The organism is Methylobacterium endophyticum (assembly GCF_050591105.1).
Lineage (GTDB): Bacteria > Pseudomonadota > Alphaproteobacteria > Rhizobiales > Beijerinckiaceae > Methylobacterium.
Genome location: NZ_JBNHES010000003.1, coordinates 221,101 through 276,434, shown reverse-complemented (window position 1 = coordinate 276,434; position 55,334 = coordinate 221,101). Strand labels below are relative to the sequence as shown.

Here is a 55,334-nt window from a genome sequence, read left to right as displayed (position 1 = left end):
AGCATCAGCGCGATGAAGCTCGACACCATGAAGACGTCCCCATGGGCGAAGTTCACCATGCCGATGATGCCGAAGACCATCGTGTAGCCGATGGCGATGAGGCCGTAGATCGAGCCCAGCGTCAGGCCGTTGACGAGCTGCTGTACGAAGACGTCCATCCGCAGCCTTTTCGACCCTGTTCCGAAATGTCCCGAGCGGCGCAGGGGGCGGCCCCCACCCGCAAGTCGCGGGCCGCGCCGGCCTTCCGCCTCAGCGTTCCGTCCGCAGGGTTGAAGCATACGCGCCCGTCGAGGGAAAGGCTTCGCGCGGCCGCCGGCGGCCGTCCACCGATTGTCACGCAATTGTCCGAAACGGCCTTGCGCGTGGCCTCGAACCTGCTTCACTCTCACGATTGAAAGAGAAAATTCATCCTTTGTCTCGGCAGGGAGCGGCGCGATGCGGTCGAATCGACTGACGACGATGATCTTCATCGGCATGGTACTGGGCATCGTCGTCGGATACCTGTGCAGCATCACATGGCCCGACCCTCAGACGGCCAAGGAGATTTCCGGCTACATCTCCCTCATCAGCGATATCTTCCTGCGCCTGATCAAGATGATCATCGCCCCGCTGGTGTTCTCGACCCTCGTCGTCGGCATCGCGCATATGGGCGACACGGCCTCCGTCGGCCGCGTCGGCGGCAAGGCGCTGCTGTGGTTCGTCGGCGCCTCGCTGTGCTCGCTTCTGCTCGGCCTCGTCATGGTCAACCTGCTGCGGCCGGGCGATGCCCTCAACCTGCCGCTGCCGGATGCCGGCGCCACCACCAACCTCAAGGCCGCCTCGCTCTCGCTGAAGGAGTTCGTCACCCACCTCGTGCCGAAGAGCGCGGTGGAGGCCATGGCCAATAACGAGATCCTCCAGATCGTGGTGTTCTCGGTGTTCTTCGGGGTCGGCCTCGCGGCCCTCGGCGAGAAGGGACATGCCGTCTCCGCCGGCATCGAGGGGCTCGCCGAGGTGATGCTGAAGGTCACGGGCTACGTCATGAACTTCGCCCCCGTGGCGGTGTTCGCGGCGATCGCGGCGACCATCACCACGCAGGGGCTCGGGGTGCTCGTCACCTACGGCAAGTTCATGGTGGAGTTCTATTTCAGCCTGGGCATGCTGTGGTGCCTGCTGGCCTTCGCCGGCTTCCTGCTCGTCGGCGGCGCCGGCATCAAGCGGCTCCTCAACATGATCAAGGAGCCCTTCGTGCTCGCCTTCTCGACGGCGTCGAGCGAGGCGGCCTACCCGAAGACGCTCTCGAACCTCGAAGCCTTCGGCGTTCCGAACCGGATCAGCTCCTTCGTTCTGCCGATGGGCTATTCGTTCAATCTCGACGGCTCGATGATGTACTGCACCTTCGCGGTGATGTTCATCGCGCAGGCCTATAATATCCCGCTCTCGCTCGGACAGCAGATGACCATGCTGCTGCTGCTCATGGTCACATCGAAGGGCATGGCCGGCGTGCCGCGCGCCTCGCTGGTGGTGATCTCGGCGACGCTCTCGACCTTCCACATCCCGGAGGCCGGGCTGCTGCTCATCATCGGCATCGACCAGTTCCTCGACATGGGCCGCTCGGCGACGAACGTGCTCGGCAACAGCGTCGCCACCGTCGCCGTCGCCAAGTGGGAGGGCGTGCTCGCCACCACCGATCAGCGGCTCGACCATGTCGGGGCCGTCGCAGAGCCGGCCGAGTAGCGGGGCCGCCATGAGACCCGCACGTCTCGCGGCGCTCGCCGCCATCCTCCTGCTCGGCGCGGGCCTGCCGGCCGCCGCCATCGAGGAACTGAACGGCACGCTGAAGGCGATCGCGCAGAAGGGCGCGGTGACCATCGGCTACCGCACCAGCTCCCTGCCGTTCTCCTTCGTGGAGGGCGCGACCGCCGACGATGCCGCCCCGCGCGCGGACGCTCATCCGATCGGCTACGCCATCGACCTCTGCCAGGAGATCGTGGACGACATCGCCCGCGAGATCGGCCGCAAGGACATTCGCATCCTCTATGCGCCGGTGACATCCGCCTCGCGCTTCGAGGCGCTGACATCCGGCAAGATCGACCTCGAATGCGGCTCGACCACCGCCAATGCCGAGCGGCGCCAGACCGTGGCCTTCTCGCCGGTGACGTATATCAGCGCCACCAAGCTCCTGGTGAAAAAGGGCTCGCCCATCGCCTCCTATCGCGACCTCGGCGGGAAGAAGGTGGTGGTGACGGCGGGCACCACGAACGAGGGCGCCGTGCGCAGCCAGCTCGCCCGGCTGAAGATCCAGGCGGAGATCCTGACCGGGCGCGACCATGCCGACTCCTTCGCCATGGTCCGCGACGGCCGCGCCGACGCCCTCGCCCTCGACGACGTGCTGCTCTACGGGCTCATCGCCGGGGCGGGCGCCGACGGCGCGAAATACACCGTGCTGGCCGACAAGCTCTCCTTCGAGCCCTACGGCATCATGTTCCGCAAGAACGACCCGGAATTCGCGAGCCTCGTCTCCGCCACCTTCGCGCGGCTCGCCGAATCGCGCGAGCTGCGCTGGACCTACGAGAAGTGGTTCCTCAAGCGCCTGCCCAACGGCGAGCGCCTGAACGTGCCGATGTCGGACGAGCTGAGGACCAACTTCCAGGTGATCGGCCTCCAGGATTGAGGGAGGACGGCCCCCGGCCGGGCGATTTATTTGCCGGCTTTGTTGGCGGCCGCTCCTCGGGGCGGCCTTCGGGCCGCGCGACGGTCCTTGCGCGCGTGGCCGCCGGCTCTTTCATCTCGCGGGCGGCGGCGCAAGTGGAGCCGGCGCCGACGACCGGAGGGGAGTTTCGTTCCGTGGCTCTGGCGTTCGCGGCCCGGCCGCGTCAGATATCGTCCCATGCATGACGGCGCCCGCGTCGAGATCACCCCCGAGATCCTGCTGAAGGCCTATGCCGCGGGGATCTTCCCGATGGCGGAGGACGCCGACGACCCGGCCCTCTATTGGGTCGAGCCGCGGGCGCGCGGGGTGCTGCCGCTGGACGGGTTCGTGGTGCCGCGCCGGCTCGCCCGGACGGTGCGCTCGGACGTGTTCGAGGTCCGCAGCGACACCGATTTCGACGCCGTCATCGCCGGCTGCGCCGCCCCGCGCCGCGACAGCGCCCGCACCTGGATCAACGACCGCATCCGCGACCTCTACGGCGCCCTGTTCGACCAGGGCCACGCCCACACGATCGAGGTCTATGCCGGCGAGCCGAGGCGGCTCGTGGGCGGCCTCTACGGCGTCTCCATGGGCGCGGCCTTCTTCGGGGAGAGCATGTTCCACGAAGTCCGCGACGCCTCGAAGGTCGCCCTCGTGCATCTCGTGGCGCGGCTGAGGCGGGGCGGCTACCGGCTCGCCGACACCCAGTTCGTCACCGACCATCTCGCCCAGTTCGGGGCCGAGGCGCTGCCGCGCCATGTCTACCGGCGGCGGCTCGCCGAGGCGCTGGCCGAGCGGGGCGAATGGAACGCGTGGCCGCTCGACGGGAGCGTCCGGGGCGCGCAGGTGCTCGCCGCGCTGGGCGAGCCGCCCGCCGCTACCTGAAGATCGCGTCGAAGATGTTCTGGGGCTGCGCCGGCGGGGGCGCCGGGGCCGGGCCCTCGTTCGTCGGGAAGAATTTTCGCGACGGTTTCTGGCGCGGCTGCACCGGAACGCCGCGCGGGCCCTCGACATCCACCTGGCCGGCGGAGTTGACCTGCTGGGCGGTCTTGGTGGCGTCGCGGTCGCGGCGGCGAGACGGCTTCTCGGGCTTGGAGGCGAGGGCCGGCACGTCCTCCTGCTCCTTGGCCTCGGCCACCACGTCGGTGCCGCCTTTGCAGTCGACGAGCCAGACGTCGTAGATCGGGTGCTCGATGGCGTGGAGCCCCGGACTCGCAGCGAACATCCAGCCCGTGAAGATGCGGCGGTACTTGTTCTCGAGGGTCACCTCGTCGACCTCGAGGAAGGCCGTGGTCTTGGCGCTCTCGGTGGGGGGGCGCGTGTAGCAGACGCGCGGCGTGAGCTGGAGCGCGCCGAACTGCACCGTCTCGTCGACGGCGACCTCGAAGGAGACGATCCGCCCGGTGATCTTGTCGAGCCCGGAGAACACGGCGGTCGGGTTCTTGATCTTGTCGGCGGAGGCCGGCAGCGCGCAGGCTCCCAGGACGGCGAGGCCGAGTGCGGCGCGCGAGACGCGTGCGGTGATGCGGCTCAAAGGCTCGCCCCTCTCGTGAGCGCGCCTTGCTCGCGGCCGGCGCGTCGCGTCTTCAAGACCAGAACGGTGGTGGAAAAAGGGCGGGTGCCTACTCGCCCGGCGTCCAGGGCACGTAGTCGCCGCTCGCGGCCGGCCGCGCCGCGCCCCAGGAGAGCTGCGAGCCCTTGGGCCGGTAGGCGGCGGAGGTGCCGGTCAGGTTCTCCACATGCGGCTTCTGCCACTCGCGCGGCGTGTAGCTCTCCTCGCTCGGCGGCACGTCGACGGCATGGGTGAGCCATCCGCGCCAGCCGGGCGGCACCTTGGAGGCGTCGGCATAGCCCTCGTAGACCACCCAGCGCCGCTCCGGCCCGACCGAGCGGTCGATGAGGGGCCCTTGCGCCCGGTAGTACTTGTTGCCGGTGTCGTCCGTGCCGACGAACTGCCCGTGGCGGGACGTGTAGAGGGCGAGCGACACGGTCTGCCCGTTCCACCAGGTGAAGATCCGCAGAAGCGTGTCCTTCAGAGCCATCGCGTCCTCGTCAGAGCGCCCGCCGGAAGGCGCGCGGGGCGTTTATGCGGAGCGGGGCGCGCCAAGTCCAGCCGCTCGCAGGGCCGCCGGGGCCGCATCTGTCGCAATCCTGCCGCACCGTCAGCCCTCCGCGCGGCGGCGAACAGACGCGTCGCGCGGCGCGGATGTGGGCCAGAAATTTTTCGGCGCGGATTTTCGCCCGCCGGAAGCGGACTTAGACGGCCCCGCGAGTTATCCACAGATTCGCCCGCAGGACACAACATCTAGGGCGGAACGCAAGCGGCCCCTACCAGTTGTTGACGCAGGACGAATCCCGGCGTTAATCTCCCGGTCATGGTTCGAGGCGGTCGCCACTCTGCGCGCCGTCCCTGCCGATCTTATTCGCCATCGTCGCTTGGGGCCTGCCGCGCGTGCCGGAGCGCGTGGCAGGCCCGTCCCGAAAATCATGAACTCCCGCGCGCCGGCGCGGGACGAGACCTCGCGTCTCGTCGGAAGAGGTGTGTCTTATGCGGTTCGAGCGTCGCTACACCACTCAAGGCCAGTCGCCCTACGCGGCGATTCCGTTCCGCAAGGCGCTCAGCGAGATCCGCAACCCGAACGGTTCCGTCGTCTTCCGGCTGGAGGGCATCTCGGTGCCCGAGAGCTGGAGCCAGGTCGCCAGCGACGTGCTGGCGCAGAAGTACTTCCGCAAGGCCGGCGTCCCGGCGCGCCTGAAGAAGGTCGAGGAGAACGACGTTCCCTCCTTCCTGTGGCGCTCGGTGCCCGACGAGGCGGCGCTGGCCGCGCTCCCCGAGGAGGAGCGCACCGGCTCCGAGATCTCCTCCACGCAGGTCTTCGACCGGCTCGCCGGCTGCTGGACCTACTGGGGCTGGAAGGGCGGCTACTTCACGTCCGAGGAGGATGCCTCGGCCTTCATGGACGAGCTGCGCTACATGCTCGCCCGCCAGATGGTGGCGCCGAACTCGCCGCAATGGTTCAACACCGGCCTGCACTGGGCCTACGGCATCGACGGGCCGGGCCAGGGCCACTACTACTGCGACTGGCAGACGGGCGCGCTGACGCGGTCGGCCTCGGCCTACGAGCACCCGCAGCCGCATGCCTGCTTCATCCAGTCGGTCCAGGACGACCTCGTCAACGAGGGCGGCATCATGGACCTGTGGGTGCGCGAGGCCCGTCTGTTCAAGTACGGCTCCGGCACCGGCTCGAACTTCTCCATGCTGCGCGGCGAGAACGAGAAGCTCGGCGGCGGCGGCAAGTCGTCGGGCCTGATGAGCTTCCTCAAGATCGGCGACCGGGCGGCGGGCGCGATCAAGTCGGGCGGCACCACGCGGCGCGCGGCCAAGATGGTCATCGTCGACATCGACCATCCCGACATCGAGGCCTTCATCGACTGGAAGGTGAAGGAGGAGCAGAAGGTCGCCGCCCTCGTCACCGGCTCGAAGGTGATCTCGAAGCATCTCGGCGGGGTCATGCGCGCCTGCGCCCAGTGCGAGGCGGAGGGCGACGCCTGCTTCGACCCGGAGCGCAACCCGGCGCTCAAGCGCGAGATCAAGGCCGCCCGCAAGGCCATGGTGCCCGACGCCTACATCAAGCGCGTGGTCCAGTTCGCCCGCCAAGGCTTCACCAAGATCGAGTTCCCCGTCTACGACACCGACTGGGATTCGGAAGCCTATCTCACCGTCGCCGGCCAGAACTCCAACAACTCCGTCTCGCTGACCGACGACTTCCTGCGGGCGGTCGAGGCCGACAAGCCCTGGGAGCTGAAAGAGCGCAACTCGAAGAAGACCAAGTCGGTCAGCGCCCGCGACCTGTGGGAGAAGATCGGCGAGGCGGCCTGGGCCTCGGCCGATCCCGGCCTGCACTTCAACACCACGATGAACGACTGGCACACCTGCCCGGCGGGCGGGCGGATCCGGGCCTCGAACCCGTGCTCCGAGTACATGTTCCTCGACGACACCGCCTGCAACCTGGCCTCGGCCAACCTGCTGACGATGTACGACCGCGAGACGAAGCGCTTCGACGTGGAGGCGTTCGAGCATCTCAACCGCCTCTGGACGGTGGTGCTCGAGATCTCGGTGATGATGGCGCAGTTCCCCTCGAAGGAGATCGCCGAGCTGTCCTACAAGTACCGCACCCTCGGTCTCGGCTACGCCAATATCGGCGGCCTGCTGATGACCATGGGCCTGCCCTATGACTCGGCCGAGGGCCGGGCGCTGGCCGGCGCGCTCACCGCGATCATGACCGGCGTCTCCTACGCCACCTCCGCCGAGATGGCCTCCGAGCTCGGCGCCTTCGCGGCCTACGAGGAGAACGCGGACGCCATGCTCAAGGTGATCCGCAACCATCGCCGCGCGGCCCATGGCGAGGCGGCGGGCTACGAGTTCCTGTCGATCGCGCCGGTGCCGCTCGACCTCGCCAACATCCCGCAGGACGATCTCGGCACCCATGCCAAGGCGGCCTGGGACCGGGCGCTGGCGCTCGGCGAGGAGCACGGCTTCCGCAACGCGCAGGCCACGGTGATCGCGCCGACCGGCACCATCGGCCTCGTGATGGACTGCGACACGACGGGCATCGAGCCGGACTTCGCGCTGGTGAAGTTCAAGAAGCTCGCCGGCGGCGGCTATTTCAAGATCATCAACAACGCCGTGCCGGATGCGCTGCGGGCGCTGGGCTACCGCGAGAGCGAGATCGCCGAGATCGAGGCCTATGCCGTCGGCCACGGCTCCATGGGGCAGGCGCCGGCGATCAACCCCGGCTCCTTGCGGGCGCGCGGCTTCACCGACGAGAAGATCGCGGCGGTCGAGGCGGGGTTGAAATCGGCCTTCGACGTCAAGTTCGTGTTCAACCGCTGGACGCTCGGCGACGACTTCCTCACTGACGTGCTCAAGGTGCCGGCGGACAGGCTGGCCGACCCGACCTTCGAGCTGCTGCCCTTCCTCGGCTTCTCGAAGCGCGAGATCGAGGCCGCCAACGTCCATGTCTGCGGGGCGATGACGCTGGAGGGAGCGCCGTTCCTCAAGCAAGAGCATTACGCGGTGTTCGATTGCGCCAATCCCTGCGGCCGCACGGGCAAGCGCTATCTCTCCGTGGAGAGCCACATCCGCATGATGGCGGCGGCGCAGCCCTTCATCTCGGGGGCGATCTCCAAGACCATCAACATGCCCAACGACGCCACCGTCGAGGATTGCAAGGCGGCCTACAAGCTGTCCTGGACCCTGGCGCTGAAGGCCAACGCCCTCTACCGCGACGGCTCGAAGCTCTCGCAGCCCCTCAACTCCGCCCTCATCGCCGATGACGAGGACGAGGAGGATGCGGTCGAGGCGGTGATCCAGGCGCCGGCCGCCGCCAAGGCCGCGCAGGTGGCCGAGAAGATCGTCGAGCGCATCGTCGAACGGGTGGAACGCATTCGTTCGCGTGAAAAAATGCCCGACCGGCGCAAGGGCTACACCCAGAAGGCGGTCGTCGGCGGCCACAAGGTCTATCTGCGCACCGGCGAATACGACGACGGGCGCCTCGGCGAGATCTTCATCGACATGCATAAGGAAGGCGCCACCTTCCGCTCGCTGATGAACAACTTCGCCATCGCGATCTCGCTCGGCCTGCAATACGGCGTGCCGCTGGAGGAATACGTCGAGGCCTTCACCTTCACCCGCTTCGAGCCGGCGGGCTTCGTGCAGGGCAACGACGCCATCAAGAACGCGACCTCGCTGCTCGACTACGTCTTCCGCGAGCTGGCCGTGTCCTATCTCGGCCGCGCCGACCTCGCCCATGTGAACCCAGCCGAGATCGGCGGCATGGAGATCGGCGGCGGCGAGAGCGACACTACCCGCGATCCCGCCCGGCCGAGCCAGAGCGCGGCCCAGGTGGTCTCGCGCGGCCTCGTGCGCGGCTCGGCCGACCGGCTGACCCTGATCCATGGCGGCCCGGCGGGCGCCACGGTCGGCGTCGGCGCGGCCTCGGCCGGCCATTCGGCCCCCGCCGGGGGGACGGTCCACGCCCTGCGCGGCGCCACGGCCCTGAAGGCGGAGCCGGAGATCGCCGGACGGGCGGAGACCCTCGCCGAGACGCTGCCCTTCGCCAAGCCCGAGCGCAGCACGGCCGACCACCGTGCCGAGGCACAGATGAAGGGCTATGTCGGCGAGGCCTGCCCGGAATGCGCGAACTTCACGCTGGTCCGCAACGGGACCTGCCTGAAATGCGACACCTGCGGCGGGACCACGGGCTGCTCGTAAGCCCTCGCCGCAACGAGTGCCGGCGCGCCGTCAGTGACGGCGCGCCGGCTCGGCATCGACCACCGGCGCCAGGCCGAGCTGGCGGGCCAGCGACACGAGATCCTTCAGGCGGCCGGTCTGTGTCTTGCGCCGCAGGTTGAGGCGGTGGGTCTCCACCGTGCGCACGCTGAGCGTCAGCCGGCGGGCCACCTCCTTGTTGCTGAAGCCGGCGCTGAGGAAGCGCAGCACCTCCGCCTCCCGCGGGGTCAGCCCCAAGGTATCGCCGGGCTCCATCGCCGCGACGGGCATATCGTCGAGCGGGACGAGGCAGCGGGCGCCCTCGGCCAGCGCCAGCACGGCGGCGCCGATCTCGCGCGGGGGCGCCGTGCGGGCGACGAGCGCGTCGGCGCCGGCCGCCAGCAGCTCGCGAAGATCGGCTCCCGTCAGCGCCTGGAAGGCGACGAGGATGCGCAGCGACGGCCAGCGCTCGCGCAGCTCCGAGACCCGCGCGAACCCGTCGGCGATGTGGGTCTCGTCCAAGAAGACGAGGGCGACGTTGTTCTCGGTGCCCGTCTCGGCGAGGCCGTCAGCGCCGATGGTGTGCAGCGCGGGCAGATGTTCGAGCGTCGCCCGGACGGTCGGGCAGAGATCCTGCGGCTCGTCGAGGATCAGGACACCAACGGCGGTACTCATGCCGGAAACCCCCTTGTCATCCCGGCGCGAGACACGCAGGCCGGGTTCCGACAGAAGGTTTCAAGAGTCGTTCCATCGCTCCAGATGGTGAATACGGCTCGAGAACCGAGGTATTTACTACGCAGGGCCGGTTTCTTGCCGGTATCCGTGCCGCAACGGGACGGCAGTGTTAACCGTGCACGTCCCGAAACGCGGCAACGGCCCCGCGCGTCTCAGCCGGCACGGGCCAGGATGATGTCCGTGGCGGCGGAGACGACACGGTCGCGGCCGGTCGTCTTGGCTTCGTAGAGCGCGATGTCGGCCCGCTTGAGCAGGCCCTCGATGGTCTCGCCCTCGGACCACTCGCTCACGCCGAAGCTGCATGTAAGCCGCACCGGCCCGCGCGATCCGCGCACGCGCTGCTCGGCGACGAGCACCCGCAGCCGGCTCGCGAAGGCTTCCCCCTGCTCGAGGGCGTGATGCGGCAGCAGGATCGCGAACTCCTCGCCGCCCAGGCGCCCCACGATCCCCTCCGCGCCGAAGATCTTCGCCACCGCTTGCAGGACCGCGTCGCCGATATCGTGGCCCTGGGTGTCGTTGATGCGCTTGAAGTGATCGATATCCGCGAGGATCGCGCATAGCCGCCCATGGGCGCCCACGCGCCGGGCGGCTTCCTGCGCCCGCGCGAAGAAGGCGCGGCGATTGAGGAGGCCGGTGAGCGGATCGGTCTCCGCGAGGCGGATCAGTTCCTCCTGCATGGAGGTCAGCCGCTCCGCCGCCCGCAGGCGCGCATAGAGCGCGTCCGGACCGGGGGGCTTCTCGATGAAATCGTCCGCGCCGCTGTCGAGGGCCTCCGCGAGGTTGCGGGCGTTCTGCGCCGAGGACATCGCGATGATGTGCAGCGGACGCTTGGATTCCGCCAGCAGCCGGGCCGACCAGCACAGCTCGAGACCGCTCAAGGGGCGCACCTCGAGGCTCGTCATCAGGACATGAACCGCGGGCGTCTCCGTCACGAAGGCCAGGGCCGCCTCCGAATCGGTGAAGACCTTGACCACATGGCCGCGCGGCTCGAGCAGATCGGCGATGATCTTGAGCACGACGCGGCTGGAATCGACGACGACGATATGCATGGCGATCCGTCCCGACGGCGCGAGGGCAGTTTGGGACGAGAATGCACGGGAGACCTTAACCGATCTCCAAGGACTGCGCCGGACCGTTCGCTTCGAAACGGTCTACCGGCGCGGCACCCGGACCTCGACGATGCGGGCGCCGCCTCCGCTGCCGCTCTCGGCGGAAAGGTTCGACCATCCCCCCTCGCCGTCGCGGGTGAGGACGCGCGAGCCGGTCCGCGCGCGGGCGGCCGGCGCCGGGCGCGAACCCTCGATCACGTAGACCACCGGCTCGCCGACGGGGGCGCGGCGGATGCCGGAGACGGTGGGCACCCCGTAGGTGCCGTAGCTCCACGGCGACGGCACGATCTCGCGGGGGCTCGGAACGCGCGTCAGCGGCGCGCCGACATAGGAGCCGTCGATGAGGTTGGCGCCGTAGCCGGCCTGTCCGTAGGACGGCGCGTAGCCGCCGAGATAGGCGATGCCCGGCACGACGTCCTGCGCGGCGCAAGGGGCCGACGCGACGACGCTCGCGAGGAGGGCAGGCAGGGCGAGGCGGACGAGACTCGACGGCATGATCGACGCTCCGGCAGATCGTTCCGGAGGGAACGGGCCGGACGCAGCCTCGTTCCGGCGGGAGCGTATCCGCCAGCCGCGCAGACTGCGTAAGCGCCCGAGCCGGGCGCGCGATGCACAGGGATCCGCCGCGCGCATCCGCGCGAGCGTCACCGGCAGGTCGTCACCCGCCGCACCACCCAGCCCTCGCCCTCGACCCAGAGCCTGCGGCGGGCCTTGTTGCAGGCATATCCCTCGCCGTCCGCCTCCTGCGCGGGGGCGAGGGCGGGATCGACCCGCGCCGCCTCGGCCATCTTGACCGGGCGTTCTTCCGGGGCGGACGCGGCGCTCGCCGGCGCGGCGAGACCGATCAGGAGCAGGGCTCCGCAGAGAGCCGAAACCGTCGTCATGTCTTGTGATCCCGCGCGCCACGCCGAATGCCCGCCGCCGCGCGGTCATGCGGGCGGGAACCGGCGATCGCCGTCCGGTTCAGGCTGTGCCGTAACAAGCCGCGAAGCCGCCCGAGGGTTGCACGCGAAACGGGAATTTCGCCGTCGGTTTCGACCGGATCGTCAGGGCGTGGCGCGGTCCGCCACCACCGTGAGCATCGGCAGCGTCACCGAAGCCTGGAGGGCGGGACGCTCGCGCGGCGGCATCGACGAGACCGCCAGGGCCCCCATGCCGAGCGCGAGGGCGCAGATCAGCAGCATCGTCTCGACGCCGCGATAGAGGAGGTCCATGGCCCATCTCCCGAGCAACCGGCCGCGCCGCCGATCATCGCCGCACGATCATCGCCGCAAGAGATGAGCGGATCGTAACCGCCGCCGGGGGGACGGGCGATGCGTCCGGTCGCGGCCCGGATGCAACGCCCGCATGCGGGCCGGGCGGTCGGCGCCGCAAATCGATTGACGCATCCCGCGGCGCCCCCTAAACGACACCCCACGCCGACCGCATGCGGTCAGCGTGCCCAGGTGGCGGAATTGGTAGACGCGCTGGTTTCAGGTACCAGTCTTGCAAGAGGTGAAGGTTCGAGTCCTTTCCTGGGCACCATCAGCCGCCTAAAGCGCTGATCCGCAAAGAAGTTCTGATAGATCATGTAGTTAGTGGACCTCGCGTGGTACACGCTTCGGGTACACGCATGGTCCTGTCGATGCCTCGACCCCAGCTCCGCACCGGTTCGCACACGTACCGCCTGCGTCGGCGCGTGCCCGTCGATCTCGTCGCCGTCGTCGGGAGGCAGGAGGTCACCCTCAGCCTGAAGACGAAGGACCCGGCCGAGGCCAAGCGCCTGATGGCCGAGGAGCTGGTGAAGCTCGAAGCCCGCTGGGCGACGTTGCGGCGGGGACCGCAGACGCTGAGCGAGCGCGAAGCCCACGAGATCGCGGGCGCGGTGCATGACGCGTGGCTGACCCGGCATGCCGACGAGCCGAGCGCGCAGACCTTTTGGCCGGTCGAGGTGGGGGCCCGCGTCTTCACCCGCCCGCCGCTCGACGCGTCGAAGTCAGCCGTGGGCATGATCTGCGACGTCCCGGACCTCGGGCGGCTGATGGGCCTGGAGCAGTGGTGCTGCGAAGGGGCCGATCGTGCCTTGCAGGAGCGCGGCCTGCTCGTCGATGAGGATGGGCGCAGGAAGCTCGCCCGGGCAGTCGGCGCAGCCGTGCAGCGCGCGAGCCTGACGCTGCAGCGCATGGCCCGTGGCGAGATGCCTGACGGGTATGCCCTATCGCCGGCCCCGGCGCCGATACGAGCACCGGCAGCGCAGCCGTCGGCACCGCCAGCAGGGACACAGCAGAAGGAAGCCGCACCGGTCCGGGGCAAGGCGGCGCGCGTAACGCTGACCGGCCTGGTGGAGGGCTGGTGGGCGGAGGCCGAGAAGACGGGCAAGTCCGCCTCGACCCGCGAGTCGTACACGAACACCATGCGCGGCTTCGTGGCCTTCCTGAAGCACGACGACGCGAGCCGCGTCACGGCCGAGGACGTGATCGCCTACAAGGACCACCGCCTGAGAAGCGTCGGGCGCGGCGGAAAGCCGATCTCGCCGCAGACGGTGAAGAACAGCGACCTCGCCGGGCTGAAGTCGGTGTTCGGGTGGGCGGTGGCGAACCGGCGGCTGCCGGCGAACCCCGCCACCGGCATCAGCGTGATGAAGGTCGCCAGGACGCAGACGCGGGACAAGTGGTTCACGGACGAGGAGGCGACACGGATCCTGCGGGCCGCCTTGCAGCATCAGCAGGGCGAGGAGCTGCCCGAGACCTCCGCGGCCAAGCGGTGGGTGCCGTGGCTGATGGCGTTCACCGGCGCGCGGGTCGGGGAACTCGTGCAGCTGCGCAAACAGGATCTGCGCAGGGTCGAGGTGGACGGACATCCCGGCGGGACGTGGGTGCTGACGATCACGCCGGAGGCGGGCACGGTGAAGACGAAGAAGCTGCGGGAGGTGCCGCTGCACCCGCAGCTCGTCGAGCTGGGGTTCCCCGAATTTGTGTCGGGCGTCCGGCGGGAGCGGCTGTTCCTCGTGCCCGACCAGACCGGGGGGATCACGGGCCCGTTGCAGGGGGTGAAGAACCGCCTGGCGGAGTTCGGGCGCGAGCAGGTGAGCGACCCCGGGGTGGCACCGAACCACGGGTGGCGGCACCGGTTCAGCGTCCTGGCGACGGACCTCGGCTTCGGCGACAAGGTCACCAACGCGCTGTGCGGGTGGTCGGCGAAGTCAGTGGCGGAACGCTACGGCGGCGTGACGCTGAAGGCCCGTGCCGACGCGATCAACCGGCTGGCCTGGGTCAAGGTGTAGGGGGTCGTTTCGTCGAGGAACGAGGGTCAGCGTCCGGTGAGAACCTTGGTCAGGCGACCGTCGAAGGCACACTCGGTGCCGTGCCAGTAGGCGCAGGCGTTCTCCTCGACCTGCACCGACTTGCCGTCCGGCCTGTAGCGCAACGTGATCTCGCAGGCTTCCCCGTTCTCGTCCGGCTTCTTGCGCAGCCTGAGCGTGTTCTGGGCCGTCTTGCGGGCGATGCCGGTGACTTGCCCGGTGCAGCGGTTCAGTACCGCCGTCTCGACGCTGACGAAGTACATCCCGGCAACGGCCGGTGGATCGTCGAGGGTGGACACCTGCAGGCTGAGACGGCCCTCGCCCCGGCCCTTGAACTCACCGTCGAAGGCGGGTTCGGCACGCGCCACGGTGCTCGTCAGAACAGAGATGCCGACGAGAAGGGCCGCGGAGGGGCGGGTCCGCAGCGGTCGGTTCGGTCGCATGCCGGTTCGTGACCTCGTGTTCGCGAAGGGGGCAGTCGACTGAGCTTGCGAAGGCTTCGTCGAGCCGGAGTGGGTCAGGGGTGGTTCGGGTCGACGTCGAACAGGTCTCGGAAGGCGTCAGCCCGCTGCGCGCCGTTGAGGTTCTTGGCGTCGCGCTGGAGGTCGGAAAGCAAGAGGTTGCCGAAACCGTTGTTTTTGAGGACGAAGCTGTAGGTGCGGTAGTTAACCGAGCACTCGACCTCGTAGAGCATAGCCTCCTGTCGCTCTTTGGACGTGCAGGATGAACCCGGGTTGGTGACCGCAAGGTTCTTCCGGATCTGGGTGAGCGTGCCGAGATCGACGGGGCCGACCTTCGGGGCGATTGCAAGGATGCGGAACTTGTCGAGCATGGTCTCGATCGGCACGACCTTCTTGAGAAAGCTGACGGCCGCCGTTCCCTGAAGGGGGCGACCGCCGAGCTTAAGGTCGGTGAGGACGTAGAGGTTGTCGGCGTAACGGAGCTGGGCGGAGATGGCGGGGCGACCATCTGGCTTGTCGCAGGTGAGCTGCTGCACGCGATAGTCCGGCTCCCGGACCGGTGCGACCATGCAGAGGTGGTCGGTGCTGGCCTCGAACGCCGCGATCACGGTTTGGAGCGGCGCCAAGCCGAGGCTGGTCTGCCCCAGGTCAGCCTCCACATGAACGTTGGGCCACCTCATGTAGGCATCGGTCTTGAGTTCGGCGGGTAGGTCCTTGGCCGGAGCGGGGACCGCCGTGGCGGTCGTGAGGAACAGAAAGCTCAAGGCCTGACGGCTGAGGCGAAGAGCGGAGATTCGCGAGAGGCGGGGCATCGGCGTCACCGGGTGGAGAGCGCGGGCGCGGTGAGCGTCGGCAGCGCGCCGGGACGGGTGACGGGGCGGAAGCTCGTGCTGCCGTCGGCGTTGCGGATGCCCCCGCCCTGGTCCCGCGATCCGCGGTCGCCGAACATCAGACTGAGAACGAACACGCCGACGAGAAGCCAGAAGAAGGCGGCCGACAGGATCTGCGCGGTGGGATTGTCGAGGCGCCGGGCGGAGCCGAACACGTTGCCGGCCTTGGGGAAGAGATACTGCCAGCGCAGGATGAGGATGCCGGGGGTGATGAAGACCCGCCAGGCGGGGGAGGTGTAGCCGGGTCCGCTGTCGAGGTGGGGGTACATGGTTTCCGTCCCGGAGGTGCTGAGGGCCTGAGGGGGCTTCAGCTTTGGTGCCGCGCTCTTGCGTTGAGGGGACCATAATCCGTGGATTGATGGTCCCACAAGGCCGCGCTTGGCCCGATGAACGGGCGCGCGCTGGTCGGGTGGAACGTGCGGCGGCTGCGGGTCGCGCTGGGGCTGACGCAGGAGGCGTTGGCGGTGGATGCGGGCCTGGACCGCAGCTTCGTCGGGCGGATCGAGAGAGCCACCGAGAACCCGAGCGTCGATACCCTGGATAAGCTGGCGGCGGCGCTGCGGGTGGCGAGCGCGGAGCTGCTGCGCGAGCCGTTGGAGGGGGAGGCTCGTCCGGCGCCCCTGCGGAGCGGGCGCAAGCTCGGCAAGTAGCGCGTGAGGTTGGTTCCGAACCGAAGCGACCGGCTAGGCCGACGAAGAAACGGAAGGGTGCTGCGGAGAAACGGAACCCAGAGACGTAGCGTCGTGTCCAACACGCTGCACTGACAGCAGTTTTACAGGGTCCCGAACGAGGCCCGTGTTCCGGCTTTCCCGGGCCTCCTTGGTCAGGCGGTGTTGGTCACGAGGCCGGCGGTTACGCGGCGATCCTCCCGGCGGCCTGAGCCTCGGCAGCGTAGGTCGAGAGGGGGCGGTCGGCGATGAAGTAACGGTCGCGCTCGACGGACAGACGGAGACGGCCCCGGAGGGCCGCCAGTTCGGTGAGGTCGACGTAGCCGAGTTCGGGCGAGCCGAGGCCGGGATCGCACAGACCGAAGGCCCGAGTCGGCTCGGCCGGATCGAGTTCGGCCAAGAGCCAGGTGCCGGGACCGTCGGGCATGAACAGCTTGACGACGGGGCGTGGGTCGATCTCCTCGCCGCGGGCAGTGCGGCGGCCGTTGGCGAGGAGCTGTTCGCGTAGGGTGGCGGTGAGGAGGGCGGGCATCAGCGTGCCCCCCGCGCCGTCGAGGTTGTGTCGGACGGAGGTAGGACCGTTGCCGATCGCGTGGAGCGTTTGACGGCCGTAGTCGCCGGAGGGCGACGTCGCCGGCTGGTCCGGGTGATAGCCGGCGGAGGTGCCTCGTCCGGCACCGTCTCCGGCGTGCTCGCGGGCGGCGGCAGGGAGCGGACCGGGTTCGGAGCCGGCGGCGGGGACGAAGGGTCATCACCGTGCAGGGCGAACTGGGCGACCCTGGCGTGGTCGCAGTAGCGAGCCCAGAGCTGCCGGGCGAGGTCGGCGGCGCCGGCCTCGTGCAGGGCAGCGATGATGCGTTCCAGGGTGATGTTGTGGAAGGCGACCGTGGCGGGGTCGTTGCGGCCGTCGGGGTCACGCAGTTCGGTGCGGTAGAGGGCGGCCACGGCTTGAGCCCGGCGATTGAGTTTCGGCGCGATGAGCACGAAGGCCCCGCGCGAGGCCAGCCCGTGGCGCAGCATCAGGGCGACCATGACCTGCTCGCGCCTCAGCTGCTCGAAGCCCGCACGGGCGAGCGTGGGGCTGTCGGGGGCCTTGTACAGACCGCTCTCACGTGCCGCCTCGACGTAGCGCGCGCGCGGCGTGGCGGTCGGGCCGGTGAGGCCCTCGACGTACTTCAGCTCCGCGCCGATGACGGCGATCTCGCCCAGCGGCGTGATCACCTCGATGAGGGCGTCGAGCGCCGTGCCGTCCCCGTACCAGCGGTCGCAGAAGCGCCCCGGGCTGTGCTCGAACCGGATGCGGGTCACCTCGCCGACGAGGTCCGGCAGCAGGCCCCGCCAGACGCGGGTGGCGAGGGTGAGGTCCCCGGCCATGGTGGCCAGGAGGTTCACGGTCATGGCCTGTGAGGACAGGAGGTGTCCCCAGAGGCGGTCCTCGTTCCACAGGGCGCCGGGCTCGCGGAAGAGGAGCGCCTGGCGGGCGTGGTCGCGGATGGCGGGGGTGAGGAAGGTGGCGCCGGCCTGCGCGGCGTCGCGGCGGAGCAGCCAGTTCGCGGGACGGCGGCGTGGCTTGTCGGCAGAATCGCGGGTGATGAAGGTGGCGGCTGGGTGTTGCTGATCCTGGCGCCATAGGTGAGCGAGCACCCGGCAGGAGGCAGAGAAGCGGCTGTCGTTGGCGACGAAGGTGTGGTGTTGGCGGCGGAGGGTCTCGCTGAGGAAGGGAGCGTGAACGAGGGGCTGGATGAAGGGGCTGGCTGCTACGGCGGTGCCGGGTGCGGGATCAGAGAGCATAGGGCTGGCCTTCAGCTGCGGATCAGGACAGCTGAAGGTTCAGTTTCACGGGCCGGGAGTTGCGGGCGTCGGAATGGAGGGCGCTGGCAGCGAGTGGGATTGTCGTGAAGCGGAGGTTGTTATGGCAACCTCACGGCGGGCGGAGGAGGTGCAGGAGAGCCCGCAACGGCTTCCCTGTAGATCACTCGGACACGGCGGCGATTGCGCAGCACATACTGCTAGCGGGATCATCAGCAGCCGGTGTTGCAGGGGGGGGTATTGTATGTAGCTCGTTGATTAGCGGCTTCTCATCCCAAAGCGGGCCTACACCCATAGCGTTTCACAGGTATAGGAACGTGCTTCTAGAAGCCGGCAGCGGCTTGAGCAGAGATATGTATTGTGGTCACGAGATTTTTATTAGATTTACGTTGATCTTACTAGGCGGCTTCGATCTCGTCTTCCCGCCACGGGTCGAGGCCGTTTGCCCAATCGACGAGCGTGTCGGCCTGCACGAGGCGGCGAAGCTCGTCCTCGACCGCGCGCTTGTCGCGTTCGAGCGGAGCAATCCGCTCTGAGATGGCGGCTTGAACCGCGGCGTCGGGTAGGCCCTCCACATCGACGGGCAGGATCACCGCGGCGCCACGCACCATGCCGACCGTGACGCGCGTGTAATCGGGCGAACCATCCTGCCTGTACCGCCCGACCGCCATGCTCTCGAAGATCGGGGTGAGCGCGTATTCGAGGTACGGGAGATGGAGATACGGTGCGAACTCCTCCTTGGCCTTGAGGATCCCCGCATGGCTGTTGGCGCTGAAGCGGCCGGTCCTAGCGAACACCGGTCCGGCGTATCCGTCCGCTGCCCAAGTCAGGTAGTCGCCTTCATAGGCGTAGCTGTCGATGTGCCCGGCCGTCTCGTTGCGAAACGACGAACCCGTGTACACCGGGTACTCACCCGCGTGGGCGAGGACGTAGCTCCGTGTCAGACCGCCATTTCCCTTCCCGACATCGAACAGGTCGGTGATCTTGAACTCTTCGGTCGCGCCCTGGTGCGCAGCGAAGGCGATACGCTTCTTCGACAGGTCTGCTAGGAGGCCGGCCAGCCGGATCTTGAGGGCCTGCAGCGAGGCATACCGGGCGGCAACTGCCTCTTGGAACGCAAGCGAAGGCAGGCCGTCCTCATCGACAGGCACGGGCACCAGGACGACTGAGGCGTTCTTTGATGCGATCTTGACGTAGTCGCTCTCGCCGCTCTCCTTCCGCCGGCCGGTCGCTGCCTCCCGCAGCACCTTGGTCAGGACCGGCGCGAAGAACCCAAGGTCGATGCGCTCCGCAAGCTCCGCCTTGGGCTTGAGCACCCCGACGTCGCGGGTGGCAGAGAACCGCCCTCGCGTACGAACGTGAAGCCTGCGTAGCCGTTGGTCGTCCAAGTCAGATACCGACCGTCGAAGTCGTACCCATCGACGGTCCCGTGAACCAGGCTAGGATCGGCGGAAGCCGAGTAGACCGGATAGGGACCGGGATGCTCGCGGTAGTACGTCTTGATGTATTTGGAGTTGCCACGGAAAACGTTGAATAGTTCCGAGACGGCGAATTGGCGAACCCGGGCCTCAGGCATCGCCGACCTCCTTCAGGATGGCGTCCAAGCTATCCTTCAGCGTTCGAATGGCGTCGTAATACTCTTCCTCGGTGAGTACCTCTTTCTCCTCGTACAGGCCCAGGGCCGCCTTTTCCTCGTTCGTCCAGAATCGATCGATGGTCCAGGACGTCTTACCGAGCAACTCCGGTCCAACGAGCTTGAGCTTGCCAGACTGAATGTGAGACGCGGCTTCCTCGTCCTCGGCGATGCGGTCGCGAACCGCGACATAGGCGCGGAAGAGTCGGGCCATCTCCGGCATATCGGTCTCAGAGGTCGGGTGTCGACCGGTGTCGAGTGTCTCGCCGAAGGCTGTCACGATGTACGAGAAGATCGGGTGCTGCTGCACCTCGCTGGGCGACTGCTTTTTGCGCAGGCACAGGACGTAGGTCTTCTTGTTGACCCCGAAGAACGTCTTGTTAGGCAGCGAAACCATTCCGTCGACGAAGCATTCCCGAGCAATCATCTCCCGCAGCTTGGCGTCCGACCCCCGGAGGAAAACCCCGTCCGGTAGGATCACGAAGGCGCGGCCGCCAGGGGCCAGCTCCTTGACGATCTTCTCGACGAACAGTCCTTCGACGCCCGTCCCACCCGCGTCGTAACGCAGGCCGGCTCGCTTGGCGGCCTCCTTGAGGTTCGCCGATCCGCTGGTGACGTACGGCGGGTTCGACAAGATCAGGTTGTAGACTCCCTCGTCGACGTCGGACAAGGACCCAAGCGCGGTATCGGAGTAAGCCTGGAAGATGTCGTTGAAGGATTCTGCGAGCGCGAGCGTTGCATCCGGGTGCTTCGACAACAGGTCTGACTGATAGATCACGAAATTGGCCTTCGCGAGAATGATGGTTAGGTTCTCTTCGATCTTGTCGCTGCCCTTGTCGAATCCTCGGTAGATCAAGTCCGACTTGACGTACGGTACCTTCAGCGTGCGCTTCCTCTCCTTGGCGGTCTTGAACGCCATCTGGAACTCAGGGCGCTTCAACCTTGCCGCGCGCCGCGACGCTGCCTCCAGGACAAAGCCTCCGACCCCGCAGGCAGGGTCACATAGAGACGATCCCGACGGGAGGCTCTCGACATCCGCCATGTCCACGATGCCGCTCATCAGGCGCCGAGGGGTGAAGAACTGTCCGAGCGAGCGTTGCCCGACGCTGCCCTTGAGAAACTCCTCGAACAGGCGCGACTTGAACTGCTTGTCGATGTCGACGAGGCGGCCACCCTCCTCACCTACCTCGTACTCCTTGAACTTGGTCAGGATCTTCTTGAAGACGTAGTTGTGATCGGCGTTCTCCGCGTTGAGCGTGAACCCATTCATGATCGTGGTCCGGTCGCGTGGCCCCTCTGGGAACATATCGCGCAGGTATTGGCGAACCTGGAATCGATAGTACCGCAGGCACTGCTCGGCAGGCTTCGAGAGCACTGCCTCGAAACTGATGTCGACGCCGTTCTGATCGGTCGTCAGGACCCCCAGGTCGGACAGGTACTTGAACATGAAGATCTCGACGAACGTCGCAAGCGATTTGTCGGGACTGGGCGTGTTCCCCGCCGTGTAGATGTCCTGCCAGACCGACCGGGCGAGCGCCGACGGGTTGAGGCTCTTCTTCGGCCGTAGCCGGTCCCCGTCGAGGCGTTCGTCCAGGGCATGGACGAGCGCGCGGCTCGCCTCGGCCACCGCAGCCTTGGGGTGGCCCGGCGCGAGGAAGACGTCCTTGATCGGGGTGCCATCCTCGTGATGGACGGGGTTGTAGGCCTTGGTCTCGTCTGGGAGGAACCAGAAGGAGGCTTTGGCATCCGAGGAGATGCAGAACTTGGCGCCGACCGCCGCGCCGACGTCGGCGGCTTGGCCGATGCCATCGTCCTTCGCGAGGTTTTTCTTGAACTCCACCACCGCGACGACACGCGCTTTTTTCGAGCGCCGATCGATGATCAGTCCGTCGGGCTTGCGTGCCTCGAACGATGTGTAGTCACGATAAGGGATCAGCTTGGCGTCGCGAAGGGCGGAGAGGTGCGTGTCCCCAATGTCGAGGTACTCGAAGTCCCCGTAGGATGTGCCGCCCTCATCCAGACCTCGCTTGATCAATTCCTCCGACATGCCCCGAGTCCGGCCCCTGTGTCATGGCGTCTCCCGACGCCAGCTCCCCTCCGGATGCCGAGCGACAAAGAGGCCCTCCGAGCATCAAGCAGGAAAATCGTTGAGCAACCTTAACCATACCGGAGAACGCCACGTGCCGTGATGACTGACGAGCAACAGCGACCGCTTGGCTTGCGGACCGGGTTGGCCTCGGGCCAGGGTATGGTCCAGCAGTTGATGACGCTGCCGGCGAGCGCGAGCGAAATCGCCGTATCGTCGGGCTATTGCCCCGGGGCGAGGTCGAAGGGGCCGCCGCCGGTCATCTCGGTATGAAGGGGCTGGGTGTCCCGGCGGGTGAACTCCGACGTAGTGCCAAAGGCGTCACCGACGGCGAGGCCAAGAAGGGCACCGCGAGCGCGGTCTTAGATGGCGGGATTAGGATCAGGTGTGCTGGTCAGGGGCGTCAGTCCTCGATGGGGATGAAGCGGCAGGGCGTTCAGCGGTGGGGTGTGGAAGCGTGCGGGGGACGGAGAAACGGAACGTCCGGCGGGTGAAACGGAGTGGTGGGCGGGTAAGTCGTTGATAGAGCTGACGAGGCCTGAGGGGGCGTGTTCCGGCCTTCCCCACTACAGGTCCAGCAGCGTGTTGGCTGTCTGGTGAAGGCGGCACCGGTCTTGTCGGCGGTGCGGCAGTCCCGGCGTGGCGGACAGCTCTGTCGCTGTCCGAACGGGCCGCAGGAGAGCCGGCCTCACCACATCGCCGGGGATGTCATCTCACAGGGGTTATGCTGAAATGTAGTGCCGAAGACAGCTCAATCAGAGCTAAGCCGGAAGGCTTCTCGCGTCACACCCAGAGCGTTCGGGCGCCAGGGGGAACGGCGCATCACGCTCCTGCTGAGAGGCGCGCGAGGTCAGCGAGGATGGAGCGCAGCTCGCCCCAGGGCGAGGCATCGCGGAAGGCCCCGCCGGGTTCCTGGCTGGCGAGGAGGACGAGGATCTTCGTGCTGATGTCGCCGAGGGTGGTGGCCGGCGTGGCGAGGAGCGTCGCGGCCGCCTCGTGCACGGCGGCGTCGAGGGTGGCTTCCTGCGCTTGAGCACGGGTGAGACCGCAGGCGCGGGCGCCGCGAGCCCAGGCACGCTGCCGACGAATCAGGACTTCCTGCAGGCGCCAGCGGCGGCGGCCCGGCGGGACGAGGCGGACGATTGTGTCGATGTCGGCCGCGTAGCGGATGAGGCAGCCGGCTGGCTTAGGCAGGCGCACGCGGGGGTGCTCGAGTTCGGCGAGGAGGAATGCTTCGAGCCGGTCGCAGCGCCACAGGGCGGCTTCGTGCCGGGCGAGCAGGGCTTCGAACGCGGCGAAGAGATCGGGGATGGTGTCCGGAGCGCAGACGCCGTTATCCTCGATGGACCGAGCGGGCAGTGAGCCCGGGGTGACGGCGGCTGCCGCGAGACTGGTGAGCAGGGACAGCAAACGCCGACGCGTCGGGGAACGCACCAACGAGATGGATGCGTCGTCCGCGTCGTCGTGATGCGCCATGATGCTTGCCTCGTCCTGGGGGTCGGACGAAGGTTCACGGTCACGCTGGTTCTCTTGCGTCCCGACGACACGGCGACGGCGAAATCGCAGCCGCTGAAGCCCCACTTGTCATGCGTTCGACGCAGGACATTCCCAGGGCCGTTGAGGTGGATGGTGGTATAAGTCGTTCTGCTATTTGCACCACGCATGTCGTTGCGTATGCTCATGGAGCATGACGCTGCCGTGTGCCTACTATTTGGGCATTTTTGCCCGCAAGTTCTCGGGCCCTGAAATGAATCTGGGGGGCAACGGCACGGTGTGGCCGCTGCCCCGAGGCGGCTGACCGACCTTGGGTCCTCACGTGAACAGGACCCCTACGCCCATGATGGATCGTCTGGAGCGGTACTCCCGCAACGCGACGCACGACGACGAGTGCGCCGAGACCGAGACCAAGACCTATGACGCTTCGGCGCCGACCGAAGCGACCGGGGTGGCGATCTCCGCTCCGCTGACGGCCGTGATCTCCCATGGTGACGACACGATGGTGCCGGATGCGCCGGCACCGTCCCACCGGATGGACGTCGATTCGGATGGCGTCGCAACGCTTGCGTCGTCGACGATCACGGGAAACGCGGAGGCCGGTGCGCAGGACGATGAAGCGCTTATAGCGCTGCGCCGTGAGGTCTACAGCCTGACCGCCGACATGTCGGTTGAGCAGCTGATGGCGATCTCCGACCCGGCCGTGCGCGCGGCGGGCCTGCTCATGGCCGATCTGCTGGCCCTGCGCGATGGTGATGCCGCAGGGCTGACGAAGCTGGCGGTCGGTGTCGAGATCCCCGAGGCCGGTCGGCACGGCGAGATGGCGTTGCTGCTGTTCCGCGAGGCCCTGGCCATCCGCAGCGAAGCGAAGCGGAAGGCGTTCGAGAAGAAGCGCCCGGGTCGCATCAAGGCCCTCAGCGATTTCGGCCGTGAAGCCCTACTGGACGAGGTCGCCCGCCTGCGTGGCCTGCGCTGACCTTGGACCGGTGAAAGGGCGCCCACCGCTGGGCGTCCTCCCCAGATCTTCGACGACACCTATTCCCCTGACGCCGCCCGCCGAGTGAAGCGGCATGGAGATCACGATCATGGAAGACGGAATGAACAGCACGCTGGGCATGGTGCCGGCATGGCGAGACGCGCCGTACCTCGCCGACAGGGAGGAACGGGAAGAAGACAGCCACCGGCAGATCGACACGCAGGAGCCATCACCACGCGAGCGTGCGGCCGGCGAGCCTGGGGTAGACCCGACGCGTCGCGAGCACTGGCCGTCGCGGGAGGCGCACCTGCGTTTCCTGATCGACGGCGGCTACGATCTCGCAGAAGGGGATGAGACGGAGTGGATCTCCGGAGCCTTCGACGATCCGAACGTGCGGGTGGCGCAGGCCGTGCGGGGAGCGACGCAGCGCGACTACGAAGTCGTCTGGGAGTACCGGGGCGCCAGCGAGTACCTGACCCTCGATCACTTCGATCTGGGCTACGGCGCCGTCGCCTTCGCAAACTGCCTGGGGCTGGTCCTGAACACGTGGACGACCATCGTCTGGGCGAGCGTCGGCATCACGGGCGATTTCGCGGTGGGGCAGGCGGACCGACGGTTCCGGGAACTGCTGCGCAAGCGCCTGATGAAGCGCGGTCTGCCGGTGGCGTGGCTGTGGGTGTTTGAGCGTAGCGAACAGCGTGGCCTGCATGCGCACCTGCTCGCCCATGTACCGAAGGTGCACCGGGATTGGGTGAAGCGGGTGATCGAGGAGTGCGTCGAGACGGTCGCAGAGCGCCCGGTGGTGAAGGTGCCGGGCGAGAAGACGGTGCTGGTGAAGGGCCGTCACGACAAGGCGATCGGCCCGCAGTGGTTCTGGTTCCGGTACATGATGAAGGGGATCACACCAGGCATCGAGCTGAGTGATCCGGAGCAGCCGGGTCACTTCGTACCGCTGAAGGAGATTGCGGCGATGCGGCGAATGGACCCGCAGGGTATGGTCCGCACGCAGCGATTCGGGGTGTCGCGGGCGCTGCAGCAGCTTAGGCAGGCGCAGCAGCGCGCCGAGACGGGTCTGCCGGAGAATGCGTTGCGCGCGGGCGCGATGAACTTCTGTGAACTGTTTGACGATCGCTACTATGAATGGTCCCAACGGGACGAGAACCGGCGCCAGAGCGAGGAACTCTACAAGACGCTGGTCATCTGAGAGTGTGGTTCGGCATCTTCGAGAAACGGAGCGGCAGGCCCCAGAAACGGACTGGCCGGCCGCGATCCGTTTTGGAATGAATGGGTTAGCGTATAGGCTGTGATCTGGCCATCCAATGTAGCCGGGAATCCTCGTATGCCGGCTGACGCTCGAGCGGCGTCGTGACATAGAGCACGGGATGATCTGTCCGAGAAGGGTGGATTTCTGCAGTTCCGGTTTCGGGCACAGATCGGGAAAAGCGGACGCTCGGCAGCAGCAAATTCATGCCGAAAGCGAATCGACAGATCTTAATTCAAGTAATCAAATAGCAAAAATTCGCTTCAGTACAAACCGCTCCGAGCTCAAAGATCGAAGCAAGAAAGGTAAAATCTTGAACTCTTAAATCTAGAAATTTATCTTTGATAAATAATCTTCCAATTTAAGCTCAGTTGATCTGCGGCGATCGACGCCAGCGGTTTTTCGACCGTCGACCTGACCCTGTCCGCTCCGCCAGACCTCTTCGCTCAAGTTCGATGCAGGCCGCGCAGACGCCGTCGATGGGATCGGAGCTGGAGTGGCCGGACCGGATCTTGATGACCGACGCGCTCATGAATTCGTCGTCGAGAGCCGCCAAAATTTTGAGTTCGTGCGGCGTGAGCGGACGCAAGATGACCTCCTCAACGTCTCGGTGAGCCGTATCTCACCCGGATTAAGCGCCACGCCCGAGCTGCCGTTGATGCGGGAACCGATGATCGAGCGGGCCATGTTGATCCGGACCGTCGGCTGCGACACGGCGCCGGACCTCTTCCAAGGGCTCGATCGCCTCGGACGCGCATCCCGATTGCGATCCGGCTGAAAAGCCTGGACGACCGGCGATGCTGCGTCTTTCCTAGGATTCGCGGACCCGCGCTCAACCGCATCGCGGTGCCTTGCAACGGCCCGCGACAGCGGCAAGCCCGGACCCCGTCAGGAGAAGCGCAAGTTGCTCCGGGTCAGCTGATCGACGGATGCGCAACCCATCAACCGCATGTCCCGTTCGATCTCGGACCGCATCAGGTCCAATGCGCGCTCGACCCCGGCCTGACCGGCCGCGGCGAGGGGGAACAGGTAGTAGCGTCCGAGGCCGACGGCCTTCGCTCCAACGGACAACGCCTTCAAGACATGAGTGCCGCGCTGGACGCCGCCGTCCATGATCACGTCGATCCGGTCGCCGACCGCGTCCACGATCTCGGCGAGCTGGTCGAAGGCCGTGCGCGAGCCGTCGAGCTGGCGCCCGCCGTGGTTCGACAGGATGATGCCGGTGCAGCCGATGTCGACCGCACGCTTGGCGTCCTCCACCGACATCACACCCTTCAGGCAGAATTGGCCGCCCCACTCACGCACCATGGCGGCGACGTCGTCCCACGACAGGCTGGGATCGAGCATCTCAGTGAAGTAGCGGCTGATAGAGAGTGCCCCCCCGCCCATATCGACGTGGCCGTCGAGCTGCGGAAGCGTGAAGCTCTCGTGCGTGAGATAGTTGATCCCCCAGGCCGGCTTCAGAGCGAACTGCATCATCCCGGCGAGGGTGAGCCGGAACGGGATCGAGAACCCCGTCCGCTTGTCGCGCTCGCGGTTCCCCCCCGTGATGCTGTCGACGGTCAGCATCATGACCTCAATGCCGGCCTGCTTGGCGCGGGCCATCATCTCACGATTCAAGCCGCGGTCCTTGTGGAAGTAGAACTGGTAGACCTGGGGACCGCCGCTGATGCGACGCGCTTCCTCCAGGCTCACGGTCCCGAGCGAGGACACACCGAACATCGTCCCGTGCTTGCCCGCCGCCGCGGCCACGGCGCGCTCCCCCTGATGGTGGAACAGCCGCTGCAAGGCTGTGGGCGAGCAGTAGACCGGCAGGGCGAGCCGCTGGCCCATAACCGTCACGGACAAGTCGATCTCGCCGACGCCGCGCAGGACGTTCGGCACCAGGTCGCAGCGGTCGAAGGCCGTCGTGTTGCGCCGGTAGGTCACCTCGTCGTCGGCCGCCCCGTCGATGTAGTCGAAGATCGGCCCGGGCAGCCGGGCCTTCGCCATGCGGCGGAAATCGTGGAAGCTGTGGCAGGTCTTCAGTCGCATCTTGAGTCCCCTTGGGCGCGCGGCGCCATCGCCAGCGCAGAAGGATGACCGGGAGGGATCGCTCACCCCCGGCCCGGCGGCTTCAATGAGCGAGGGGCGGGATCGCCGCGGCCGGCACCATGGCGGTGAATGGCGGCACGTAGGCCTGCAGCATCACCAGGACGCCGACGAGGCAGGCGAGCGCGATCGAATGGAAGAAGACGTAGCGCAGGATCTTCGCCTCGCCGCCGTACCACTGCGTCGCCGTGGAGGCGACGACGATCGACTGCGCGTCGATCATCTTGCCCATCACGCCGCCCGAGGAGTTCGAGGCCGCCATCAGGGTCGGCGACAGGCCGAGCTGTTCCGCGGTGATCTTCTGCAGGCCGCCGAACAGCACGTTCGAGGCCGTGTCGGAACCCGTCAGCGCCACGCCGAGCCAGCCGAGCATCGCCCCGAAGAACGGGTAGATCCAGCCGGTCTGCGCGAAGGCGAGGCCCAGCGTCGCGTCGGTGCCCGAGTACTTGGTGACGTAGCCCAGCGCCAGCATCGCCGAGATCGTGATTAGGGAGTAGCGCACGAGCCAAGCGGTGCGGCCGTACTCGCGCAGCAGCTTGAGCGGGCTGAAGCCGAGGATCAGGCCGCCCACGATCGCCGAGAGCAGGATGCCGGTGCCGGTCGCCGAGAGCAGGTTGAGGGTATAGATCGCGGCCTCGCTGTGACTCGCGGCGACGACCGGCGGCATCTTGAAGACGAGATTGTGCAGGTACGGCACCGGCATCTTCCATACCCAGAGCGCGTCGAGCCAGGCGCGGAACTGCGGCGTGCCCCAGGCGAAGACGAAGAGCGACAGGATCAGCCAGGGCAGCCAGGCGCGGAACACCGTGCCGGGGGAGTGGGTCCGCCGCTCGGCGACCGGCGCTGCTCCCGCGGCGACATCGGTCGCGGTCCAGATGCGAGCGGGCTGCCAGACGCGCAGGAAGCCGGCGAGCGCCGCCATCGAGCAGATCGCCGCGACTACGTCCACGAGCCAGGGGCCGTGGAAGTTCGAGACGAGATACTGCGGAACCGCGAACGAGAGACCGGCCACGAGCAGCGCCGGCCAGACCTCCAGCATGCCCTTGCGGCCGGCGAACGCCCAGATCAGCCAGAACGGCACGAGGAGGGAGAAGAACGGCAGCTGCCGGCCGATCATCGCGGACAGCGCGATGAGATCGAGCCCCGTGACCGCTGAGAGTGCGATCACGGGAGCGCCGAGCGCGCCGTAGGCGACGGGCGCGGTGTTGGCGATGAGTGAGAGGCCCGCGGCGGCCAGCGGCGTAAAACCGAGGCCCATCAGCATCGCAGCCGTCACCGCCACCGGCGTGCCGAAGCCGGCCGCACCCTCGAAGAAGGCGCCGAACGAGAACGCGATGAACAGGAGCTGCAGCCGCCGGTCCGGCGTGATGCCGGCGATCGAGTCGCGCAGGATGTCGAACTGCCCGGTCCGCTCCGTAAGCCGGTAGAGGAAGATGACGTTGAGGATGATCCAGCCGATCGGCAGCAGGCCGAACGCCGCGCCGTAGACGGCGGTGGCCCCGGCCATCGGGGCCGGCATCCCGAAGCCGATCACGGCGACGCAGAGCGCCACGACGAGGCCCAGCAGAGCCGCGACGTGCGCCTTCAGGTGCAGCAGGCCGATGCCGCCGAGGAGCACAACGATCGGCAGGGCGGCGAGCGCCGTCGACCAGAGGGCGCTGCCCAGGGGATCGTAGACTTGGTTCCAACTCACGGCGTGGTCCTCCCGATGGTGGTCCAATCCAAGCTGTGATCGAGCCAGCACCCATCGTCGCCCCGCGCGTGTGGCGTACGCGCGCGGAACCAGGGCCGCCTTCACCGAGCTGAATCGATGCCAGGGCTCATTATTAAACCGCAGGCCGCCGCCTGGTAAAACAATTTTACCAGGCGTGTCAACTGGACATAGCGCTTGCCCGAGCTACAGTTGTCAGGCGGGGCGGGTTGGTACGGGTGAGTGGGAGCGGGAGATGGAGGAGGACTCGATCAAGGGGGCGAGCGCTGCCGAGAGCACGGCGCGCCACCTGAAGGATCTGATCCGCGAAGGTTCTCTCAGCCCGGGCGATCATCTGCTGCCCGAGCGTGATCTGGCCGTGCAGCTCAACGTGTCGCGCCCGACCTTGCGACAGGGCATCAAGATCCTGGAGGACGAAGGCCTCATCGTCCAAATGCCCACCGGACGCTCGGTGGCCGCCCTCGGCCGCGGGATCACGGACCCGCTGATCGCGCTCATCGCCTCCCATGCGGAGGTCGTGGACGATTATCTGGAGTTCCGGGCGACGACCGAGCGGCTAGCGGCCCGCCTCGCGGCCGAACGCGCGAACAGCGTCGATCGCGAGCGGCTCAGCCTCTGTATGGATCGCATCGACCGCGCTCACGAGAGCGGCGTCCGGCGCGAGGAGGCGGAGGCGGATGTCGACCTGCACATCGCGGTCTACGAGGCGAGCCACAACCTCGTGGTGCTGCACACGATGCGGGCGTTGTCCGGCCTGCTCCGGAAGGGTGTGATCGAGAACCGCGAGACCTTGTTCTCCCGTCCGGAGACGCGCGACCAACTGCGTGCGCAACATCGGGCGATCTTCGAGAGCGTAATGGCCGGGAACGCGGAGGAAGCGGGCAATGCCGCTGAGGCGCACATCCACTACACGCACCACGCCCTAAATGAGATCAAGGCATCGGAAGCGCGTCTGCAGGTATCCTTGCGCAGGCTGAATGGGGGTCGGGTTTCGACACGGCAGAAAGTCGAGCGATAGGCTCTGATCAGCGCAGTAAAGCCTTTGACGCATCGTGACACCGCGAAACATGCGTCCGCTTTCGGGATCCGCATGGCTGTATGTGAATGACTTAGTTGGGTCGAAAGCGGAAGGCGCCGTTCGAAAGGTGTGCTTCTGAACCCCGATGAAGAAACGGAGCTGCAGTAGGGAGAAACGGAGCGGCTCGCCGGGATACCCCATTTGCATGAAGGGGTTGGCGTTCAGGGCGTGTTCCGCTCGTCCGACCTATTCCTGATCCCCCCTTCCTGTGTAGAGGGAATCCATAAAACGGTTAGGGGGCTCGTCTCATGCCTCCGGAGGGGGAGGCCCGAGCGGGCTGTTGTGCTCGAAGAGCACAGCTTCGCCGGTGACCCGGCGGAAGCTGGCGATCGTCAGATCCCCGCGAGGGAGGCCGTCGGAGCCGGGGTCGGAGGTGAAACCTTGTGACAGGCAGGCCGGGGTTGGGCTGTCGGCCTTTACTCACCGCTTCCCGCTCACCGAGCGGCCAACGCGGACGGATGCCTGCCCTCCGCACCCTTGGGGCAGGCTGTCGTCTGGAGGTTCGGGGCGACCCGGTCCTCCTCCTGAGTGGCCCGGCGTACCGGACTACCCTTGCTGCCGATGCCCTTCGGCGTTTGACCCGGCGGTTCTCCGCCCCGCCTGACTAGCGGTGGAGGCTCGGGTGCCCGGGATGGGCGTGGCGTATGTTTCGATATGGCGAGATGACGTGCGCGCGACCAACGATCCGAGCCTGTTTGGCCGTGGGATGTCGGAGCGTTTGAGAGACGGACTGCCGTTGAATGCTACCACACAGATGTGGTACACAGCGGCCTCGGCGAGGTTCGCTAACGCGTTGATCAAAAACGAACTTGTTGCACGGAAGCCCAATCCTTTCCTGGGCACCAATCGCTGAAATCGACTTCGATTTCGTTGCGCTTTTTTCCTGAACGTCCCACCGGCCCGGTGCCGCTCGAAAAGCGGGACGTGTCTCTCTCTCGAAATCAGTTCAGGCGCATGAGCCCGCAGGCAAGCGGTTTTCGCTCGGCGTTGCGGCCAGCGCCAGCATCGGCGTCGCGCTGAGCCATACGGCGCCGAGCGTGATCGTCTCCCGCGTCGACGGCGCGGGATCACGGCAGCGCCTTGCCGACGAGCGAGCTGCGTTGGCTCCGGAACTGTAACGGAACCAACGCAGCAGCACAGGAACAGGGCGCGCCCGAAATCGGCGCGGCGCTCTGTCCCCTGGAACGACTTGTCCGGCGGCGTCATTCGGCCGAGGCGGTTTCCCTGACGGCCTTCCTGACGACCACCTCGTCGCCGACGCGGCTGATCGTGATCGCCTGCGCCTGAGCGCCGAGCTCCTGCGGGATCGAGACGACGGTGCTCTGGCCGGGGGCCAGGGTCGCCTCGAAGCGGACCGCCGGGGCGGATTCGCGCCGGGCGAGGGTCACGACCACCCGGTAGCCGTCCGGCTGAGCCGTGTAATAGGTCACGCCCGACAGGGTGCCGAGATCGATGCTGCGCGCCTGAAGCGCCTTCACGCTCTCGGCGGAAGCCGTGGCGGACAGGGTGAACGCGGCCGCGGCCGCGAGAGCGATGCTGCGAATGGACATGTCTTTGAGTCCTCGTGGTTTTCGAGGCGACCGCCTCGTGATGACGAGGAATATGCGCTGCGCCGCAGCATGATTCAAATCGATGTCATTGATTTATAATATCGATCAAAACGATACTTCGGCTCGTATCGGCCGGGGTGTGCCGCCGTCCGGGCTTTCGCCGCCGGAGCGGGCGCCGTATCAATCGCCCGGCGCCTGTCGGACGCTTTCAGGAGCGCCCGACAGGCTCTAAATCCCTGTTCTGTCGTATGTCCGGACGGAGAACCGGTATCCCCTTCTCCTGGACGGACTCTGGGATCCTGCGATGGGTATGCCGATGGGAACGTGCACGTTGTTCGGCCTGCTGCCCGGCCTCGTCGCGGCGGCCGTCGCCCTGGGGGCCGCTCCCGTCCTCGACATAGGACGCGTCAACGCGATGGATCGGGCCGCGTTTCTCGAGACCTTCGGGGCCGTGTTCGAGAACTCGCCCTGGGTCGCCGAGCGGGTTCTGCCGGAGCGGCCGTTCGACAGCCCGAAGGCCTTGCATGCGGCGATGATGGCGGCGGTCCGCGCGGCGCCCGCCGAGGAGCGGCTGCGCTTCCTCAACGCCCACCCGGAGCTTGCCGGAGCGGAGGCGCGCCAGCGGCGGATGACCGCCCATTCCGTCGCCGAACAGGGGAGCGCGGGACTGGACGGGCTGAGCGAGGCCGATCTCGCGCGCTTCGACCGCCTCAACGCCGCCTACCGGCAGACATTCGGCTTCCCGTTCATCATCGCCGTGCGCGGCCGGACGCAGCCCGAGATCCTGCGGACGTTCGAGCACCGGCTCGAGAACACGCCCGAGGCGGAGCAGGAGGCGGCGCTCGCGGAGATCGCCGCGATCACGCACGGACGGCTCGAGCGCATCCTCGGGCCGTTCGACTGACAACGACGAAGGGCCCGCCTGCCGCCTCGTGGACAGGCGGCGGACGGGCCCGATCGCCCGGCCTCAGGCCGGCTGCTCGGCGGCGGCGATATGGGCGAGGTCCGGCGGCGGGCTGTCGAGCACCTCATGCGCGCGAGCCCGGTCGAGATCGCCCTCCCAGGCCGCCACCACGACGGTGGCGACGCAGTTGCCGATGAGGTTGCCGAGCGCCCGCGCCATGCCGATGAACCAGTCGACCGACAGCACCAGCACGAGCCCGATCGCCGGGATCGAGGGCACCGCGTTGAGGGTCGCGGCCAGGATCACGATGGCCGAGCCCGGCACCCCATGCGCGCCCTTCGACGTCACCAGCGAGACGCCGAGGACGAGGAGCAGGTCGCCGAGGGACAGCGGCGTCCCGGTGGCCTGCGCGATGAACACCACCGCCAGGGTCAGGTAGATCGAGAAGGCGTCGAGGTTGAAGGAGTAGCCGGTCGGCACCACGAGCCCGACGGTCGACTTCTTGATGCCGAGATATTCGAGCTTGCGCATGATCTGCGGCAGCACGGCGTCGGAGGAGGCGGTGCCGAGCACGATGGTCAATTCCTCGCGCAGATAGGCGAGGAACTTGAAGATGTTGATCCCGGCCAAGCGCATCACGCCGCCGAGGATCACGAACACGAACAGCGCCACCGACAGGTAGTAGAGCGCCACCAGCGAGACGAGCTGCTTGAGCGAGCCGACCCCGTACTTGCCGACCGTGTAGGCCACCGCGCCGAGCACGCCGAGCGGCGCCACCCGCACGATCAGCCCCATCGCCTTGAACAGGACGCCGGAGACCGCCTCGATGAGATCGGACACCTTCTGCCCCTGCGGGCCGCCGAACAGGGCGAGGCTGACGCCGAACAGCACGGCGAAGAACAGCACCTGCAACACATCGTTGCGCGCCAGCGCGTCGAACGAGGTGGTCGGGATGATGTTCAAAAGGAAGCCCGAGAGGCCGCCGCCCTGGAGCTTGTGGGCGTTGTCGGCGTAGGCCCCGAGCGCCTTCGGATCGAGCCCGGCGGTGTCGATATGCATGCCGTGGCCCGGCCCGACGAGATAGGCGAGGACGATCCCGAGGGCGAGCGCGACCGTCGTCATCACCTCGAAATAGATCAGCGCCTTGACGCCGACGCGGCCGACCTTCTTCAGGTCCCCCGCCCCGGCAATGCCGTGCACGACCACGCAGAACACGATCGGCGCGACGATCATCGAGATGAGCTTCAGGAAGGCGTCGCTGAGGACCTTCAGGCCGATCGCGAACTCGGGGGCCGCCATCCCGACGACGATGCCGAGGACGAGCGCGACGACGACCTGGGCGAAAAGCGACTTGTAGAGCGGCTCGGATATTTTTCCGGGCGCCGCCGGGGATGCTGCTGGGATCGACATCGGACAATCTCCTTGAATTGCTTCAGGTCCACGAAGAACCTTGAATCGAGGCGACGTTTTCTTGATTAGGCCGAGCGGGATCGCGCTATTTCGCTTGGGGCGGGATCTGCAAGGCTTGGCGTAGACTTGTGAGCGGATCGTCGTCCTTGGCGCGCGTCAGGCCGGACTCGACGTTGCCGATATGCGCGACCATCAGGTCGGCGGCGCGCCGCAGGTCGCCCGACGCGAGGGCGTCGGTGATGTGCTCGTGCTCGTCGCAGGACACGGTCGCGTCGAAGGTCGACTGGTAGAGCGCCGAGATCAGGACCGTGCGGGCGGTCAGATCGCGCAGGATGTCGGCGAGCACGCGGTTGCCCACGGCCTCCACCAGGCAGACATGGAAGTCGCCGAGGAGGAAGCTGCGCGCCTCCAGGTCGCCCGAGGCGATGGCCTGCCGCTCCTGGGCGATGTGGTCGCGCAGGGTCGCGACGACCTCGGGCCGCACGCTCGGGATGGCCATGAGGATGCCCATCTCGATGGCCTGTCGCGCCTGGAAGGCCTCCTGGGCCTCCTCGAACGAGGGCTTGATGACGAACCAGCCCCGGCGCGGGCTGACCTGCACGATGCCGCGCGCCTCCAGCCGGATCAGGGCCTCGCGCGCGACGGTCCGTGACACCGAGAACAGCGTCGCGAGGCTCTGCTCGCCGAGGCGCGTTCCGGCGCGGATGCGGCCGGCCAGGATCGCGTCGACGATGACGCGATCGATGGGCGCGGCGGGGGCGTCTGACGTGACCATTGCCGATCAACCTTCCATACAAGGCTGGTCAGCAAGGCGTGTGCCAGTGTCTCCGGGCCGGCGCGGCTCAGAACCGGGTCGTGAAGGCCACGAGCCAGTCGGGCGAGGCGGCCACCAGGGCGGCCTCCGCGCGCTTGTCGAGCCCGGCGAGAATCGCCGCCCCCGTGACGACGAGGAGCACGCCCATGGCGGGCTTGGCGATCCGGGCCGCGAAGGACAGCCGCCCGCGCCAGGCCGGGAGCGCCTTGCGCGAGAGCTGGCCGAGCAGGAGCAGCGGCAGCCCGGCCCCGAGGCCGAAGACGAGCATCGTCGCCGCCACCTGCCAGAGATGCTCGCCCCGCGCCGCCAGGAGGGAGGCGGCGCCGAGCGTCGGCCCGACACAGGGCGACCAGACGGCCCCGAGCAGCAGCCCGACGCCGAACTGTCCGGGCCATCCGCCCGCCGAGAACCCGCCGAGATGCCGCTCGGCCCAGCCGCCCAAGGGGCCGGCGGCCGAGGCGAATCGTGCCTGGAGATCGGGCAGGATCAGGATCAGCCCGACGGCAACGAGCAGCACCGCCGCGCCGGTGCGAAAGACGTCCGTGTCGAGCCCGGCGGCGAATCCGACCGTCGCCACGAAGATGCCGATCGCGGCGAAGGACAGCGTCAACCCGAGGGCGAGCGCCACAGGCCCGAGCCGGTGCTCGGAGGCGGCGGTGCCGAGCACGATCGGCACCAGCGGCAGCACGCAGGGGGAGAGCACGGACAGGATCCCGGCGCAGAGCGCGAAGCCGAGGGCGGCGAGCGTCATCGCGCCCCCTCGCGGCGGGGCAGAGGCGGGAACGGCGCCGAGTGGGGCCGTGCCGGGGCAAGGCGTCTCCGGTTCGGCAAGGCTCGCTCCCTCGACGGAGCCCGTACGCGGGAGGAGCCGCGCGGGTTTCACCACCCCGGCATGGTGACACGAAAACGGCCCCGAGGCGCTGGCCTCGGAGCCGGATCGTCGACGCTCACGCGGGGACTGCGATCACTCGCAGACGCGCACGCGGCGGGAGTAGGTGTAGCCGTAGGGGTCCACGAACTGGCGGCGGGTCACGTAGCAGTAGCCGCCCTCCACATAGGCCGGACCGGCGCCGTAGTAGCCGGTCGAGGCGGCGACGGCGGAACCGACCACGGCGGCGCCGGCGAGACCCAGGGCGACGGCGCCGTAGGGGCCGATGCCCTTGGCCTCGGCGGCGGGGGCGACGGCGGCGGCGAGGGACGCGGCGAGAACGGTGACGGTGACGAGCTTTTTCATGACGGGAGCCTCCTCAGTAGTCCGGGGCGCTCGACAGTCTCGAGATCCGGATCGGGTCGTTTCCATCAGCCCGCCACTCGGGTTGATCGGTCGACGCAGTGAGGATTACTCCAGACCCTCCGACGAAATCTGTGCGATTTGTCTCATCGGCCGATGCGGCCGAAACGGATGGCGAGCGGCCAGCTCACCGCGCGGGGAACGGCCGGATCGCCCCAGACGTCCGCCAGCGCGGCGCGGAAGCGCTCCACCGCCGCGCGCCCCTCGGCCCGCTCCAGGGCGCGCACCGCCGACCAGGTGTCGACGTAATCCGCAAGCTCGGAGAGCGTCCAGGATACGTCGATGGCGAAGGGCGGCACGGCCTCCTCGGCGAAGGGGAATGGCAGGTCGCGATAGCCGCTCTCCACCAGCGCCCGCTCGGGCGGCCAGTAATCCCCCAGCACGCGCTCGTAGAAATCCTGCGCCACGCGCCCCGGCTCGCCGTCGAGGACGAGCACCCCGTAGGCGATCAGCGCCAGGGCCGCGCCGGGGGCGGCGACGCGACGCATCTCCGCGTAGAAGGCCGGGAGGTCGAACCAATGCGCCGCCTGCGCCACGGTAACGAGATCGGCGCTGCCGTCCGGCACGCCGCTGCGCTCGGCCGGGGCGACCCGGTAGTCGAGATTCGGCCGGGTGGCGGCATTGGCGATCTGCTCGGCGCTCGCGTCCGTGGCCACCACCCGCTCGAAGCGTTCGGCCAGCAGCCGCGAGAGCTGCCCGGAGCCGCAGCCGCAATCGAGGGCGAGGCCGCGCCGGGGCGCGGCTCCCGCAAGCCAGTCCGCGAGGCTCGGCGGATAGCTCGGGCGCGCCGCCGCGTAGGCGGCCGCATGCGTCGAGAAGTGATCCTTGAAGCCGTCCGCCATGGACATCTCCGGTTTCTCAGGGACTGAAGATCAGCACCAGGTAGACGAAGAACAGGATCAGGTGCACCGCGCCTTCCAGCACCGTGGTGCGCAGGCCCGAGAAGGTCAGGGTCGAGAGGATCAGCGTCATCACCAGCAGCGCCATCTCGGTGGGCGCGAGGCCGAGCACCACCGTCTGCCCGGTGAGCAGGCCGACCGCGAGGACCGCCGGCACCGTCAGCCCCACCGTCGAGGTCGCAGCGCCGAGGCAGAGGTTGATCGCGCGCTGCAACTCGTTCCGCGCCACGGCCTTGAGCGAGGAGATCGCCTCCGGGGTGAACACGATCGCCGCGATCAGCACGCCGCCCAGCGCCGAGGGCGCGCCCAGCGCCGCGATGCCGTGGTCGAGGATCGTGGCGAGGCTCTTGGAGAGCATCACGATCGGCAGGATGTTGGCGATCAGCAGCACGAGGCTGAGCATCAGGGCCTTCGCCGTGAGGCCGTGCTCCTCGCCCGAGGCGGCCGCCTCGACGGCGCGGGTCTTCTCCATGGCATCCATGAAGAAGTCGCGGTGGCGCCCGGTCTGGATCAGCAGGAACACGCCGTAGAGCGCCACGGTGACGATCGAGAACGCCACCGACTGCAACGTCGTGAAGGTGCCGTTGTGAGTCGAGGTGGTGAAGTTCGGCAGCACCAGCGCGATGGTCGTCAGCGGGATGATGACCGACAGGAAGGCCGAGGCCCCTTGCAGGTTGTAGCTCTGCTGGTGGTGCCGGAGGCCGCCGATGAGCAGCCCGAGCCCGACGACGCCGTTGAGCACGATCATCAGCACCGCGAACATCGTGTCGCGCCCGAGGGTCGGCGCGTCCTTGGCCGAGAGCATCACGGCCGAGACCAGCACCACCTCGATGATGACGATGGAGAGCGTGAGGATCAGCGTGCCGAGGGGCTCGCCGAGCTTGTGCGCCAGCTCCTCCGCCTCGTGCACGACGCCGAACGCCGCCCAGAAGATCACCACGAGCAGCCACGCGAACAGGCCCGCCGCCCAGAGCGGGCTCGACAGGTCGGCGAGCCAGCCCTTTCCGAACCAGGCGAAGGCCGCCACCGTCGCCCACGCGACCACCAGACGCAAAATCCCGCTCATCACCCCCGCCCGTCCGTCGTCAGTCCGCTTCGCCGCCGCGCCCGGCCGCCAGGGGCCCTTCTGCCATCCCGAGGGCGCGGGCGACAGCCTCGATCGCGCCACGCCGCCTCGCGAAATCGGCCTCGCGAAAGCGGATGCATACCCCCTGCCACGCGCGCGCCGGTGGCGCCGGACCGGCGGAGGGGCTAGAAGTGCCGCATCCGCCACTCCGCCGAACCGGCCGACCTCTCCGCCGCCGGCCCCAGGCCGCTGCCCGGACGATCGGGCGCCGGCGCCGAAAGACCCGAGCACCGTGCCATTCCCGACCCTGCCCGCGCCGCTCGCGCGGGCGCTGACCGAGCGTTCCTACGACGAGCCGACCCCGGTCCAGGCCGCCGTCCTCGAAGACCGCGCCACTGGGCGCGACATGCTGGTCTCGGCCCAGACCGGCTCCGGCAAGACCGTGGCCTACGGCCTCGCCTTCGCCGATACGCTGCTCGGCGACGCCGAGGCGCTCCCCGCCCCCGGCGCGCCGCTGGCGCTGGTGATCGCCCCCACCCGCGAGCTCGCGCTCCAGGTCCACCGCGAGCTGTCCTGGCTCTATGCCGGGGCGGGCGCGCGCGTCGTCGCCTGCGTCGGCGGCATGGATCCCCGCCGCGAGCACCGCGCGTTGCAGGAGGGCGTCCATATCGTCGTCGGGACGCCGGGACGCCTGCGCGACCATCTCGAACGGCGCAACCTCGTCACCGAGGCGATGCGCGCCGTGGTCCTCGACGAGGCGGACGAGATGCTCGATCTCGGCTTCCGCGACGATCTCGAGTTCATCCTCTCGGCGACGCCGCAGGAGCGGCGGACGCTGCTGTTCTCGGCCACCTTGCCCAAGGCCATCGCGACGCTGGCCGAGCGCTACCAGCGCGACGCGCTCCGCATCGCCGTGAAGGGACAGGACCGGGGCCATTCCGACATCGCCTACCGGGCGGTGCGGGTGGTGCCGCGCGAGATCGAGCACGTCGTGCTCAACATCCTGCGCGCGGCGGAGGCGCAGACGGCGATCGTCTTCTGCAACACCCGCAACGCCGTGCGCCATCTCCAGGCCGGGCTGACCGAGCGCGGCTTCTCGGCGGTAGCGCTCTCGGGCGAGCTGGGCCAGGGAGAGCGCAACGCCGCCCTCCAGGCGCTGCGCGACGGCCGCGCCAGGGTCTGCGTCGCCACCGACGTCGCCGCGCGCGGCATCGACCTGCCGACCGTGAGCCTCGTGGTTCATGCCGACCTGCCCCACGACGCCGAGGTGCTCCAGCACCGCAGCGGCCGCACGGGACGCGCCGGGCGCAAGGGCACCAGCATCCTGCTGGTGCCGAACGCCCGCCGCCGCCGGGCCGAGCAGATGCTCCAGATCGCCGGCGTCAACGCCGAGTGGAGCGGGCCGCCCTCCGCCGACGAGATCCGCCGCCGCGACGCCGAGCGCGTCTTCGACGATCCGCTTTTCACCGAGCCGCCGGCCGAGGAGGACGTGGCGCTCGCCGAGACGCTGCTGGCGCAGCGCTCGCCCCAGGAGCTCGCCGCGGCGCTCGCCCGCGTCTACCGCACCCGCCTGCCGGCGCCGGAGGAGGTCACGGATCCCGGCGAGGGACGCACGACGAAGGATGCCCGCAAGGCCCCCTACGATCCGCGCGACGCCGAGCGCATCGAGGCCATGGGACCGGCGGTGTGGTTCCGGCTCAATCTCGGCCGCCGCGACAACGCCGATCCCCGGCGCCTGCTGCCGCTGCTGACCCGTCGCGGCGGCATCGACCGGCAGGAGATCGGCGCGATCCGCATCTTCGAGCGGGAGACCAAGTTCGAGGTGCGCGGCGGGGCCGCCGCGCGCTTCGCCGCCTCCTTCGCCCGCAACGGGTCGCCCGAGCTTCAGGTCGAGGCGCTGACGGGCGACGCCGGGCCGCCCCCCGAGCGCAAGCGCATGGGCGGCGGCACAAGTGGCGAGGACGGGCCGAAGGGCTTCAAGAGCCCGCGCGCGGGCAAGCACAGCCGCGCCGCCGGCGGAAAGCCGCGCCGGCCGGCCTGAGCGGCTGGCAGGCACTCCGTTCCCCACCCTCGTACCTCACCCTGAGATGCGAGGGCGGGCGAGAATGATCGACCGGACATCGAGAGCCCGTCCGGGAGATCCTACTCGGAGGCGGCCGAGTCGCCGCCGCCGAGCGCCTCGCGCAGCTTGCGCCCCGTCGCGGCGAGCGAGGGGATCTTCACGCCGAGCACCTCGGTCTCGTCCGAGTCCGTATCGGCCGCCGCGCTCGCGGCGGGGGCGGGCGACTCGGCCGCCGGGGCGCGCGCCGGTTTCACGGACACGGCCTTGATGCGCGGTTTCACGGCCTCGCGGGGCGTCACGGGCTCCCGCGCGGGCTCTGCGACGGAGGCGGTGGTATCCTCGGGCGCCAGCGCGGTGAAGGTCGAGGCGGCGGCGGTGCGCGCCTTGACGGTCTCGGAGGCGAGCGGGCGCAGGAGGGCCACGCCACGCGGCGCGGAGACGACGGATGCCGCCTCGCCCTGCGGCGCGACCAGCCGGGCGTTCTCGAGCGGGAGCATCCTGCCGGAGGACTTCGCGCCGGGAGCCGGCGGCGGCGCGACCGGAGCGGGATCGGGAGCCGGATCGAGCGCCGCGCGCAGGCTCGCCGGGGCGGGCGCGGGAACGGAGGCGGGAACGGCCGCCGGTTCCGCCATCCGCGGTTTCGCATCGGCGGGGCGCGCCAGGGCGGGGACGCCGTCGCGCAGGTCCGGCCATTCGGCGACCGGCGTGTTGATGACCATCACCGGCCGGGGCGGCGGGGCGGCGAGCCCGGAGAGCAGGCTCATGGCCCCGGCGAAACCGCCGATCACGGCCACGCCGACACCGGCGACCGCCAGGATGCGGGCCTTCTCGACCGGGCGGCCCCGGCGTCCGCCGGTCCGCCGCACGGCGCGGACGGGCCGCGATGCGCCGGCCGTCTCCGGCGCGTGACGATCGAGGGGGAGGCTCGTCATGGGGCAGGCTCTCTCAAACGCTCTACGCGCCGGTCCGACCGGCTCCCCCGAGGCCGGGCGTCGCACGTCACCCGAAGGCTCCGCCACGCGCCGGCCGTGGAAAGGCTTCCCCTCCCGAGGGCCGCCGTGAGGCGTCCGTTAAGGATGGTGGGGACAATGAGGCGCAAAGATGTCTCCGAATTCCTAAGACGGCGGCGGCCTCCAGCGTTTCCACAGGGCCGCTCCAAGCTGTGCATGAATCCCGATCTTTATTGCGTCGCAGCAGCGAGCGGTTAGGTGGACGCCTTTACAGACTTGCCGCGTTCGATGAACGGCGCGCGTCTGTGCTTGCGGCCACCGGATACGGGCGCCTCCGCCGAATACGAAGAGAGAACGACGGGATACCGCGCCGGGCCGGCATCCCCGCTCTTGCCCGATGGCGGTCCTGCGTCGGATATGGCGGCGGCCGGGCGGGTCCGGCCGCCCTTTCCCGCGAGATCATGAGCGACACCACCGAAACGCCGCCGGAGACCGCTCCGCCCTCCCGCCGGACTCCGCCCCCCCGCCGCACCTGGAGCCGGAGCTGGGCCAACCGCTCCACGCGCACGCATCTGATCGCGGTGGTGCTCGCCATCGACGTCATCGCCGCGCTGGTCTCCTGCGCGGTGGTGGTGCTGAACGCGCGCTCGGCGGTGAAGGTCGAGACGCTGGCCTCCATGGCCACCGTCGAGCAGCTCGTCGCCGACACCATCAGCCTGGCGCAGAACCCCAACGCCAACAGCCTGCTGCGGACCCTCGACCTGCGCTTCCAGGCCCTGCGCCACGTCCGCGTCGTCGTGCAGGACGCAGCCGGCGCGCCGGTGACGGTCAGGATCGCCGGGCTGCGGCCGGAGAAGCATCAGGCGCCACGCTGGTTCGCCGCGCTCATCGCCCCGCCGACGCGGACGCATTCCCTGCCCATCGAGAGCGGCGGCGAGCGCATCGGCAGCGCGACGATCACCACGGAGCCCCTCGACGAGATCGACGAGGTCTGGGGCTACGCGGTGGCGCTGTCGCTCACCAGCCTCGCCATCAACATCGCCATGCTGGGCGCGCTCTACCTCGCGCTGGGGCGCATCCTGGCCCCCCTCGCCCGCCTCGCCGAGGGGCTGACGCAGTGGGAGCGGCACGACTACACCGCCCGGCTGGAGGCGCCGAGCTCGCGCGAGACCGCCGCCATCGCCACGCGCTTCAACAAGGTCGCGGAGGCGCTCACCGCCACGCGCGCGGCCAACGGGCGGCTCAACCGCCAGCTCCTCACCGCCCAGGACGACGAGCGCCGCCGCACCGCCCTCGAGCTGCACGACGAGTTCGGCCCCTGCCTCTTCGCGCTGGAGGCCAATGCCGCCTCGATGACCCGGCTGGTGGAGCGCAGCACCGACCCCGACCGCGCCCGTCTCGCGGAGCGGGCCGCCGATATCCGCGACATCGTCGGGCAGGTGCAGACCCTGAACCGCGACCTCCTCAACCGCCTGCGGCCGCACGCGCTCGGCGAGGTGCCGCTCGCCGAGTGCCTGAACCTGCTGATCCGCGACTTCTCGCGCCGTCATCCCGACACGACCTTCACCGGCGAGTTCGGCGGCCTGGCGCGCGGCTACGGCGACATCGTCGACCTCACCGTGTTCCGCTGCATCCAGGAGAGCATGACCAACGCCGTGCGGCACGGGGCCGCGCGCCATGTCGCGGCGCGGGCGACCGAGGCGGGCGGGCATCTCGACCTCGCCATCCGGGACGACGGCATCGGACCCGCCGAGGATCACCGCGTCGGGCTGGGGTTATCCGGCATGCGCGAGCGGGTGGATGCCCTCGACGGGCGCTTTACCCTTGACAAGGGCGCTCCCGGCGCGGTTGTCCGGATTACGATCCCCGTCGAGCCCGAGCCGGGCGGACACTCGAGCGCGAGCGCGCAACCATGAACGCCCTGAGTCCCAAAGCCGTCATCGCCTCGACCCGCCTGCCGGTGCTGGTGATCGACGATCATCCGATCGTCCTCCAAGGCTGCCGCCGCGTGCTCGAGGATGCGGGTGTCGAGACCGTCGCGGAAGCCACCAGCGTGGTCGCGGGCTACCGCGCCTTCCACCGCCTGCGCCCGCCCATCGTGATCTGCGACCTCACCTTCCAGGGCAGCGGCCTCGCCGGCCTCGGCCTGATCCGCCGCATGCGCGCGGTGGAGCCGAAGGTGCGCGTGCTGGTCTTCAGCATGCACAACGATCCCGTCATCGTCGCGCGCGCCCTGGAGGCGGGGGCCCTCGGCTACGTGCTCAAGGACCACGCCTCGGCCGAGCTCTACGACGCCTTCGAGCGGGTGCGGGCCGGGGAGGTCTATCTCGACCGGCGGCTTGCCACGGAGGTCGCGATGCTGCGCGCCGACGCAAGGCGCACGCCCGAATCCCAGCTCACCCCGCGCGAGCAGCAGATCCTGGCGCGCCTCGCGCAGGGGAAGTCCTACGGCGCCATCGCCTCCGACCTCTCGGTCAGCTACAAGACCGTGACCAATGCCTGCTCGCAGATGCGCCAGAAGCTCGGCGTGCGCACGCTGGCCGAACTCATCCACGTCGCCGTCACCCAGGCCCAGCGCCAGGGCTGAGGGAGGGCTCGGCCCTCCGCGGACACTGTGCGTCGAGGGTGCTGAAACGGCGGGAGGGTTTTCGATGGGCGATGACGGATCGGCGGCGTTCTCTGCGCAGGCATGGACGAAAAACGCCGCGCTCTACGAGACCATCCGCACGATGCCGTTCAACGCGGAACTGGCCGCCGGAACGCTGAGCCCGGCCCGGTTCACGCATTACATCGTCCAGGACGCGCATTACCTGATCGGCTTCGGCCGGGCGCTGAGCCTCGCCGCCGCCAAGGCGCCCGATCCGGACCGCATCGTGCAGTTCGCGCGCGGCGCCGAGACCGCCATCGTGGTGGAGCGCGCCCTCCATGGCGGCTTCTTCCGCGATTACGGCATCGCCCCGGCGGATTTCGAGGGCACGCCGCTCTCGCAGGCCTGCGACCACTACGTCTCGTCCCTCCTGACGACGGCCTATGCCGAGCCCTACGAGGTCGTGCTCGCGGCCCTGCTTCCGTGCTTCTGGATCTATGCCGAGATCGGCCGCGACATCTACGCGAGGGCCGGCGCCGGCAACCCCTACCGCGCCTGGATCGACACCTATGCCGGCGAGGACTTCGCGAAGGCCGTCGCCGAGATGATCGCGGCGACGGACGAGGCCGCGCGGGACGCCTCCCCCGCCCTGCGCGCCCGCATGCACCGCGCCTTCACCCACGCCACCCGTCTCGAATGGACCTTTTGGGACAGCGCCTATCGGGAAGCCGTCTGGCCGGTCTGATGCCCTCCGGCAGCATGGACCGCCGGGCGTTCGTCGCGGCGGCCCTCGCCTCAGCCGCGACGGTTCGCGCGGCTCCGGCGGTGGCGCTGTTCGAGCCGGCGCGGGTGCCGGCACAGGGCCCCGTCCGCATCGCGATGCTGCTCTATCCCGGCATGACGGCGCTCGACGTGGTCGGCCCGCAAGCGATCCTCGCCGGGCTGGCGCCGGGCAGCCTGCATCTCGTGGCCGCCTCGGCCGGCCCGGTCGCGAGCGACACCGGGCTCTCCCTCGTCGCGACGGTGAGCTATGCCGACTGCCCAGCCGAACTCGACGTGCTGATGGTGCCGGGCGGCGACGGCACCCCCGCCGCCATGCGCGATCCGGCGCTGATCGCCTTCGTGAAGGAGCGCGCCGCACGGGCGGCCTGGGTGACGAGCGTCTGCACGGGCTCGCTGATCCTCGGCGCCGCCGGCCTGCTCGCCGGCTACCGGGCCACCTCGCACTGGTGCGTGCGCGACGCCGTGCTGCCGCTGCTCGGCGCGATCCCCGTCGACGGGCGCGTGGTCTTCGACCGCAACCGCGTGACCGCCGCCGGCGTCTCGGCCGGGCTCGACTTCGCCCTCTCCCTCGCAGGCCGGCTGCGCGGGGAGGACTACGCCAGAACGAGCCAGCTCGTCGCCGAATACGCGCCGCGTCCTCCCTTCGAGGCCGGCACGCCGGACGCGGCGGGCCCCGCGATCACCGAGGCGGCGCGCGCCATCCTCGCGGACCTGGCGCGAGACGCGGCGCGGGCCGCCCGCGCCCTGTGATGGCGCGGCGCCGTCCCGGCACGCCGAGCCGGCTCCGCACTGGTCGAATTGTCGCGCCCGACTAGGTTGCCTGTAGAGGCATCGGTCGGAGCGAAGAGCATGGCGTCGGGGGTCACGGGCGAACTGACACGGATCAAGACCCTCGAACGCCTGACCAAGGACGCGGAGGCCGGCGAGCATAAGCTCGAACGGCATCTCGGCCCCTGGAGCCTCATCGGGCTCGGCATCGGCGCGGTGATCGGAGCGGGCCTGTTCTCGCTCACCGGGATCGCCGCCGCGCAGCACGCGGGGCCGGCTGTGGTGATCTCGTTTGCCATCGCCGCCATCGGCTGCGCCTTCGCCGGCATGTGCTACAGCGAGCTCGCCGGGATGATCCCGGTGGCGGGCTCCGCCTATACCTACGCCTACGCCACCATGGGCGAGTTCGTGGCCTGGATCATCGGCTGGGACCTCGTGCTCGAATACGCGGTGGGCGCGGCCACCGTCTCGGTGAGCTGGTCGCAATACGTGACGCGCTTCCTGAGCCAGATCGGCATCAACCTGCCCGCCGCCCTCGTGCATTCCCCCTTCGAGACCTACAAGCTCGCCGACGGCGCCACCGCGCACGGGCTCGTCAACCTGCCGGCGATCGTCATCATCGTGGCGGCCTCCTGGCTCCTGATGATCGGCATCCGGGAATCGGCCAAGGTCAACGGCGCGATCGTCGCCGTGAAGCTCGCCGTGGTCGCGATCGTGATCGGGGTGGGCTTCTTCTACATCAAGAAGCAGAATTACGTGCCGTTCATCCCCGAGAACACCGGCACCTTCGGCGAATACGGCTGGAGCGGCATCATGCGCGCGGCCGGGGTGGTGTTCTTCGCCTATATCGGCTTCGACGCGGTCTCCACCGCCGCGCAGGAGGCCAAGAACCCCCAGCGCAACATGATGATCGGCATCCTCGGATCGCTCGTCATCTGCACGGTCATCTACATCCTGTTCGCCGGCGTGCTCACCGGCCTCGTGCATTACGACGCCATGAAGGGCGACGCCGCGCCGGTGAACACGGCCATCGCGCAGACGCCGTTTCCCTGGCTGAAGTCGCTGGTGACGCTCGGCATCATCGCCGGCTTCTCGACGGTGATCCTGGTGCTGCTGCTCGGCCAGAGCCGGGTGTTCTACACCATGTCGCAGGACAGGCTGCTGCCGGGCTTCTTCTCGAAGGTCCACCCGACCTGGAAGACGCCCTACCGCTCGAATCTGTTCTTCATGGTGTTCACGGGGGCGCTTGGCGGCTTCCTGCCGATCAGCCAGCTCGGGCACATGACCAGCATCGGCACGCTGCTCGCCTTCATCCTGGTCTGCCTCGGCGTCGTCATTCTGCGCCGGACCCAGCCCGACGCGAAGCGGGACTACCGCACGCCGCTGGTGCCGCTGGTGCCGATCCTCGGCATCCTCACCTGCGGGGCGATGATGGCCTCCCTCGACGGCGAGACATGGCTGCGCCTTGTGGTCTGGCTGGCGATCGGGATGGCGATCTATTTCGGCTTCAGCCGGCGCCACAGCCGCGTGGGGCGCGAGGACGGTTCGCACACCGCCCTGTGAGGGTAGGTCAGGCGATGCGCGCGAGCCGCACGGGCTTGCGCATCTCCGCCCGGCGCGGACGGCGCCGGGCCGCCTCCTCCTTGACGGCGCCGACCTCGACGGTCTGCCGCTCGCGGGCGACGAAGGCGCTCGGCATGGCGGCCTGCATGTCGGCCTCCATCGCGCGCAGCATCACGTCCGAATGGGCGGGATGGAGATGGATGATGGCGAGCGCCTTGACGTTCGCGGCCTTGGCGAGCTCGACGCCCTTCTGCCAGGTGGAATGGCCCCAGCCCTTGCAGCGTGGATACTCGCCATCCGTGAACATGCCGTCATAGACCATCAGGTCGGCACCCGAGACGAAGTCCTTCAGGGCCGGATCGGGCCAGGGGTCCGAATGCTCCAGGTCGCTGATGACGCAGAGCGTCTTGCCCTCATGCGTGAACCTGTAGCCCACCGAGCCCTGCGGATGGTTGAGCAGGATGGTCTCGACGGACGATCCGTCGGCGAAGGTCAGCGTCTCGCCGGCCTTGAAGCCCTCGTGACGGATCGTGCAGGGCAGGATGTCGAGCGTCACCGGAAAGATCGGCGGCGCGAACAGGCGCCCAAGGGTCGCCTCCGCCGATTCGCCGCCGAGATTGCCGCAATGGGTGGTGATGGTGCGCTCGCAGTCGAAGACGGCGGGCTTGAAGAAGGGCAGCCCGCCCGTGTGGTCGAGATGCAGGTGGCTGAACAGCAGGTCGACGTCCTTCGGCAGGGCATCGCGGTGATGCTGGCCGCAGTTGAACAGGCCGGTGCCGGCGTCGATCAGGAACATTCGGTCCCCGCAGCGCACCTCCATGCAGGGGGTGGCGCCGCCGAACTCGGCATAGTCGGGGCCGCTCACGGGAACCGAGCCGCGGACTCCCCAGAAACGCAGTACGAGACCACCGCCGGAAGCGGGTTGCTGAGACATCGTCATACCAAGTCGTTTGCCGTGCGCTCCGGTCCCCTCGCGGGATCAGGAGCCGTTTGCCGCCTCGGCGTCAACGCGCCTGCGAGGAACGGTCGTCGGGAGCGGGCGGTTTCCCGCCCTTCGTCCCTCAGATAGGTGGGGAAAGCGCCCTTCGCACGATGTGCGTCTTCGCACACGGCACGGGCGGTTATGGGCGGAGATCCCCAGTCCGTCACCTTTGCGCAACCAGCGCGCGGGGCGACGATCCGAGGGCGAGGGACGGTCCGGGCGCCGTCGCGTCGAGGCTCTCCCGCACCATCGCGGGCAGCGTCTCCGCATAGCGCACCACCAGCGGCGGGAAGCGCGCCGGCGCACGCTCGTAGACCGGGACGAAGCCTGCCATGCGCACGCCCGCGAAGGGCGTAGTCGGACCGATCCAGGCGGCCCAGACCGCCTCCGGCACCGGCGGCGCGGGCTTGCGGGCCGGGATCAGCACGACCTCCTGCCCGGCATAGGCGAGCGCCTCCGGCCGGCTGACCTCGCCGAGCGAGCCGCCCCGCGCCGCGAAGGCCGCCCAGAAGGCGTGCTGGCCGCCGTCGGAATAGGTGGTGCGCACCGCCGCAGCGCCGTCCTCCACCAGAGCCGCGACCTTCGCCTCCTCGGCGGCGCGGCGCGTGGCGACCGCCGTCTCCCTGGCCGGATCCTTCGAGGGCGCGAAGGCGTAGCGGCCGGCCTCGACGCGCACGGCCAGCTCCTCGCCCGTCGCCTCGAAGCGGTCCGAGCCCTCCTTGAGCTGGCGCCAGAAGGCGATGTTCGAGTCGGTACGGTGGCGCGCCATGTTCGCCGCGCTCATGCGGAACGGGTAGGACTGGAACTGGAACGCCGCCTGCCCTCCGGCCAGCGCCTCGCGGGCGATGGCGTAGATCTCGCCGACGACCTGATCGGTCATGGCGAAGCAGCCCATGGACGAGCAGATGCCGTGCACCATCACCGCCGAGCCGGTGCCGCCATGAGCCTTGTCGTAGGCGTTCGGGTAGCCGACGTCGAAGGACAGGTAGTAGTGCGAGTTGGGGTTCATCTGCGTCCTGGCGACGGAATAGAACCCCTCCGGCGTCTGGCGGTCGCCGGTCTTGCGCTTGGGGCCGAGCTGGCCCGACCAGCGGCAGATCGGGAAGGTCTTCACGTAGACGAAGCGGCCGCCCGGCCCCTTCTTCCAGACCTCGATCTCGGCTTCCTTCTTGTAGGCCCGGAACAGCACCGGCGCGGCGGGCGTCGTGCCCTTGGCCGCCATGGCCGCCACGGTGGCGGCGGGAATCGGCGCCGTCGCCTTGGCGTTCTGGGCCGACGCGCCGCGCGGCCCGACGAGCAGGGCGAGCATCGCGAGCGACAGGAGCGTGCCCAGGGACGGCGGCGGCATGGGGATTCCGGACCGGCGGCCCGCCCGGACGGCAGGAAGGCGCCGCGCCGGGATTCGCGCCCGATCGGCCACGCTCGCCCGGCATTGGGGCGGCGGTGAGGCCGGCTGTGGACGGCTCCCGGACACTCAGGCGGGTTCGAGCTCCGCCACGGCCGGGGCCAGGGTGTTGCGCTCCACCGCCGCGAGGGCGTCGAAGGGGGGCAGATCGTCGAGGTCGACGCCGTCCGGCAGGCAGACGATCAGGCCGCGCCCCGCCCGCGCCTCGCGCAGGCTGGCGAGGCGCTCGCGGAAATCCTCGGGCTTGCGCTCGTCCAGCAGGATCGCCACCACCGCGATGTCCGGGCGGCGGACGAGGCAGCGGGCGAGGTCGATGGCGACGCGCTCGCGGGCGCCCACGGCGCCCTCTCCGAGGCTGCCGCCGGTGCCGGGATCGACGCGGCTGTCGAGGCCGAGCCGGTAGACGGCGCCCTCCAGGCCCTGCTCGACCAGGATGCGGCGGGCGAGCGCGCGCACCCGCGCCTCCGCGCCCGCCTCGCCATAGGCGATGCGCCCGAACAGCAGGTTGTCCTCGAGGCTCGCGGCGGCGTTGATGCGGCCGGGATCGTAGAAGGCGACCTTGCCCTTCAGATGCGGGGGCAGCATCCGCGCGAAGGAGTGCCGGGCCTCCACCAGCCGCTCCTCGAAGGCCGTGTCGACGAGGCCGAAACGGTGGCGGGTCTCGCTGTAGCGCAGCGCCAGCCCGATCAGGCGCTCGCGGTCGCGCAGGCCCGCCGGCCCCCGGCGCCAGCCGGTCGCGGCGGTCTGGCGGCCGATCAGATCCTCGAAATAGCCCCGGTCGCTCGCCGGAAACAGCGAGAAGGCGTCGAAGAGCGGATGGTCGTTGGGGAGATCGGAAAAGATCTCCACGGTGCTGCGCGCCACCTGCAACCCGATCTCGATGAGCGGGCGCGTCAGGTCCTCCGCCTCCAGCACCGCCCGGAGATAGGGGTGGCGGGCGAGGTTAGCCTCCGAGAAGGCCGGCCCGATCGCCTCGCCGAAGAGGATGTTCTCCCCCACAGTCGCCTGATGGTTGTAGAGCGCCGGATCGAAGGGCTCGACGAGGCGCCCGGCATCGTCGGCGGCGAGCGCGGCGCGGACCTTGCGCCGCACCGCCACGAGGGCGCGGGCGAGGTCCGGCTCGGCGGCGGGGTCGACCCGCCCGAGGAGGCCGCGCGCGTAGGCGAAGGCGTCGAGCCCGGTGAGCCGCAGGATCGCCACGAGATCGGCCTCGGCCGGCGGCCGCTCGGGATCGGCCCCGTAGAGGATGTTCTGGCGCAGGCTCCCCTCCACCAGGATCGCCTCCCCCGAGGCGAAGGCGATGCGGCGCGCCCGCTCGGTGGGATCGAAGGCGCTCATCTCGACGCCCGCGTAGGTCACGGTCCCGGCGCTCGGCTCGACCTGGCCGGCGAGGATCGCGGCGAGCACCCGCGCGCCGCTGCCGCGCCCTCCGGTGATGGCGACGTGGCCGGGCATCTCGAAGGTCACGTCGACCCCCGTCAGGCGCTCGCCCGAGGCCGGGTCGTAGGCGCCGACCCCGCGCGCGACGAGGGCGCCCCCGCGCGGGAACATGGCCCGGCGCGAGCGGGCGGGGCCCCGGCTCTGCGTCAGCGCGTCGAGGGTCCGCACGATGTCGGCGAAGAGCGGCGCGACCTCGTCGCGGGTGGCGAGCAGCCGCATCGCCGCGCTCATCAGGACGATGGCGATGGCGAAGGCCGCCACCGCCGCCACGAAGGCGCCGGGCTCCACCGGCACCGCCTGCGGCACGCTCTCGTCCGGGCCGCCGCGCCAGAGGGCGGCGCCGAGGCCGAGGGCGGGGAGGATCACGGTCAGCGCCAGGGCCGGCGCGCGCGCATAGGCGAGGCGCGCCTCGGCGCGGGCGAGGAGCGCCTTCGATTCGCCCGCCTGCTCCGCCAGCCGGACCCGCTCCAGGGACCCGGCCCCGTGGGCGCGTACCGCCGGCATCCGCCGCACGAGGTCGGTGAGGCGGCGCTCGGCGGCGGCGCTCTCGCGGCGGCGCAGCTCCGCGCGGGCGGCGCTGCGCTTGAGGACGAGCAGGCGCGCCAGCCCCCCGGCGAGCAGCCCCACGGCCGTGGCCGGCACCAGCCGGGGCGCCGCCATCGCGGCGGTGACGAGGGCGAGGGCGATTCCGCCGAGCGACAGGACGGGCACGACCACCGCCGTCGCCAGCATGCCGTCGAGGCGCAGCAGCACGGCGCCGACGAGCCCGGCGAGGCCGCGCGCCTCGTCGCGGGCGCCCGGCGGCGCGCGCAGGATCGCGGTGGTGACGGCCTCGCGCATCCGGTAGGCGGCGTCGGACTGGGCGCGGAAGCAGAGCCGCGACACGAACCAGCCGAGCCCGGCCATCACCAGCGCGCCGAGGGCGAGCCCGACGAAGGCGAACAGCTCCAGCGTGCCGGAGGCCAGCTTCCAGCCCTCGCTGATCAGCAGGTCCGGGTAGGCGCCCGGCAGCGGCAGCACCACCCGCAGGAAGGGCAGGATGGCGGCGTCGTCCGTCATCAGCACGCCGACGAGGTCGCGCAGGCAGAGCAGCGTCACGAGGCAGAGCGGCCAGCCGATGCCCAGCGCCAGCGCCGCGGCGGCGGCGTGCCGGCGGCGGCCCGATCTCCAGGCGAACAGGATCGGATCGCGCTCCATCGCCTCGCCACAGTCCTCGCTCGGCCCCGGCCCGTCCGGCGCGGGGCGATCGTCCTGCGGCTTAGAGGATCGCATCCCGGCCGCAAAGCGCCGGGACGTGACCTGCGGCACAAGCCGAGCGGTTGTTGAACGCCGCCGCCCGACCTACACCCTAGCCCCGCCCTCCCGCGATCCCCGCTCCCGGCCGCCGAATCCCAAGACCATGTGCGAACTGCTCGGCATGAGCGCCAACGTGCCCACCGACATCCGCTTCTCCTTCGCGGCCCTGGCGCGCCGGGGCGGCGAGACCGGGCCCCACGCGGATGGCTGGGGCATCAGCTTCTACGAGGGCGGGCGCGGCTGCCGCAGCTTCCACGACCCGAGCCCGAGCGCGCGCTCGGAGCTCGCCAAGCTCTTGCGCAACTATCCGATCAAGAGCCGCGTCGTGGTCGCCCATGTGCGCAAGGCCAATCGCGGCCGGGTCTCGCTGGAGAACACCCACCCGTTCAGCCGGGAGCTCTGGGGCCGGCGCTGGACCTTCGCCCATAACGGCCAGCTCAAGGGCGTGAAGAAGCTGCCGCTGGCGGGCTTCCGCCCCATCGGCTCCACCGACAGCGAGCATGCCTTCTGCTGGATGCTGGGCCGGCTCCATGCCCGCTGGAGCGACATGCCGAAGGCGTCCGCCCTCGACCGCGCGGTGGCCGACCTGTCGGCGGAGCTGCACGGGCTCGGCGTGTTCAACATGCTGCTCACCGACGGCCGCACCCTCTACGCCCATTGCGGCAAGCGGCTGTGCTACCTCACCCGCTGCGCCCCCTTCGGCACGGCGACCCTCATCGACGAGGACTGGCGGGTCGATTTCTCGCAGGAGACCACCGAGAGCGACGTGGTCAGCGTGGTGGCGACCCAGGCGCTCACCCGCGACGAGACCTGGACCGAGATCCCGCGCGGGCAGATGCTGTCCCTGCGCGACGGCGCCATCCGGCTCCTCGTGCCCGGCGAGAACGGGGCGCGCCTGGTCGCCCCGCCCTGCGGCGGCTGACACCGCCGCCGCTCCGGCCGAGGGTGCGCCCGCCGTCCCGATGCGCTACAAGGCGGGAACAAAGGCCCGGCTCGACCGCTTCGCGCGCGAGGCGGCGGCCGCCCCGCTCCCGCGAGCGGCGCGCCGGGTCGAGGCGCCGGACGCCGCTCATTCCCGAGAACCGCGAACGCAGACGAGGCCATGAGAAACGACGAGACAGACAACGGCGCGGGCGTGAACGCGGACGGCCGTCCGAACCTGTCGGCGAGCATCCGCAGCCATCTCGGCGACCACCTGCGCACGGCTTACGAATCGATCGGCCAGACCGAGATGCCCGGCCGCTTCGCCGAGCTGATCGACCGGCTGGAAGCCGCCCTGAAGGCGCGCGGAGAGGCCATCGAGCCGGAGTTCCGCAACGGGCTGCTGGCGGCGGTGCCGTCCCTGCGCGCCTTCGCGCTTTCGCTCACCTCCAATCCGGCCCGCTCGGACGACCTCGTGCAGGACACCCTGCTGAAGGGCTGGCAGCACCGCGCCCGCTTCCAGCCCGGCACCAACCTCAACGCCTGGCTGTTCACGATCCTGCGCAACATCTTCTACTCGGACCATCGCAAGCGGGTGCGCGAGGTCGAGGACCAGGACGGCTCCTACGCCGCCCGTCTCGCCACCGCGCCGCACCAGGGCGACAGGCTCGACGTGGAGGACCTCCAGAGCGCGCTCGCCAAGCTGCCGCCGGACCAGCGCGAGGCCCTCGTGCTCGTCGGCGCCGAGGGGGTCTCCTACGAGGAGGCCGCCTCGATCATGGGCTGCAAGGTCGGCACGGTGAAGAGCCGCGTCAGCCGCGCCCGCAGCCGCCTCGGCGAGCTTCTGGGCTACGACGAGGACGATCTCGGCTCCGACCGCTTCATCCAGTCGGCGATGCCGAAGGAAGCGTGACGATAAGACGAGCCCGGCGCCTCGGCGCCAAGGCCAAAATTAGTTTTACCGCGCCGGGGCCGCTTCGGAGCACAACCCCGTCGCCGCCTGCCTCAATCGCAGGCAGATCGAACAAAGTGATTTTTCGACGCATCCGTTTCGACGGGCCGCGCGTTACCGGCCCAGCTCCATCTTGCTGCCAGAGCGATGGACGTTTCGATCGAACGGAGATTTCCTCTATGAATATCAAGACGCTTCTCGCGGCTTCCGCGATCGCCCTCGCGCTTCCGATGGCCGCCCAGGCCCAGGGTCTGGTCCGCGGCGCCGAGCAGGGCGCCCGCGACGGCGGCGACGCGGCCGGCCCGATCGGCGCGGTGGTCGGCGGTGCCGTGGGCGCTGCGACCGGCACGGTCGGCGGCATCCTCGGCGTGGACGACCGTCCCCGCTTCCGCAGCTACGTCCGCGAGCGCAACGTGCGCTCCTACGACTACGACGGCCGCGTCGCCGTGGGCTCGACCCTGCCCGGCAGCGGCGTGACCTACTACGACGTGCCGGATGGCTACCATGTGAAGCCCGGCTACCGTTACACGGTGGTCAACGACCGTCCGGTGCTGGTCGATCGCGGGCACCGCATCGTCGAGGTCATCGAGTAACCTCCCCGCGCCGTCTCCGGCACGAGGCGGCATCGGCCCTGGAACCCCGCGTTCCGGGGCCTTTTTCATGATCGGAAGTCCACGGATGAGCCCGCAAGACGCGCCGGACCTGCAACGCTCCGGCCGGTGAGCCGTTATCGCCCCGATGCGCCAAAGCCGGAGCCCGCAGCGATGAGCGACGAAACCACCAGCGGCCAGAACGCCGGCGAGGCCGTCCTGCCCGAGCCCGTGCGCGACCATATCGGCCAGCAGCTCCGGGCGGTCTACTCGGTGGAGCCGGCCAAGCCCCGCTTCCTCGGCGACGCCGAGGTCCCCGAGCCGTTCGGCCCCCAGATCGAGAAGCTGGAGACGCGCCTCAAGACCCATGCCCACGGCACGGATGCCGTCGAGGCGGCCCTCGACGGCATCCTGGAGGATCTCGGCGTGCCGCCGGCGCCCGGCGGCGAGACCGCTTGAGCGGTCGGACGCGGGGTTCGGTCAGACGCGGGGCTTGGCGGCGAGGATGTCGCGGATCTCGCCGAGGATCTTCACGTCGGCCGGCACCTCGGCGACGGCCTCGGGCTTCTCCTCTTCATTGGCGGTGAGCTTGTTCATGGCGCGGATGACCATGAACAGCACGAAGGCGACGATGGCGAAGTTGATCGCCACGGTGATGAACTGGCCGTATCCGATCACGGCGCCCTGCTTCTTGGCGTCCGCGTAGGCGGCGCCCTTCTGCACGGCGGAGGAGAGGGCGATATAGTAGTTCGAGAAGTCGAGCCCGCCGGTGACGGCGCCGATGACCGGCATGAACACGTCCTGCACCGCCGAGGTCACGATCGCGCCGAAGGCCGCGCCGATGATGACGCCGACCGCGAGATCGACCACGTTGCCG

At 69.1% G+C, this 55,334-nt stretch carries 52 protein-coding genes, 1 tRNA gene and 1 pseudogene (2 of these 54 only partly in view); 21 read left to right on the top strand and 33 right to left on the bottom strand.

Going from position 1 to position 55,334, the window contains the following annotated elements; genetic code table 11:
- Positions 1–158, bottom strand: the 5' portion of a protein-coding gene (locus ACP56T_RS05800) for a branched-chain amino acid ABC transporter permease (protein WP_430911172.1). It extends 760 nt beyond the left edge of the window; 158 of the gene's 918 nt are visible here — the first part of the coding sequence; it begins with the start codon at positions 156–158; the stop codon falls past the left edge of the window.
- A gap of 277 nt (positions 159–435) precedes the next feature.
- Here ACP56T_RS05800 and ACP56T_RS05795 point away from each other — a divergent pair, with 277 nt between their 5' ends.
- The 3 genes from ACP56T_RS05795 to aat all read left to right on the top strand — a co-directional run bounded on the left by ACP56T_RS05795 (position 436) and on the right by aat (position 3,556).
- Entirely contained in the window at positions 436–1,716 is a 1,281-nt protein-coding gene (locus ACP56T_RS05795; RefSeq protein ID WP_430911171.1) for a dicarboxylate/amino acid:cation symporter, read from the top strand.
- A gap of 10 nt (positions 1,717–1,726) precedes the next feature.
- Positions 1,727–2,653 carry an amino acid ABC transporter substrate-binding protein gene (locus tag ACP56T_RS05790; RefSeq protein WP_430911170.1) on the top strand — a complete coding sequence of 309 codons (927 nt, stop codon included), beginning with the start codon at positions 1,727–1,729 and terminating at the stop codon, positions 2,651–2,653.
- A gap of 216 nt (positions 2,654–2,869) precedes the next feature.
- Positions 2,870–3,556, top strand: coding sequence for a leucyl/phenylalanyl-tRNA--protein transferase (gene aat / locus ACP56T_RS05785; protein WP_430911169.1), 687 nt, complete (start codon positions 2,870–2,872; stop codon positions 3,554–3,556).
- Here aat and ACP56T_RS05780 read toward each other — a convergent pair.
- A complete protein-coding gene (locus ACP56T_RS05780; RefSeq protein ID WP_430911168.1) occupies positions 3,549–4,205 on the bottom strand; it encodes a DUF2155 domain-containing protein in 657 nt (218 codons plus the stop codon). The genes aat and ACP56T_RS05780 overlap by 8 nt on opposite strands.
- Positions 4,206–4,293: 88 nt before the next feature.
- Positions 4,294–4,713, bottom strand: a complete 420-nt coding sequence (locus ACP56T_RS05775) for an NADH:ubiquinone oxidoreductase subunit NDUFA12 (protein ID WP_430911167.1) — start codon at positions 4,711–4,713, stop codon at positions 4,294–4,296.
- A 506-nt stretch (positions 4,714–5,219) separates the two neighbouring features.
- Here ACP56T_RS05775 and ACP56T_RS05770 point away from each other — a divergent pair.
- Complete coding sequence (locus tag ACP56T_RS05770; RefSeq protein WP_430911166.1) at positions 5,220–8,945, top strand: vitamin B12-dependent ribonucleotide reductase; 3,726 nt, start codon at positions 5,220–5,222, stop codon at positions 8,943–8,945.
- A gap of 30 nt (positions 8,946–8,975) precedes the next feature.
- Here the strand turns inward: ACP56T_RS05770 and ACP56T_RS05765 are convergent, their stop codons facing one another.
- From ACP56T_RS05765 to ACP56T_RS05745, 5 genes are all read right to left on the bottom strand, one after another.
- Positions 8,976–9,617 carry a LuxR C-terminal-related transcriptional regulator gene (locus ACP56T_RS05765; protein WP_430911165.1) on the bottom strand — a complete coding sequence of 214 codons (642 nt, stop codon included), beginning with the start codon at positions 9,615–9,617 and terminating at the stop codon, positions 8,976–8,978.
- A 212-nt stretch (positions 9,618–9,829) separates the two neighbouring features.
- Positions 9,830–10,726 (bottom strand): GGDEF domain-containing response regulator, encoded by an 897-nt coding sequence (locus ACP56T_RS05760; protein ID WP_430911164.1) that lies wholly within the window; start codon positions 10,724–10,726, stop codon positions 9,830–9,832.
- A 102-nt stretch (positions 10,727–10,828) separates the two neighbouring features.
- A complete protein-coding gene (locus ACP56T_RS05755; protein ID WP_430911163.1) occupies positions 10,829–11,281 on the bottom strand; it encodes a hypothetical protein in 453 nt (150 codons plus the stop codon).
- Between the two features lie 149 nt (positions 11,282–11,430).
- The gene (locus ACP56T_RS05750; RefSeq protein ID WP_430911162.1) at positions 11,431–11,670 is read right to left on the bottom strand and encodes a hypothetical protein; all 240 of its coding nucleotides are present in this window, start codon (positions 11,668–11,670) and stop codon (positions 11,431–11,433) included.
- 162 nt (positions 11,671–11,832) lie between these two features.
- The gene (locus tag ACP56T_RS05745) at positions 11,833–12,000 is read right to left on the bottom strand and encodes a hypothetical protein (RefSeq protein ID WP_430911161.1); all 168 of its coding nucleotides are present in this window, start codon (positions 11,998–12,000) and stop codon (positions 11,833–11,835) included.
- Between the two features lie 225 nt (positions 12,001–12,225).
- On the opposite strand from ACP56T_RS05745, the gene ACP56T_RS05740 reads away from it, so the two are divergent.
- Together ACP56T_RS05740 and ACP56T_RS05735 are read left to right on the top strand one after the other, a co-directional pair.
- Positions 12,226–12,310, top strand: a tRNA-Leu gene (locus tag ACP56T_RS05740).
- Between the two features lie 88 nt (positions 12,311–12,398).
- Positions 12,399–14,048, top strand: coding sequence for a DUF6538 domain-containing protein (locus ACP56T_RS05735; RefSeq protein ID WP_430911160.1), 1,650 nt, complete (start codon positions 12,399–12,401; stop codon positions 14,046–14,048).
- 26 nt (positions 14,049–14,074) lie between these two features.
- Here ACP56T_RS05735 and ACP56T_RS05730 read toward each other — a convergent pair whose 3' ends face one another.
- The 3 genes from ACP56T_RS05730 to ACP56T_RS05720 all read right to left on the bottom strand — a co-directional run bounded on the left by ACP56T_RS05730 (position 14,075) and on the right by ACP56T_RS05720 (position 15,686).
- Positions 14,075–14,509 carry a hypothetical protein gene (locus ACP56T_RS05730; RefSeq protein ID WP_430911159.1) on the bottom strand — a complete coding sequence of 145 codons (435 nt, stop codon included), beginning with the start codon at positions 14,507–14,509 and terminating at the stop codon, positions 14,075–14,077.
- Between the two features lie 74 nt (positions 14,510–14,583).
- On the bottom strand, positions 14,584–15,339 hold the full coding sequence (locus ACP56T_RS05725) for a hypothetical protein (RefSeq protein WP_430911158.1): 756 nt from the start codon (positions 15,337–15,339) through the stop codon (positions 14,584–14,586).
- A 5-nt stretch (positions 15,340–15,344) separates the two neighbouring features.
- Positions 15,345–15,686: a hypothetical protein gene (locus tag ACP56T_RS05720; RefSeq protein WP_430911157.1), complete on the bottom strand. Its 342-nt coding sequence runs from the start codon at positions 15,684–15,686 to the stop codon at positions 15,345–15,347.
- Between the two features lie 117 nt (positions 15,687–15,803).
- Between ACP56T_RS05720 and ACP56T_RS05715 the strand changes: the two genes are divergently transcribed.
- The gene (locus ACP56T_RS05715) at positions 15,804–16,067 is read left to right on the top strand and encodes a helix-turn-helix domain-containing protein (protein WP_430911156.1); all 264 of its coding nucleotides are present in this window, start codon (positions 15,804–15,806) and stop codon (positions 16,065–16,067) included.
- Positions 16,068–16,269: 202 nt separating this feature from the next.
- Here ACP56T_RS05715 and ACP56T_RS05710 read toward each other — a convergent pair whose 3' ends face one another.
- The 7 genes and pseudogenes from ACP56T_RS05710 to ACP56T_RS05680 form a co-directional block, all read right to left on the bottom strand.
- Positions 16,270–16,617 carry a DUF2958 domain-containing protein gene (locus tag ACP56T_RS05710; protein WP_430911155.1) on the bottom strand — a complete coding sequence of 116 codons (348 nt, stop codon included), beginning with the start codon at positions 16,615–16,617 and terminating at the stop codon, positions 16,270–16,272.
- On the bottom strand, positions 16,617–17,876 hold the full coding sequence (locus ACP56T_RS05705) for a PGN_0703 family putative restriction endonuclease (protein WP_430911154.1): 1,260 nt from the start codon (positions 17,874–17,876) through the stop codon (positions 16,617–16,619). The genes ACP56T_RS05710 and ACP56T_RS05705 overlap by 1 nt, the downstream gene beginning before the upstream one ends.
- A gap of 416 nt (positions 17,877–18,292) precedes the next feature.
- Entirely contained in the window at positions 18,293–19,210 is a 918-nt protein-coding gene (locus ACP56T_RS05700; protein ID WP_430911153.1) for a restriction endonuclease subunit S, read from the bottom strand.
- Positions 19,147–19,470, bottom strand: a complete 324-nt coding sequence (locus ACP56T_RS05695) for a restriction endonuclease subunit S (protein ID WP_430911152.1) — start codon at positions 19,468–19,470, stop codon at positions 19,147–19,149. Before ACP56T_RS05695 ends, ACP56T_RS05700 begins: the two co-directional genes overlap by 64 nt.
- Positions 19,463–21,574 (bottom strand): HsdM family class I SAM-dependent methyltransferase, encoded by a 2,112-nt coding sequence (locus tag ACP56T_RS05690; protein WP_430911151.1) that lies wholly within the window; start codon positions 21,572–21,574, stop codon positions 19,463–19,465. The genes ACP56T_RS05695 and ACP56T_RS05690 overlap by 8 nt, the downstream gene beginning before the upstream one ends.
- A gap of 260 nt (positions 21,575–21,834) precedes the next feature.
- Positions 21,835–21,951 (bottom strand): annotated as a pseudogene (locus ACP56T_RS05685) (ADP-ribosylglycohydrolase family protein); the annotation flags it as partial.
- Positions 21,952–22,435: 484 nt separating this feature from the next.
- The gene (locus ACP56T_RS05680) at positions 22,436–23,089 is read right to left on the bottom strand and encodes a hypothetical protein (RefSeq protein WP_430911150.1); all 654 of its coding nucleotides are present in this window, start codon (positions 23,087–23,089) and stop codon (positions 22,436–22,438) included.
- A 361-nt stretch (positions 23,090–23,450) separates the two neighbouring features.
- Here ACP56T_RS05680 and ACP56T_RS05675 point away from each other — a divergent pair, with 361 nt between their 5' ends.
- Together ACP56T_RS05675 and ACP56T_RS05670 are read left to right on the top strand one after the other, a co-directional pair.
- Complete coding sequence (locus ACP56T_RS05675; protein ID WP_430911149.1) at positions 23,451–24,083, top strand: hypothetical protein; 633 nt, start codon at positions 23,451–23,453, stop codon at positions 24,081–24,083.
- 94 nt (positions 24,084–24,177) lie between these two features.
- Positions 24,178–25,287, top strand: a complete 1,110-nt coding sequence (locus tag ACP56T_RS05670; protein ID WP_430911148.1) for a hypothetical protein — start codon at positions 24,178–24,180, stop codon at positions 25,285–25,287.
- Positions 25,288–25,711: 424 nt separating this feature from the next.
- Here ACP56T_RS05670 and ACP56T_RS05665 read toward each other — a convergent pair whose 3' ends face one another.
- The 3 genes from ACP56T_RS05665 to ACP56T_RS05655 all read right to left on the bottom strand — a co-directional run bounded on the left by ACP56T_RS05665 (position 25,712) and on the right by ACP56T_RS05655 (position 29,128).
- Positions 25,712–25,933, bottom strand: coding sequence for a hypothetical protein (locus tag ACP56T_RS05665; protein ID WP_430911147.1), 222 nt, complete (start codon positions 25,931–25,933; stop codon positions 25,712–25,714).
- Between the two features lie 299 nt (positions 25,934–26,232).
- Positions 26,233–27,378, bottom strand: a complete 1,146-nt coding sequence (locus ACP56T_RS05660; protein ID WP_430911146.1) for an alpha-hydroxy acid oxidase — start codon at positions 27,376–27,378, stop codon at positions 26,233–26,235.
- 82 nt (positions 27,379–27,460) lie between these two features.
- Complete coding sequence (locus ACP56T_RS05655; protein WP_430911145.1) at positions 27,461–29,128, bottom strand: L-lactate permease; 1,668 nt, start codon at positions 29,126–29,128, stop codon at positions 27,461–27,463.
- 253 nt (positions 29,129–29,381) lie between these two features.
- Between ACP56T_RS05655 and ACP56T_RS05650 the strand changes: the two genes are divergently transcribed.
- Positions 29,382–30,164: an FCD domain-containing protein gene (locus ACP56T_RS05650; protein WP_430911144.1), complete on the top strand. Its 783-nt coding sequence runs from the start codon at positions 29,382–29,384 to the stop codon at positions 30,162–30,164.
- Between the two features lie 1,262 nt (positions 30,165–31,426).
- Here ACP56T_RS05650 and ACP56T_RS05645 read toward each other — a convergent pair.
- On the bottom strand, positions 31,427–31,774 hold the full coding sequence (locus ACP56T_RS05645; protein ID WP_430911143.1) for a hypothetical protein: 348 nt from the start codon (positions 31,772–31,774) through the stop codon (positions 31,427–31,429).
- A 304-nt stretch (positions 31,775–32,078) separates the two neighbouring features.
- Here ACP56T_RS05645 and uraD point away from each other — a divergent pair, with 304 nt between their 5' ends.
- Positions 32,079–32,678 carry a 2-oxo-4-hydroxy-4-carboxy-5-ureidoimidazoline decarboxylase gene (gene uraD / locus ACP56T_RS05640; protein ID WP_430911142.1) on the top strand — a complete coding sequence of 200 codons (600 nt, stop codon included), beginning with the start codon at positions 32,079–32,081 and terminating at the stop codon, positions 32,676–32,678.
- Positions 32,679–32,741: 63 nt separating this feature from the next.
- Here the strand turns inward: uraD and ACP56T_RS05635 are convergent, their stop codons facing one another.
- The 6 genes from ACP56T_RS05635 to ACP56T_RS05610 all read right to left on the bottom strand — a co-directional run bounded on the left by ACP56T_RS05635 (position 32,742) and on the right by ACP56T_RS05610 (position 38,158).
- Positions 32,742–34,088: a dicarboxylate/amino acid:cation symporter gene (locus tag ACP56T_RS05635; protein WP_430911141.1), complete on the bottom strand. Its 1,347-nt coding sequence runs from the start codon at positions 34,086–34,088 to the stop codon at positions 32,742–32,744.
- Between the two features lie 85 nt (positions 34,089–34,173).
- Positions 34,174–34,863, bottom strand: a complete 690-nt coding sequence (locus tag ACP56T_RS05630) for a GntR family transcriptional regulator (RefSeq protein ID WP_430911140.1) — start codon at positions 34,861–34,863, stop codon at positions 34,174–34,176.
- Between the two features lie 67 nt (positions 34,864–34,930).
- Positions 34,931–35,653 (bottom strand): cytochrome c biogenesis CcdA family protein, encoded by a 723-nt coding sequence (locus ACP56T_RS05625; RefSeq protein ID WP_430911139.1) that lies wholly within the window; start codon positions 35,651–35,653, stop codon positions 34,931–34,933.
- 213 nt (positions 35,654–35,866) lie between these two features.
- Positions 35,867–36,136: a hypothetical protein gene (locus ACP56T_RS05620; RefSeq protein ID WP_430911138.1), complete on the bottom strand. Its 270-nt coding sequence runs from the start codon at positions 36,134–36,136 to the stop codon at positions 35,867–35,869.
- A 143-nt stretch (positions 36,137–36,279) separates the two neighbouring features.
- Positions 36,280–37,035, bottom strand: coding sequence for a class I SAM-dependent methyltransferase (locus ACP56T_RS05615; RefSeq protein WP_430911137.1), 756 nt, complete (start codon positions 37,033–37,035; stop codon positions 36,280–36,282).
- A 16-nt stretch (positions 37,036–37,051) separates the two neighbouring features.
- Positions 37,052–38,158 carry a calcium:cation antiporter gene (locus ACP56T_RS05610; protein WP_430911136.1) on the bottom strand — a complete coding sequence of 369 codons (1,107 nt, stop codon included), beginning with the start codon at positions 38,156–38,158 and terminating at the stop codon, positions 37,052–37,054.
- A gap of 292 nt (positions 38,159–38,450) precedes the next feature.
- Between ACP56T_RS05610 and ACP56T_RS05605 the strand changes: the two genes are divergently transcribed.
- A complete protein-coding gene (locus tag ACP56T_RS05605; protein WP_430911135.1) occupies positions 38,451–40,199 on the top strand; it encodes a DEAD/DEAH box helicase in 1,749 nt (582 codons plus the stop codon).
- A 101-nt stretch (positions 40,200–40,300) separates the two neighbouring features.
- Here ACP56T_RS05605 and ACP56T_RS05600 read toward each other — a convergent pair whose 3' ends face one another.
- Positions 40,301–41,152, bottom strand: a complete 852-nt coding sequence (locus ACP56T_RS05600; protein WP_430911134.1) for a hypothetical protein — start codon at positions 41,150–41,152, stop codon at positions 40,301–40,303.
- Positions 41,153–41,631: 479 nt separating this feature from the next.
- On the opposite strand from ACP56T_RS05600, the gene ACP56T_RS05595 reads away from it, so the two are divergent.
- From ACP56T_RS05595 to ACP56T_RS05575, 5 genes are all read left to right on the top strand, one after another.
- On the top strand, positions 41,632–43,086 hold the full coding sequence (locus ACP56T_RS05595) for a LapD/MoxY N-terminal periplasmic domain-containing protein (RefSeq protein WP_430911133.1): 1,455 nt from the start codon (positions 41,632–41,634) through the stop codon (positions 43,084–43,086).
- Positions 43,083–43,757: a response regulator gene (locus ACP56T_RS05590; RefSeq protein ID WP_430911132.1), complete on the top strand. Its 675-nt coding sequence runs from the start codon at positions 43,083–43,085 to the stop codon at positions 43,755–43,757. Before ACP56T_RS05595 ends, ACP56T_RS05590 begins: the two co-directional genes overlap by 4 nt.
- 64 nt (positions 43,758–43,821) lie before the next feature.
- A complete protein-coding gene (locus tag ACP56T_RS05585; RefSeq protein ID WP_430911131.1) occupies positions 43,822–44,502 on the top strand; it encodes a TenA family protein in 681 nt (226 codons plus the stop codon).
- 14 nt (positions 44,503–44,516) lie between these two features.
- A complete protein-coding gene (locus tag ACP56T_RS05580; RefSeq protein WP_430911130.1) occupies positions 44,517–45,290 on the top strand; it encodes a DJ-1/PfpI family protein in 774 nt (257 codons plus the stop codon).
- Between the two features lie 99 nt (positions 45,291–45,389).
- Complete coding sequence (locus ACP56T_RS05575) at positions 45,390–46,871, top strand: amino acid permease (RefSeq protein ID WP_430911129.1); 1,482 nt, start codon at positions 45,390–45,392, stop codon at positions 46,869–46,871.
- Positions 46,872–46,878: 7 nt separating this feature from the next.
- Here ACP56T_RS05575 and ACP56T_RS05570 read toward each other — a convergent pair whose 3' ends face one another.
- The 3 genes from ACP56T_RS05570 to ACP56T_RS05560 form a co-directional block, all read right to left on the bottom strand.
- Complete coding sequence (locus tag ACP56T_RS05570) at positions 46,879–47,811, bottom strand: MBL fold metallo-hydrolase (protein WP_430911128.1); 933 nt, start codon at positions 47,809–47,811, stop codon at positions 46,879–46,881.
- A 205-nt stretch (positions 47,812–48,016) separates the two neighbouring features.
- The gene (locus ACP56T_RS05565) at positions 48,017–49,201 is read right to left on the bottom strand and encodes a L,D-transpeptidase family protein (protein WP_430911127.1); all 1,185 of its coding nucleotides are present in this window, start codon (positions 49,199–49,201) and stop codon (positions 48,017–48,019) included.
- A gap of 126 nt (positions 49,202–49,327) precedes the next feature.
- Positions 49,328–51,895: an ABC transporter ATP-binding protein gene (locus tag ACP56T_RS05560; protein ID WP_430911126.1), complete on the bottom strand. Its 2,568-nt coding sequence runs from the start codon at positions 51,893–51,895 to the stop codon at positions 49,328–49,330.
- Positions 51,896–52,097: 202 nt separating this feature from the next.
- On the opposite strand from ACP56T_RS05560, the gene ACP56T_RS05555 reads away from it, so the two are divergent.
- From ACP56T_RS05555 to ACP56T_RS05540, 4 genes are all read left to right on the top strand, one after another.
- Positions 52,098–52,916 (top strand): class II glutamine amidotransferase, encoded by an 819-nt coding sequence (locus ACP56T_RS05555; protein WP_430911125.1) that lies wholly within the window; start codon positions 52,098–52,100, stop codon positions 52,914–52,916.
- A gap of 180 nt (positions 52,917–53,096) precedes the next feature.
- Entirely contained in the window at positions 53,097–53,828 is a 732-nt protein-coding gene (locus ACP56T_RS05550) for a sigma-70 family RNA polymerase sigma factor (protein ID WP_430911124.1), read from the top strand.
- A gap of 218 nt (positions 53,829–54,046) precedes the next feature.
- Positions 54,047–54,460 carry a DUF1236 domain-containing protein gene (locus ACP56T_RS05545; RefSeq protein ID WP_430911123.1) on the top strand — a complete coding sequence of 138 codons (414 nt, stop codon included), beginning with the start codon at positions 54,047–54,049 and terminating at the stop codon, positions 54,458–54,460.
- 171 nt (positions 54,461–54,631) lie between these two features.
- Positions 54,632–54,916 (top strand): hypothetical protein, encoded by a 285-nt coding sequence (locus ACP56T_RS05540; RefSeq protein ID WP_430911122.1) that lies wholly within the window; start codon positions 54,632–54,634, stop codon positions 54,914–54,916.
- A gap of 21 nt (positions 54,917–54,937) precedes the next feature.
- On the opposite strand, the gene mscL is transcribed toward ACP56T_RS05540, so the two are convergent.
- A protein-coding gene (mscL, locus tag ACP56T_RS05535; RefSeq protein WP_430911121.1) for a large conductance mechanosensitive channel protein MscL crosses the window boundary here: on the bottom strand, positions 54,938–55,334 show its 3' portion. The gene runs 32 nt beyond the window's last position; the window shows 397 of its 429 coding nt (coding positions 33–429); its start codon lies beyond the right edge, outside the window — the gene reads right to left on this strand; the stop codon is at positions 54,938–54,940.

Bases quoted from the DNA above. Each gene is read 5' to 3' on its own strand.
- ACP56T_RS05795 (WP_430911171.1), top strand. From the start codon at position 436: ATGCGGTCGAATCGACTGACGACGATGATCTTCATCGGCATGGTACTG.
- ACP56T_RS05790 (WP_430911170.1), top strand. From the start codon at position 1,727: ATGAGACCCGCACGTCTCGCGGCGCTCGCCGCCATCCTCCTGCTCGGC.
- aat (WP_430911169.1), top strand. From the start codon at position 2,870: ATGCATGACGGCGCCCGCGTCGAGATCACCCCCGAGATCCTGCTGAAG.
- ACP56T_RS05775 (WP_430911167.1), bottom strand. From the start codon at position 4,713: ATGGCTCTGAAGGACACGCTTCTGCGGATCTTCACCTGGTGGAACGGG.
- ACP56T_RS05770 (WP_430911166.1), top strand. From the start codon at position 5,220: ATGCGGTTCGAGCGTCGCTACACCACTCAAGGCCAGTCGCCCTACGCG.
- ACP56T_RS05765 (WP_430911165.1), bottom strand. From the start codon at position 9,617: ATGAGTACCGCCGTTGGTGTCCTGATCCTCGACGAGCCGCAGGATCTC.
- ACP56T_RS05760 (WP_430911164.1), bottom strand. From the start codon at position 10,726: ATGCATATCGTCGTCGTCGATTCCAGCCGCGTCGTGCTCAAGATCATC.
- ACP56T_RS05755 (WP_430911163.1), bottom strand. From the start codon at position 11,281: ATGCCGTCGAGTCTCGTCCGCCTCGCCCTGCCTGCCCTCCTCGCGAGC.
- ACP56T_RS05750 (WP_430911162.1), bottom strand. From the start codon at position 11,670: ATGACGACGGTTTCGGCTCTCTGCGGAGCCCTGCTCCTGATCGGTCTC.
- ACP56T_RS05745 (WP_430911161.1), bottom strand. From the start codon at position 12,000: ATGGACCTCCTCTATCGCGGCGTCGAGACGATGCTGCTGATCTGCGCC.
- ACP56T_RS05735 (WP_430911160.1), top strand. From the start codon at position 12,399: ATGGTCCTGTCGATGCCTCGACCCCAGCTCCGCACCGGTTCGCACACG.
- ACP56T_RS05730 (WP_430911159.1), bottom strand. From the start codon at position 14,509: ATGCGACCGAACCGACCGCTGCGGACCCGCCCCTCCGCGGCCCTTCTC.
- ACP56T_RS05725 (WP_430911158.1), bottom strand. From the start codon at position 15,339: ATGCCCCGCCTCTCGCGAATCTCCGCTCTTCGCCTCAGCCGTCAGGCC.
- ACP56T_RS05720 (WP_430911157.1), bottom strand. From the start codon at position 15,686: ATGTACCCCCACCTCGACAGCGGACCCGGCTACACCTCCCCCGCCTGG.
- ACP56T_RS05715 (WP_430911156.1), top strand. From the start codon at position 15,804: ATGAACGGGCGCGCGCTGGTCGGGTGGAACGTGCGGCGGCTGCGGGTC.
- ACP56T_RS05710 (WP_430911155.1), bottom strand. From the start codon at position 16,617: ATGCCCGCCCTCCTCACCGCCACCCTACGCGAACAGCTCCTCGCCAAC.
- ACP56T_RS05705 (WP_430911154.1), bottom strand. From the start codon at position 17,876: ATGCTCTCTGATCCCGCACCCGGCACCGCCGTAGCAGCCAGCCCCTTC.
- ACP56T_RS05695 (WP_430911152.1), bottom strand. From the start codon at position 19,470: ATGCCTGAGGCCCGGGTTCGCCAATTCGCCGTCTCGGAACTATTCAAC.
- ACP56T_RS05690 (WP_430911151.1), bottom strand. From the start codon at position 21,574: ATGTCGGAGGAATTGATCAAGCGAGGTCTGGATGAGGGCGGCACATCC.
- ACP56T_RS05680 (WP_430911150.1), bottom strand. From the start codon at position 23,089: ATGGCGCATCACGACGACGCGGACGACGCATCCATCTCGTTGGTGCGT.
- ACP56T_RS05675 (WP_430911149.1), top strand. From the start codon at position 23,451: ATGATGGATCGTCTGGAGCGGTACTCCCGCAACGCGACGCACGACGAC.
- ACP56T_RS05670 (WP_430911148.1), top strand. From the start codon at position 24,178: ATGGAGATCACGATCATGGAAGACGGAATGAACAGCACGCTGGGCATG.
- ACP56T_RS05660 (WP_430911146.1), bottom strand. From the start codon at position 27,378: ATGCGACTGAAGACCTGCCACAGCTTCCACGATTTCCGCCGCATGGCG.
- ACP56T_RS05650 (WP_430911144.1), top strand. From the start codon at position 29,382: ATGGAGGAGGACTCGATCAAGGGGGCGAGCGCTGCCGAGAGCACGGCG.
- ACP56T_RS05645 (WP_430911143.1), bottom strand. From the start codon at position 31,774: ATGTCCATTCGCAGCATCGCTCTCGCGGCCGCGGCCGCGTTCACCCTG.
- uraD (WP_430911142.1), top strand. From the start codon at position 32,079: ATGGGTATGCCGATGGGAACGTGCACGTTGTTCGGCCTGCTGCCCGGC.
- ACP56T_RS05635 (WP_430911141.1), bottom strand. From the start codon at position 34,088: ATGTCGATCCCAGCAGCATCCCCGGCGGCGCCCGGAAAAATATCCGAG.
- ACP56T_RS05630 (WP_430911140.1), bottom strand. From the start codon at position 34,863: ATGGTCACGTCAGACGCCCCCGCCGCGCCCATCGATCGCGTCATCGTC.
- ACP56T_RS05625 (WP_430911139.1), bottom strand. From the start codon at position 35,653: ATGACGCTCGCCGCCCTCGGCTTCGCGCTCTGCGCCGGGATCCTGTCC.
- ACP56T_RS05620 (WP_430911138.1), bottom strand. From the start codon at position 36,136: ATGAAAAAGCTCGTCACCGTCACCGTTCTCGCCGCGTCCCTCGCCGCC.
- ACP56T_RS05615 (WP_430911137.1), bottom strand. From the start codon at position 37,035: ATGGCGGACGGCTTCAAGGATCACTTCTCGACGCATGCGGCCGCCTAC.
- ACP56T_RS05610 (WP_430911136.1), bottom strand. From the start codon at position 38,158: ATGAGCGGGATTTTGCGTCTGGTGGTCGCGTGGGCGACGGTGGCGGCC.
- ACP56T_RS05600 (WP_430911134.1), bottom strand. From the start codon at position 41,152: ATGACGAGCCTCCCCCTCGATCGTCACGCGCCGGAGACGGCCGGCGCA.
- ACP56T_RS05595 (WP_430911133.1), top strand. From the start codon at position 41,632: ATGAGCGACACCACCGAAACGCCGCCGGAGACCGCTCCGCCCTCCCGC.
- ACP56T_RS05590 (WP_430911132.1), top strand. From the start codon at position 43,083: ATGAACGCCCTGAGTCCCAAAGCCGTCATCGCCTCGACCCGCCTGCCG.
- ACP56T_RS05585 (WP_430911131.1), top strand. From the start codon at position 43,822: ATGGGCGATGACGGATCGGCGGCGTTCTCTGCGCAGGCATGGACGAAA.
- ACP56T_RS05580 (WP_430911130.1), top strand. From the start codon at position 44,517: ATGGACCGCCGGGCGTTCGTCGCGGCGGCCCTCGCCTCAGCCGCGACG.
- ACP56T_RS05575 (WP_430911129.1), top strand. From the start codon at position 45,390: ATGGCGTCGGGGGTCACGGGCGAACTGACACGGATCAAGACCCTCGAA.
- ACP56T_RS05570 (WP_430911128.1), bottom strand. From the start codon at position 47,811: ATGACGATGTCTCAGCAACCCGCTTCCGGCGGTGGTCTCGTACTGCGT.
- ACP56T_RS05565 (WP_430911127.1), bottom strand. From the start codon at position 49,201: ATGCCGCCGCCGTCCCTGGGCACGCTCCTGTCGCTCGCGATGCTCGCC.
- ACP56T_RS05560 (WP_430911126.1), bottom strand. From the start codon at position 51,895: ATGGAGCGCGATCCGATCCTGTTCGCCTGGAGATCGGGCCGCCGCCGG.
- ACP56T_RS05555 (WP_430911125.1), top strand. From the start codon at position 52,098: ATGTGCGAACTGCTCGGCATGAGCGCCAACGTGCCCACCGACATCCGC.
- ACP56T_RS05550 (WP_430911124.1), top strand. From the start codon at position 53,097: ATGAGAAACGACGAGACAGACAACGGCGCGGGCGTGAACGCGGACGGC.
- ACP56T_RS05545 (WP_430911123.1), top strand. From the start codon at position 54,047: ATGAATATCAAGACGCTTCTCGCGGCTTCCGCGATCGCCCTCGCGCTT.
- ACP56T_RS05540 (WP_430911122.1), top strand. From the start codon at position 54,632: ATGAGCGACGAAACCACCAGCGGCCAGAACGCCGGCGAGGCCGTCCTG.